Annotated in this window: 43 protein-coding genes (2 of these 43 only partly in view); 19 read left to right on the top strand and 24 right to left on the bottom strand. The window is 40.1% G+C overall.

Annotated elements, in window-relative coordinates:
- Positions 1 to 1,506 carry the 5' portion of a sensor domain-containing diguanylate cyclase gene (locus ATS75_RS05760; RefSeq protein ID WP_152996186.1) on the bottom strand. 102 nt of this gene lie to the left of the window's left edge, so the window shows 1,506 of its 1,608 coding nt (coding positions 1-1,506); its start codon is at positions 1,504 to 1,506; the stop codon falls past the left edge of the window.
- 444 nt (positions 1,507 to 1,950) lie between these two features.
- Between ATS75_RS05760 and ATS75_RS05755 the strand changes: the two genes are divergently transcribed.
- The 3 genes from ATS75_RS05755 to ATS75_RS05745 all read left to right on the top strand — a co-directional run bounded on the left by ATS75_RS05755 (position 1,951) and on the right by ATS75_RS05745 (position 5,364).
- Positions 1,951 to 3,756 carry a glycoside hydrolase family 3 N-terminal domain-containing protein gene (locus ATS75_RS05755; protein ID WP_414858277.1) on the top strand — a complete coding sequence of 602 codons (1,806 nt, stop codon included), beginning with the start codon at positions 1,951 to 1,953 and terminating at the stop codon, positions 3,754 to 3,756.
- A gap of 8 nt (positions 3,757 to 3,764) precedes the next feature.
- Positions 3,765 to 4,562 carry a putative hydro-lyase gene (locus tag ATS75_RS05750; RefSeq protein ID WP_058559472.1) on the top strand — a complete coding sequence of 266 codons (798 nt, stop codon included), beginning with the start codon at positions 3,765 to 3,767 and terminating at the stop codon, positions 4,560 to 4,562.
- 64 nt (positions 4,563 to 4,626) lie between these two features.
- A complete protein-coding gene (locus ATS75_RS05745; protein WP_058559471.1) occupies positions 4,627 to 5,364 on the top strand; it encodes a 5-oxoprolinase subunit PxpA in 738 nt (245 codons plus the stop codon).
- Between the two features lie 160 nt (positions 5,365 to 5,524).
- On the opposite strand, the gene ATS75_RS05740 is transcribed toward ATS75_RS05745, so the two are convergent.
- The 3 genes from ATS75_RS05740 to ATS75_RS05730 all read right to left on the bottom strand — a co-directional run bounded on the left by ATS75_RS05740 (position 5,525) and on the right by ATS75_RS05730 (position 7,902).
- On the bottom strand, positions 5,525 to 6,517 hold the full coding sequence (locus ATS75_RS05740) for a WD40 repeat domain-containing protein (protein ID WP_058559470.1): 993 nt from the start codon (positions 6,515 to 6,517) through the stop codon (positions 5,525 to 5,527).
- A gap of 235 nt (positions 6,518 to 6,752) precedes the next feature.
- Positions 6,753 to 7,508: a polysaccharide deacetylase family protein gene (locus tag ATS75_RS05735; protein WP_082665411.1), complete on the bottom strand. Its 756-nt coding sequence runs from the start codon at positions 7,506 to 7,508 to the stop codon at positions 6,753 to 6,755.
- 13 nt (positions 7,509 to 7,521) lie between these two features.
- Positions 7,522 to 7,902: a VOC family protein gene (locus tag ATS75_RS05730; protein ID WP_058559469.1), complete on the bottom strand. Its 381-nt coding sequence runs from the start codon at positions 7,900 to 7,902 to the stop codon at positions 7,522 to 7,524.
- Positions 7,903 to 8,041: 139 nt separating this feature from the next.
- On the opposite strand from ATS75_RS05730, the gene ATS75_RS05725 reads away from it, so the two are divergent.
- Positions 8,042 to 10,066 (top strand): S9 family peptidase, encoded by a 2,025-nt coding sequence (locus tag ATS75_RS05725; protein ID WP_058559468.1) that lies wholly within the window; start codon positions 8,042 to 8,044, stop codon positions 10,064 to 10,066.
- Positions 10,067 to 10,583: 517 nt separating this feature from the next.
- On the opposite strand, the gene ATS75_RS05720 is transcribed toward ATS75_RS05725, so the two are convergent.
- The gene (locus ATS75_RS05720; RefSeq protein WP_058559467.1) at positions 10,584 to 12,185 is read right to left on the bottom strand and encodes an isocitrate lyase; all 1,602 of its coding nucleotides are present in this window, start codon (positions 12,183 to 12,185) and stop codon (positions 10,584 to 10,586) included.
- A gap of 238 nt (positions 12,186 to 12,423) precedes the next feature.
- On the opposite strand from ATS75_RS05720, the gene ATS75_RS05715 reads away from it, so the two are divergent.
- On the top strand, positions 12,424 to 14,607 hold the full coding sequence (locus tag ATS75_RS05715) for a malate synthase G (RefSeq protein ID WP_058559466.1): 2,184 nt from the start codon (positions 12,424 to 12,426) through the stop codon (positions 14,605 to 14,607).
- Positions 14,608 to 14,917: 310 nt separating this feature from the next.
- Here ATS75_RS05715 and ATS75_RS05705 read toward each other — a convergent pair whose 3' ends face one another.
- From ATS75_RS05705 to ATS75_RS05690, 4 genes are all read right to left on the bottom strand, one after another.
- Positions 14,918 to 15,643, bottom strand: a complete 726-nt coding sequence (locus ATS75_RS05705; protein ID WP_058559464.1) for a YebC/PmpR family DNA-binding transcriptional regulator — start codon at positions 15,641 to 15,643, stop codon at positions 14,918 to 14,920.
- A gap of 158 nt (positions 15,644 to 15,801) precedes the next feature.
- A complete protein-coding gene (locus tag ATS75_RS05700) occupies positions 15,802 to 16,425 on the bottom strand; it encodes an HAD family hydrolase (RefSeq protein WP_058559463.1) in 624 nt (207 codons plus the stop codon).
- A 207-nt stretch (positions 16,426 to 16,632) separates the two neighbouring features.
- On the bottom strand, positions 16,633 to 17,148 hold the full coding sequence (locus ATS75_RS05695; RefSeq protein ID WP_058559462.1) for a DUF6702 family protein: 516 nt from the start codon (positions 17,146 to 17,148) through the stop codon (positions 16,633 to 16,635).
- Positions 17,148 to 19,589: a M1 family metallopeptidase gene (locus ATS75_RS05690; RefSeq protein WP_058559461.1), complete on the bottom strand. Its 2,442-nt coding sequence runs from the start codon at positions 19,587 to 19,589 to the stop codon at positions 17,148 to 17,150. Before ATS75_RS05690 ends, ATS75_RS05695 begins: the two co-directional genes overlap by 1 nt.
- A gap of 501 nt (positions 19,590 to 20,090) precedes the next feature.
- Between ATS75_RS05690 and ATS75_RS05685 the strand changes: the two genes are divergently transcribed.
- The 6 genes from ATS75_RS05685 (at position 20,091) to ATS75_RS05660 (ending at position 27,619) form a co-directional block, all read left to right on the top strand.
- Positions 20,091 to 20,333 (top strand): hypothetical protein, encoded by a 243-nt coding sequence (locus ATS75_RS05685; RefSeq protein ID WP_058559460.1) that lies wholly within the window; start codon positions 20,091 to 20,093, stop codon positions 20,331 to 20,333.
- Positions 20,334 to 20,462: 129 nt separating this feature from the next.
- Positions 20,463 to 20,702, top strand: a complete 240-nt coding sequence (locus tag ATS75_RS05680) for a hypothetical protein (RefSeq protein WP_058559459.1) — start codon at positions 20,463 to 20,465, stop codon at positions 20,700 to 20,702.
- Positions 20,703 to 20,778: 76 nt separating this feature from the next.
- Positions 20,779 to 22,026, top strand: coding sequence for an exonuclease SbcCD subunit D C-terminal domain-containing protein (locus ATS75_RS05675; RefSeq protein WP_058559458.1), 1,248 nt, complete (start codon positions 20,779 to 20,781; stop codon positions 22,024 to 22,026).
- Complete coding sequence (locus ATS75_RS05670; RefSeq protein ID WP_058559457.1) at positions 22,023 to 25,673, top strand: AAA family ATPase; 3,651 nt, start codon at positions 22,023 to 22,025, stop codon at positions 25,671 to 25,673. The genes ATS75_RS05675 and ATS75_RS05670 overlap by 4 nt, the downstream gene beginning before the upstream one ends.
- A gap of 12 nt (positions 25,674 to 25,685) precedes the next feature.
- A complete protein-coding gene (locus ATS75_RS05665; RefSeq protein WP_058559456.1) occupies positions 25,686 to 26,351 on the top strand; it encodes a class I SAM-dependent methyltransferase in 666 nt (221 codons plus the stop codon).
- Positions 26,352 to 26,545: 194 nt separating this feature from the next.
- Positions 26,546 to 27,619, top strand: coding sequence for a hypothetical protein (locus ATS75_RS05660; protein ID WP_058559455.1), 1,074 nt, complete (start codon positions 26,546 to 26,548; stop codon positions 27,617 to 27,619).
- A 180-nt stretch (positions 27,620 to 27,799) separates the two neighbouring features.
- Here the strand turns inward: ATS75_RS05660 and ATS75_RS05655 are convergent, their stop codons facing one another.
- Both ATS75_RS05655 and ATS75_RS05650 read right to left on the bottom strand, forming a co-directional pair.
- On the bottom strand, positions 27,800 to 28,399 hold the full coding sequence (locus ATS75_RS05655; RefSeq protein ID WP_082665410.1) for a response regulator: 600 nt from the start codon (positions 28,397 to 28,399) through the stop codon (positions 27,800 to 27,802).
- 244 nt (positions 28,400 to 28,643) lie between these two features.
- On the bottom strand, positions 28,644 to 29,315 hold the full coding sequence (locus ATS75_RS05650) for an FMN-dependent NADH-azoreductase (protein ID WP_058559453.1): 672 nt from the start codon (positions 29,313 to 29,315) through the stop codon (positions 28,644 to 28,646).
- Positions 29,316 to 29,446: 131 nt separating this feature from the next.
- On the opposite strand from ATS75_RS05650, the gene ATS75_RS05645 reads away from it, so the two are divergent.
- Positions 29,447 to 30,295 (top strand): LysR family transcriptional regulator, encoded by an 849-nt coding sequence (locus tag ATS75_RS05645; protein WP_058559452.1) that lies wholly within the window; start codon positions 29,447 to 29,449, stop codon positions 30,293 to 30,295.
- Positions 30,296 to 30,379: 84 nt separating this feature from the next.
- Positions 30,380 to 31,585 carry a beta-propeller fold lactonase family protein gene (locus tag ATS75_RS05640; RefSeq protein ID WP_058559451.1) on the top strand — a complete coding sequence of 402 codons (1,206 nt, stop codon included), beginning with the start codon at positions 30,380 to 30,382 and terminating at the stop codon, positions 31,583 to 31,585.
- Between the two features lie 145 nt (positions 31,586 to 31,730).
- Here the strand turns inward: ATS75_RS05640 and ATS75_RS05635 are convergent, their stop codons facing one another.
- Complete coding sequence (locus ATS75_RS05635) at positions 31,731 to 33,122, bottom strand: GAF domain-containing sensor histidine kinase (RefSeq protein ID WP_058559450.1); 1,392 nt, start codon at positions 33,120 to 33,122, stop codon at positions 31,731 to 31,733.
- A gap of 1 nt (position 33,123) precedes the next feature.
- Positions 33,124 to 34,668 (bottom strand): response regulator, encoded by a 1,545-nt coding sequence (locus ATS75_RS05630; RefSeq protein WP_058559449.1) that lies wholly within the window; start codon positions 34,666 to 34,668, stop codon positions 33,124 to 33,126.
- A 750-nt stretch (positions 34,669 to 35,418) separates the two neighbouring features.
- Between ATS75_RS05630 and katG the strand changes: the two genes are divergently transcribed.
- Positions 35,419 to 37,596, top strand: coding sequence for a catalase/peroxidase HPI (gene katG, locus ATS75_RS05625; protein ID WP_058559448.1), 2,178 nt, complete (start codon positions 35,419 to 35,421; stop codon positions 37,594 to 37,596).
- A gap of 191 nt (positions 37,597 to 37,787) precedes the next feature.
- Here katG and ATS75_RS05620 read toward each other — a convergent pair whose 3' ends face one another.
- The 4 genes from ATS75_RS05620 to ATS75_RS05605 are packed head-to-tail and all read right to left on the bottom strand — an operon-like array spanning position 37,788 to position 42,206.
- Positions 37,788 to 39,035, bottom strand: coding sequence for a sensor histidine kinase (locus ATS75_RS05620; protein ID WP_058559447.1), 1,248 nt, complete (start codon positions 39,033 to 39,035; stop codon positions 37,788 to 37,790).
- Positions 39,022 to 39,705, bottom strand: coding sequence for a response regulator transcription factor (locus ATS75_RS05615; RefSeq protein WP_058559446.1), 684 nt, complete (start codon positions 39,703 to 39,705; stop codon positions 39,022 to 39,024). Before ATS75_RS05615 ends, ATS75_RS05620 begins: the two co-directional genes overlap by 14 nt.
- 19 nt (positions 39,706 to 39,724) lie before the next feature.
- A complete protein-coding gene (locus tag ATS75_RS05610; RefSeq protein ID WP_058559445.1) occupies positions 39,725 to 41,182 on the bottom strand; it encodes an ArnT family glycosyltransferase in 1,458 nt (485 codons plus the stop codon).
- Complete coding sequence (locus ATS75_RS05605) at positions 41,175 to 42,206, bottom strand: glycosyltransferase family 2 protein (RefSeq protein ID WP_058559444.1); 1,032 nt, start codon at positions 42,204 to 42,206, stop codon at positions 41,175 to 41,177. Before ATS75_RS05605 ends, ATS75_RS05610 begins: the two co-directional genes overlap by 8 nt.
- 146 nt (positions 42,207 to 42,352) lie before the next feature.
- Between ATS75_RS05605 and ATS75_RS05600 the strand changes: the two genes are divergently transcribed.
- Positions 42,353 to 42,727, top strand: a complete 375-nt coding sequence (locus ATS75_RS05600) for a GtrA family protein (RefSeq protein WP_058559443.1) — start codon at positions 42,353 to 42,355, stop codon at positions 42,725 to 42,727.
- A 130-nt stretch (positions 42,728 to 42,857) separates the two neighbouring features.
- Positions 42,858 to 43,943 (top strand): cytochrome-c peroxidase, encoded by a 1,086-nt coding sequence (locus ATS75_RS05595; RefSeq protein WP_058559442.1) that lies wholly within the window; start codon positions 42,858 to 42,860, stop codon positions 43,941 to 43,943.
- Positions 43,944 to 43,980: 37 nt separating this feature from the next.
- Here ATS75_RS05595 and ATS75_RS05590 read toward each other — a convergent pair whose 3' ends face one another.
- The 3 genes from ATS75_RS05590 to ATS75_RS05580 all read right to left on the bottom strand — a co-directional run bounded on the left by ATS75_RS05590 (position 43,981) and on the right by ATS75_RS05580 (position 47,667).
- The gene (locus ATS75_RS05590; protein ID WP_058559441.1) at positions 43,981 to 44,742 is read right to left on the bottom strand and encodes a LytR/AlgR family response regulator transcription factor; all 762 of its coding nucleotides are present in this window, start codon (positions 44,740 to 44,742) and stop codon (positions 43,981 to 43,983) included.
- The gene (locus ATS75_RS05585; RefSeq protein ID WP_058559440.1) at positions 44,739 to 45,722 is read right to left on the bottom strand and encodes a sensor histidine kinase; all 984 of its coding nucleotides are present in this window, start codon (positions 45,720 to 45,722) and stop codon (positions 44,739 to 44,741) included. Before ATS75_RS05585 ends, ATS75_RS05590 begins: the two co-directional genes overlap by 4 nt.
- A gap of 79 nt (positions 45,723 to 45,801) precedes the next feature.
- On the bottom strand, positions 45,802 to 47,667 hold the full coding sequence (locus ATS75_RS05580) for a CIA30 family protein (RefSeq protein ID WP_058559439.1): 1,866 nt from the start codon (positions 47,665 to 47,667) through the stop codon (positions 45,802 to 45,804).
- A 634-nt stretch (positions 47,668 to 48,301) separates the two neighbouring features.
- Here ATS75_RS05580 and ATS75_RS05575 point away from each other — a divergent pair.
- The 3 genes from ATS75_RS05575 (at position 48,302) to ATS75_RS05565 (ending at position 50,645) form a co-directional block, all read left to right on the top strand.
- A complete protein-coding gene (locus ATS75_RS05575) occupies positions 48,302 to 48,589 on the top strand; it encodes a helix-turn-helix domain-containing protein (RefSeq protein ID WP_058559438.1) in 288 nt (95 codons plus the stop codon).
- Positions 48,582 to 49,850: a HipA domain-containing protein gene (locus tag ATS75_RS05570; RefSeq protein WP_058559437.1), complete on the top strand. Its 1,269-nt coding sequence runs from the start codon at positions 48,582 to 48,584 to the stop codon at positions 49,848 to 49,850. The genes ATS75_RS05575 and ATS75_RS05570 overlap by 8 nt, the downstream gene beginning before the upstream one ends.
- Before the next feature lie 570 nt (positions 49,851 to 50,420).
- Positions 50,421 to 50,645, top strand: coding sequence for a hypothetical protein (locus ATS75_RS05565; RefSeq protein WP_058559436.1), 225 nt, complete (start codon positions 50,421 to 50,423; stop codon positions 50,643 to 50,645).
- 179 nt (positions 50,646 to 50,824) lie between these two features.
- Here ATS75_RS05565 and ATS75_RS05560 read toward each other — a convergent pair whose 3' ends face one another.
- The 4 genes from ATS75_RS05560 to ATS75_RS05545 all read right to left on the bottom strand — a co-directional run.
- On the bottom strand, positions 50,825 to 53,167 hold the full coding sequence (locus tag ATS75_RS05560; RefSeq protein ID WP_058559435.1) for a S9 family peptidase: 2,343 nt from the start codon (positions 53,165 to 53,167) through the stop codon (positions 50,825 to 50,827).
- 529 nt (positions 53,168 to 53,696) lie between these two features.
- Complete coding sequence (locus tag ATS75_RS20330) at positions 53,697 to 54,608, bottom strand: hypothetical protein (protein ID WP_152996184.1); 912 nt, start codon at positions 54,606 to 54,608, stop codon at positions 53,697 to 53,699.
- Positions 54,609 to 54,615: 7 nt separating this feature from the next.
- A complete protein-coding gene (rmuC, locus tag ATS75_RS05550) occupies positions 54,616 to 56,082 on the bottom strand; it encodes a DNA recombination protein RmuC (RefSeq protein ID WP_058559434.1) in 1,467 nt (488 codons plus the stop codon).
- A 973-nt stretch (positions 56,083 to 57,055) separates the two neighbouring features.
- A protein-coding gene (locus ATS75_RS05545; RefSeq protein WP_058559575.1) for a DEAD/DEAH box helicase crosses the window boundary here: on the bottom strand, positions 57,056 to 57,671 show its 3' portion. Its footprint extends 2,531 nt past the window's final position; 616 of the gene's 3,147 nt are visible here — the last part of the coding sequence; its start codon lies off the right edge, out of view; its stop codon occupies positions 57,056 to 57,058.

Genomic DNA, 57,671 nt, shown 5'->3' with positions numbered 1-57,671 from the left:
TAATATCTCGCCAATCGCTTTTCCGTGTATAGGCCAACCAGAAATGCCCACTGATATGTTAATGTGGCCAACTGGGGGCATCAGTGTTTTTGCAACACCAGTTCGTAACCGCTCAGCAAGAACATAGGCTGTCCGGCTTGATGCATTTGGTGATATCACAATAAACTCTTCACCCCCAGTGCGCACTACAAAATCACTCGCACGCGTAACATTCATAATTACTTTTGCTAAAGATTGTAAAACACTGTCTCCAATATCATGGCCAAACTCATCGTTAACACGTTTAAAAAAATCTATATCTAGCGCTAATACAGCGAAAGGAGTACCACTATCGACTAACTGATCAAGAATTGAATCTAAGCTGCGTCTATTGTGTAAGCCCGTTAATGGATCTGTTTGCGCTTCATGGCGCAGTTCAAAAATCCTATTTTGTAAAATGCCCACCCCTTTGAGCATTGCCTTGCGTAACTCTGCACTTTCAAAATACCATGAGTGAATTTGTTTAAGCTGCTTTGACGCTTCAGGACTATCCAGTTCATCCGCTGTCTCCGCTAAGCCTCTTAAGGGATGAGCTATTATTCGCGCTAACAGCCAAATAAAAATAAACGTAGCAAAGCCTATGGGTAATGTGCGGTAAAGTACATTAACCATCAGTCCTTCTAACGGCTCTAGCGTTTTCTCTAATGGACGTTGTGTTATCACTCCCCACTTTGCACTATTAAGCGGAGCATAGCCTGCTAAAACATCGACGCCCTTACTATTGGTCACGTGCTGTGTGCCACTTTCACCATTGAGAACCGACTCGATCACTTTGTTGTTGTATACTTGTTCTCCGACTCTTGACTTATCTGGGTGATAAAGAAGGCGTCTGTTTTTATCAACAACATAAGAATATGAACCATCTTGATGAAAGTGCGTTTGCAGCAAACTATGCAGAATACTTTCTTCTTTTAAATAAATAGCACCACCAACATAACCCAAATATTCACCTGTACTGCTAAATAATGGGTGTGAAATAAAAATAATCAGGTTGTTAGCGGCAGAAATATATGGGTCACTTATCATCGGCTTTTGAATAGTCCGCGCTTGTATGGCGCCAAAGCTTTCAAGTTTAGTGTCCTTTAACTGCAAACTCGCAGGCGACACTTCAAGCACCACTCCTTGCGCTTCAACAACGACAGTAGAGTTAAAACTATCTGTTTGTAGCCTTAAACGCTCAACTTCTTGTTGATAAATCGCTTTATTATCAAAATTGTTAGCAATTATATTGGCTGAATAAGCGAGCTGCTGCTGTGTGGCATGCAAAAAACGTTCTGTTGCTAAACTGAGCTTTGCAGCATAAGCACTTTGACTTTTGAGGGTTTGTGACTGCAGTTGTTGCTTTTGAACTTGATAACTTGAATAAAAGCTATTTAAAAAAGTAACAATGGTGGCTGATATAGCTAAAAATAAAATCAATTTTTTTAAATCTAACTTTATTTTTAAATGATTTTTAAGGTTACGCAAAATATAACTCAACGTTGGTAAAAAATGCGCCTTAAAACTCCCTGGCTATAAAGTGAGCAGACTGTACCAAAAAGTATGATAAAGATCTACCTTGAGCCACCCTACTCTTGATTTAGAACAAAAACTCTACTCATTAGATTCGTCTTTCATTAAGCGCATATTTGGCTTTCAACACGAACAAAATAATACTGTTATTTTTTGCTTTAGCAGCTGCATAACCTCAATTAAAAACGAGATGACTATTTTTTTATTGCACTAATTTTTAAGGTAGAATCAAAACAGTGTTGCTTTTCAGCTTTGCGGCCAACTATCAAAAAAGCTAAAGTTTGGAGCAACAATAAACGTACGACTCTTGCAACTTTGAACAAGACAGCTTTGGAGCTAACAGTGTTAACTAAGCTTGCCATTACATCAATTACCTTTGGATTAGGGTGCATTATTTCAATGAAATCGACCATTGCAGCAATAAACTTAACGCTAGAACAACAAATTGGTCAAAAGCTGATGCTTGATTTTCGTTACTACTGTGAGAAAAGTAGCAAGAAGAAATGTCGCAAACCAATGACTGAACTTCCTCAAGATTTAGCGCAAACGATCACCCAATTTAATATAGGTGGCGTTATTCTCTTTGCTGAAAATATTGATAATGTTGCACAAATTGTAAAGCTCAATAATCAAATGCAACAAGCCGCAGCCAAATCCAGTTTAGGTGCCCCGTTATTTATATCGATAGATCAAGAAGGTGGACGTGTTGCAAGGATACCACGCCATATAGGCACTTCATTTACCGGTAACATGTCTATTGGCGCCACTTACCCTTCGCACGGTACAAAGTTTGCGTCACAATCAGCACATGTAATTGCTACTGAACTTAAAGCTATTGGCGTTAACGTGAATTACGCGCCTACAATCGATGTGAATATGAACCCTAATAACCCTGTTATCAATGTGCGTTCATACAGCGAAGATCCAACTTTAGTTGGCATACTTGGCGGCGCGCAAGTGGCTGCTTTTGAAGATAACGCAGTGATCACGTCGCTAAAACATTTCCCAGGTCATGGTGATACAAATGTAGACAGTCATACAGGTCTGCCTAGAGTCGAGCACGACAAAGACACAATTTGGCAGCAAGATCTGCCACCATTCAAGGATATTATTAAAAACCAAAACCCTGGCATGATTATGACGGCACATATTCAATATCCTGCGCTTGATGACAGCACCTTTGTCAGTAAAGACGGTAAAACCATGATAAAGCCGGCTACAATGTCGCGTAAAATCATAACGAACCTTTTACGGGGGGAATTAAACTATCAAGGAGTCGTTATAACTGATGCGCTTGATATGGCAGGGATCAGCCACTTTTTTGAACCCGTTGAAGCCGTCGTGAATACATTTTCGGCAGGTGTTGATATCGCTTTGATGCCAATCGAAATCCGCCAACCTGATGACTTAATCGAGCTGAAAGCACTAATAGAACGCCTTGTTAAAGAGGTAGAGCAGGGAAACTTAAATGCGCAGGAAGTCGCGCTATCAGCACAGAGAATTTTACGTCTAAAAGAAAAATTTAAACTAACCACTGTGCTAGATGAGCCCGCCGCCATTAAAGCAGCGCAACACACTTTAGGTAAACCAATGCATCGTGATGTTGAGGCTCAACTGGCCTTAGCTGCTATCACTGAGGTTAAAAATGATAACCAAACACTGCCTTTAAAACTAGCTAACAACCTCAAAATACACCTTATTATGCCTGACACGCGAAAGTGTATGGCTCTTGAACAGGCTATAAAAGAGCATGCTGATTACAGTTATCAATTCTCTTGCACAAGCTTACAGGGCTTCGATCCTAAATCCACTCTTAAAGCAATCAATCAAGCAGATGTCATCATAGCTGCAAATGCATCGCCTGCGCAAAGTGCTGTTGAGATTGGCGGCATGGATGATCTAGCTGATGACCCAGAGTTTACAGTCGCTAAGTCAGAGCAAAGCGCTGTGCTCGAAAAGCTGTTACACCAATCACAACAGGCAAATAAAAAAACGGTATTTGTTAGTCTAAGAGCGCCTTACGATATTGCAAAATTCAGCCAATATGCTGATGCAATTCTAGCAACTTATGCGTATAACATAGATGTAGATAATAGTGTTAAAGTAGCAGGCCCTGCTTTTACGGCTCTTGCTAAAGTATTAGTTGGTAAACACATTGCAACAGGTATATTACCTGTCACGGTAAATGGCTTTAATCGTAATTAGAGGACTCTATGCAACATAACGCTTCACTAACCACCCCTTACGCTATCCGCAACATGATCCGTAATGAAGATTATACAGGCAGCACATCAGGCTTCGTGCCCGGCTTTGTGCAAGCAAATTTAGTGATTTTACCTAAGCGTTATGCATTTGACTTTCTACAGTTCTGCCAAGCCAATAAAAAGTCGTGCCCTATCATCGCGAGTAGCCAGCAACCTGGCGCCGTTAATATTTCTAATGTTGCACATGATTTAGATATCAGAACTGATCTTCCTCGCTACCGAATTTATAAAAAAGGTCAACTTGTTGATGAGGTTACAAATATCAAAGAGTACTGGCAAGATGACTTAGTCAGCTTTTTAATAGGCAGCTCCTTTTCATTTGAAGATTCCTTAAAAGATGCAGGCATTGAGATACGTAATGTTACTGAACATAAAAGCGTACCCATGTATATCACAGATATACCATGCGAAAGTGCCGGTATTTTTCATGGCAATATGGTGGTGAGTATGCGTCCAATGAAGCCTGCAGATGCTATTCGTGCGATTCAAATCAGTAGTCGATTTTCTGACGTTCATGGTGCACCTATTCATTTTGGCGACCCTGCTGCTATTGGTATTAAAAATATAAATCGGCCGAACTATGGTGAATCTGTTAGCATTAAAGAAGGTGAAGTCCCTGTTTTTTGGGCATGTGGTGTGACGGCACAAGTAGCCATTGCACAGGCTGCACCCGACTTTTGCATTACGCACAGCCCGGGGCACATGCTGATAACCGATATTCAAAACACACATATTGCATCCTTTTGAACTGCATTAAAGCAAAGGTACCTCGGTGTATTTGCATAAATTATTAAACGTTAAGTGAATTACTATGAAGCTCAATTGTGACTTAGGTGAAAGTTTTGGAGCATGGGAAATGGGCCTTGATGACCATGTAATGCCCCATATCGATATGGCCAATATAGCCTGCGGCTTTCATGCAGGCGATAGCGATGTAATTGCAAATACCTTAGTACTTGCAAAACATAACGCCGTAGAGGTTGGTGCACACCCAAGCTATCCTGATAAACAAGGCTTTGGTAGGCGCTCAATGGCGCTGTCAAAAGACGAACTCACCAATTGTTTGCACTATCAAATTGCTGCTATTGAAGGAATGGCTAAGGTGCATGGGCTTACGCTTAGCTATGTCAAGCCTCATGGCGCTTTATATAATGATATGATGGTAGATGACGTGATTTTACACACTGTCATGGAGGCCATTGCTTGCTACTCACCTTCACTAAAGTTAATGATTTTAGCAACCAACGAAGCAGAGCAACATAAACAGCTAGCAAAACAGTATGGCATCAGAGTTATTTTAGAAGCCTTTGCAGATAGACAATACACCGATGAAGGCCGCCTAGTATCGCGTAACATAGCAGGCAGCGTGCATAATAAGGTGGCTATACTAGCGCAAGTAAAGCAACTACTTACCGATGGGACAGTAACAACCAACAGCGGTAAGAAATTGGCTTTAAATGCAGACAGCCTCTGTGTGCATGGTGATAACGCAGATGGCATTGCTTTGATAAATGACATTAAAGCGCTTTGCATCAGCAAAAAAACCTAATTAACTAGCGAGCTACATTAAGCAACCTTTAGGCTTTGGAAACCCCCTTTACAGCTTTCTAAAAAAGCTGTTTCATTTTTGGGAATAAGTGCGTAGCACTAAAAAAGCAAACAGCACTCCATTTTAGTGACTGATAAAATGTTTATATCTCAAGATCATATTAGTCTTTTTTGCTTTGACTTTGATATGGCCATATTTCGAGTACGCCGCTGCTGTTTTGTGTAGTGATTTGTTGCGCTCCTTCATCAAACCCCACCGCTAAAATTGAACTGCGCTGGCCTTTTGTCGCTGCACCATATTCAGCTAGTAAATTACCACTGGCAACCTGCCATAAATAAATTTTGCTCTTAGGCGATCCCGTTAAAAACCATTTATCATTATTAATAAATTGTGAGTCGTTAAACTCAATAAAATTAGCAAAAATGTTTAGCTCCGATAACTCTTCACCTGATTGTAAGTCAAGAAATACACGATCATCCACCGAATCTATTGCAAAGCCTAAGCTGCCTTGTTCATTCATACTGACATGGTTAACCCGTGTCGCAAGTTTAAATTTTTGTAGAATCTCGCCACTTAGCGTTGACCACACATAAGCATATTTATCACTTGATCCACTTATCGCTGTGCGACCATCTGCCGATAACGCCACCGAATTAATATCAAGGCGATGGATTTTAAATAACGTGTTGTGCTGAGTGCGTGTATTGATCACCTCTGCTTCACCCGTGCGGTAGCCAACCAGTAACACGTGCCCATTAGCAGATATGGCAATATCGCGCGCTATGTTTTGCCCTGTTGACCAACTACCTATCAGCTGGCCTGTTTGCAATGAGAAAGCGTGTATCGCCATCCTATTTGAGATATAAAACGTTGTCTTATCATCACTTAACCCAACTAACTCAATATGCTTAGCATCATCACCGGTAATGCAATCAAATAGGCGCGTATTGTTGTTATTATTCCAGACACATACTTTACCTTGCTCTGATACAATGCTGAGCTGCCCGTCACGCGATACTGCTGCTGACTCTAGGGTTATGTCTGTATGCTGGAACTGTGATAGTGGAGGAGATTCGAAGACATCCTCTCCACTACATGCAGCTAGTGTTAGTAGGCCCCAGACGAAGGTAAGTTTTAAAATACGAAATAGCACGTGCGTTTCCTTTATTGTTATTGTTATTCGCTTTAATGGAATCTATGTTCTGATTGTAATGCCATATTTGCTATCTGCCTTGGCCTTACTAATAAACAACCGTTTTACAAGTCGTCGACGCTTTTAAAATTAGTCACAGGTATTTCCTCTGTAAGAAAAGGTAAAAAGATATAAAATTTATATATCGTAATAATAGCAAGCTAATTAGTTTGTATTGTTACCCTATACAGTTGACTCAGTTGTTTGCCGCTTTTTTCATGATATTAATATAAGAATCAACATAGTAATGTTCTTTATTCGCAGCTAAATAAGCTAGAAGCTGCGAATGAGCATGCGAGGATACACTTAGGTGATCGCCACCTACACCATGAAAAAGTATATTAATTAGCCTAACGTCTTGCGGTACGCCTTTGACATACTCAATGAGCTGTTGCCCACTTACCCCAACGGGTGCCCACAATACAGATTGCCCATTGTCATTGCCAACGCCTTTAATTGCGACAAAATGCGCTTTAAGTCGGTCAATAAAGTCCTTGTTTGCTGCTTGAGTATCAAAACAAGGCGGCGTAAATGTGCGTTGGGTTTGACCATCAATCGCTTGCAAAAACACATTGGCGATTAATACTTCGCGAATAGCACGCTCAGGAGTGTAATTATCTAGGTTTTGTTCTGAAGTCACCCACTCTCGATGAAGTTTAGACCCGCTACACGGGTGAAATAAACTGTGATTACCCAGTTCATGCCCTTGCTTTGCTAATACTTTAAAGTCTTCTAAGCGAGTTTTTATTGCCTGCGAAGTGGGAATAATATAAAACGACGCTTTAAACCCATGCGAATTCAATGCCGGAACAGCATTTTCAAGCTGACTCACTAACGCATCATCATAAGATAGGCTGATAGCCGTTTTATCACCTAAAAATTGAAATTGTGCGTTACTAACTGGCGTAATAACACCTGCAAGTAACGCGATTAAAACACTGACCTTTATCATATTGTTCTATAGTTTAAGCAGTCTGTGTAAAGCAAAACACATTCAGTTTATTACCATCGAGATCACGAAAGTAACCAGCATAAAACCCAGGCATTTCTCGTGAACCGGGCGCCCCCTCATCGCTAGCCCCAAGCTCAATTGCTTTTGCGTAAAGCGCGTCCACCTGCGCTGGCGTTTCCATTGCTAGAGCAATCATTGAGCCATTTCCCACAGTGGCAGGATCATCATTATATGGGAGTGTCACAGAAAACCCGGGCGTCTTTTCACCTGTACTCCACGCAACAAAACGATCGTTTTCTAGAAACCGCTGCGCACCTAACTGACCTAGCAGTTGATCATAAAAAACCACCGCTTTTTCTAAATCATTTGTGCCTACCATCGTATAACCAATCATATGAATACTCCTTTTTAAATATGCATCATTAAATTATGTGTTCCACAGTCGTTTGTCCACTTCTTATCGCATTAAAGTGTCTTTTTCATCACTGTTACTTTATAGCTTCAATGACGCTGTTTAATAACAAGGAATAGGAATGAAATTTTTAACCCCTCTAGCATTGTTAGCCTCGGCAAGCTTTTACGCTTATGCCACAGAGCCGAGCAATGTATTACAATTGGAAAATGTATTCGATTTAGAATACGCCAATCAGCTTGATATAACGAACAAAGGCGATAAGGTCTACTTTGTTCGTAATCGCATGGATATTAAAAGTGACCGTAAAGTCAGTAATATTTGGTCTGTAGATAGTAACTCTAAACAATTACAACCACTAACATCCGGTGTACATGTAGATTACTCACCTGTTTTATCACCTGATGAAACACGTTTAGCGTTTATTTCTACCCGCGATGGCAGTAGTCAAATTTATGTAAAGTGGCTCAATACAGGCGCAGTGGCAAAAATAAGCAACTTAACCCAAAGCCCAGGAAATATAACCTGGTCGCCAAATGGTAAATATATCGCCTTTAGCCAGTTTGTACCGGCCCCAGCAGCAAACCCAATATCTTTACCAGGAAAACCAACGGGTGCTAATTGGGCAGAGCCAGCCAAGTATATTGATGATGTTTATTACCGCGCTGATGGTGCGGGTTATACAAAGAAAGGTTTTCGTCATCTATTTGCTATCAATGCTAATGGGGGAAATGCTAACCAACTCACCTCTGGGAACTTTGACCATGGAGGTACATTAAGTTTCAGCCAAGATGGAAAGAACCTGTATTTCTCTGCCAATCGTCATGCTGATTACCTATTAAAGCCCACTAATTCTGAACTGTATTCTCTTAACATTGAAACACTTGCTATTACTCAACTTACCGATAGACTCGGTCCTGACAGCCAACCTCAAGTATCACCGAATGGTCGCTACTTAGCATACACAGGGTATGACGATAAAAAGACTAATTATGAAAATACCCACCTGTATATTCATAATCTCAAAACGGGTGAAACTGACAATATAACGGAAAATTTAGATCGCAGTGTTGAAAAAATAAAATGGGCAAAAGATTCTAAAGGGCTTTATGTTGCATATGACAGCGAAGGGCAAACAACGCTTGCTTACCAACCTCGCAAAGGCAAAGCAAAAGTCCTAAGCAAGGGTCTAGGTAGCGTTGCTTTTGGCCGTCCTTATTCTGGTGGAGATTTTGATATTAGCGACAAAGGCGATGTTGCTTTTACTATTGCAAACACACAGCGCCCCGCTGACGTCGCCTTTTTAAAACGAGGAAAAGTACAGCATTTAACAAGGCTCAATGAAGATGCATTAGGCAATAAAACACTCGCTAACGTAGAAGAGATCTGGGTTAAATCAAGCTATGATGATTTACCAATTCAAGGCTGGGTTGCCTACCCTCCAGGCTTTGACAAGTCAAAAAAATACCCCTTAATACTTGAAATTCACGGCGGGCCGGTGGCCAATTATGGTCCACACTTTAGCCCTGAAGTGCAGTTGTTTGCAGCCAAAGGTAATGTTGTATTGTATATGAACCCGCGCGGCAGTGACTCGTATGGCAAATCATTTGCCCAAACCATTCATCATAATTACCCTAGCAATGATTTTGATGACTTAATGACGGGTGTCGATGCATTAATTGCAAAAGGGTTTATTGATGAATCTAAGCTATTTGTTACTGGTGGCTCAGGTGGCGGAGTATTAACCGCATGGATTGTTGGTCATACAGACCGTTTTGCTGCGGCTGTTGTCGCTAAGCCCGTAATTAATTGGATCAGTTTTGTACTAACTGCTGACTACTACCCCTTTTTTGCAGATTATTGGTTTCCTGGAAAACCATGGGATCACATAGAACACTATATGAAACGTTCTCCAATTAGTTATATTGGGAATGTTACTACTCCGACAATGCTCTTAACGGGTGAAGCCGATTATCGCACCCCGATATCAGAGACAGAACAGTTCTACCAAGCCTTAAAGTTACAAGGCGTTGAAACTGCTATGGTGCGTATACCTGATGCTTCTCACGGTATAACAAGCCGCCCTTCAAACTTAATGGCGAAAGTTGCCTATATTCAATGGTGGTTCGATAAACACACAGATTAAGTTTAATTAAGCTAGGCTCTTTTTAATTAGCGCCTAGCTTGTTTATTCCACTTTTCTTTTGTAAACCCCCTTTACACACAGCGAATAGTGATCTTCCACCTTAATATCGGACTTTAGTAATAAAGTGAGTTAGTAAAATTTCGGTTTATGTCAATTTCACTACCTGGAGTTAGTAAAAAATCGGTTTGAGTCACTGTTTATGGCGTTTAAGTTAGTAAAAAAGTGATTTGAAAAAGGGCTGTGTTAGTAAAAATTCGGTTTATATTTTCACTTTATACCCAAAAAGCACACTTTTTATGGCCAAATATATCGGTATATTTGTAAAAGTGACGACTATAAGTGACAAAAGTGCTTCTTGATAAAACTCTGATCCATACATTTAATCAGCACACGTTATGCTAGTAAAATCTTGATCCAAGACAGACACAATAAACAATTTATAACGCTGTGTAGTTATCTCTCATAAAAAAAGGGCCTTTCGGCCCTTATAACATTGTTGACTAGGAAATAGTTTTCGTTAGAACTGGTTCATTGTGTTTGCTTCACCACCGGCTTTAAGTGCATTCTCACCTGAGAAGTATTCTTTATGTGTATCACCCATATTTGAACCCGCTAAATCTTGGTGTTTAACAGACGCTTGTTCACGACGAATTTCTTGACGCTGAACATCACGTACATAGGCCAACATCCCCAAATCACCGAAATACCCTTCAGATAAAATATCTGTACTAAGTGCAGCTGTATGGTAAGTAGGCAATGTAATTAAGTGGTGGAAAATACCCGCCTCTCTTGCGCCATCACGTTGGAAGTTTTGTACGAGTTCATCCGCAGCTTGAGCAAGCTCAGTGCCATCCATTTCTGGTGCCATCAATGCTTTATTATCATCAATGCTTGGGTATGCTGCTAAATCGCGGCCTGCTTCTTGCCATTCTTGGTACACCTGCTCACGGAATTTAAGCGTCCAGTTAAATGACGGTGAGTTGTTATAAACAAGTTTTGCATCTGGTACTTGCTCTTTCACACGATTAACTAGTTCAGCAATTTGTTTAACATGTGGCTTTTCAGTTTCAATCCACAATAGGTCCGCACCTGATTGTAGGCTTGTTACACAATCTAATACTACGCGGTCTTTTTCTGTGCCTTCGCGGAACTGGTATAAGCCATTTTCAAGCCGTGTTGGTTTACAAAGCTGGCCATTTAGTTTCATGGCCGTATCGCCTTCGTTCAAGTCTTCAACGCCATTGATAGGCGTCGTTTCTAAAAATGCGTTGTACTGGCTCGCTAAATCACCCGGTGTTTGTGATACTGGTACTTTTTGCGTCAAGCTTGCACCTAATGAGTCCGTTCGTGCAACGATAACACCGTTATCAATGCCCAATTCAAGAAAAGCATAACGAACAGCGTTTATTTTTGCTAAGAAGTCCTCATGCGGTACTGTTACTTTACCCGCTTGGTGACCACATTGTTTCGCATCTGACACTTGGTTTTCAATTTGAATAGCACACGCACCGGCTTCAATCATCTTTTTAGCAAGTAAGTACGTGGCTTCTTCATTACCAAAGCCTGCATCGATATCTGCGATAATAGGCACGACATGGCTTTCAAAATTATTAATTTTATCTAATACAGCCTGTACATCACCACCATTTGCTTTTGCCTCATCTAGGTCTTTAAATAAATGATCGAGTTCACGGGCATCGGCTTGCTTTAAGAAAGTATAAATTTCTTCAATCAACGCAGGTACAGATGTTTTCTCATGCATACTTTGGTCAGGTAACGGGCCAAACTCAGAGCGAAGTGCGGCAACCATCCAACCACTTAGGTATACATAGCTACGCTTGGTCGTTTTTTGGTGACGTTTAATGGCCATCATCATTTGTTGGGCAGTAAAGCCATGCCAACAACCTAGAGACTGTGTATATTGACTGGTATCAGCATCATAAGCAGCCATGTCTTCACGCATTATGTCAGCAGTGAATTGTGCAATCTCAAGTCCAGTACGAAAACGATTTTGTAAACGCATACGGCTTGCATATTCAGGGTTAATAGCCTGCCATGTTTTACCTTGTGTTTCACAAAGTGTTGCTAAAGTGTCTGTGTGCTGTTGGTATGTACTCATAATAAAAATCCTTTGAACGGGTTAAGCTAATATTTATTTGTTGTGAGAGTGGCTAGGAGTGGTTTGCTCCTTAGCGGTTAACTAAACATTAGGCGGATTTTTATAATTTAGTAAATTTATAGTTATTATGCTGGCTATATCTCAGATGAATACCATAAACGCCCCCAACAACCTTTATATGCGTTATGGTTATCCCATAAGAAATTTATGCACCGCGACCGTTTAAAGGATAGCAACTATGACAACCCACTCTCACAGTCAATTTGGCTTAACTGTAGATGCGCAATTAGCCGACTTTATTAATAACCAATTGTTACCTGGTATCGATGTCAGCGAACAGCAATTTTGGCAAGGTTTTGCAAAGATAATTGACGATTTGACCCCAATAAACCGTGCTCTGCTTGCAAAGCGAGACGCTTTACAGTTAAAAATTGATGATTACCATAAACGCAATCCACAATGGAACGCGCAGCAATACCACACATTTCTAAGTGAGATTGGGTATTTAGTCTCTCAACCAAACGACTTTAAAATCGAAACGCAAAACGTAGAGCCTGAAATTGCACAATGTGCTGGTCCGCAACTTGTTGTGCCTGTAAGTAATGCACGTTTTGCACTGAATGCAGCAAACGCTCGCTGGGGTTCACTGTACGATGCACTTTACGGCACGGATGTACTTACAGAAGATGATGGCGCAGAAAAGGGGTCTACCTATAACCCTGTACGGGGCTTTAAAGTCATGGCTTATGCAAGGCAATTTCTAGACAAGTCACTGCCTTTAGAGTGTGGTTCTCATATTGAAAGCACCAATTATTCTATCGTCAATAGTCAGCTAATCATTACATTACGTGACAGCTCACAAACGTGCTTAAAACAGCCGGAACAGCTAGTTGGCTTTATCGGTGAAGCGCAAAACCCGAGTGCCATTTTGCTTAAAAATAACGGACTCCATATTGAGCTGCAAATTGACCATCAGCACCCAATAGGCAAAGCGGATAAAGCGGGCCTAAAAGATGTTGTATTAGAAGCCGCATTAACCACTATTATGGATTGTGAAGACTCTGTCGCTGCCGTTGACGCAGAAGATAAAGTGCAAGTGTATCAAAATTGGCTTGGCCTAATGAATGGCAATTTAGTTGAATCGTTTACAAAAGGTGGGCAAACGGTAGAACGCTCATTATCTCGCGATCGTCACTTTACCGGGCTTGATGGTAAACAGTTGACGCTAAAAGGCCGTAGCATGATGTTTGTGCGTAATGTTGGCCACCTGATGACGAACCCAGCAATCAAAGATAGACAAGGAAACGATGTATTTGAAGGTATCATGGATGCGATGATCACCGTAACCGCAGCACTTCATGACTTAAACGGCTGTAGTACCGTTAAAAACTCATCTGCGGCGAGCATTAATATTGTAAAACCGAAAATGCATGGCCCAGAAGAAGTCGCGTTTACAAACACACTTTTCAGTCAGGTAGAACACGTACTAAATCTTCCCGCAAACACCATAAAAATGGGAATAATGGACGAAGAACGTCGCACCTCTGTTAACCTTAAAGCCTGTATTGAAGCGGCTAAAGAACGGGTTGTTTTTATCAATACCGGATTTTTAGACCGTACTGGCGATGAAATACACACCTCAATGCAAGCAGGTGTCGTGCTGCCTAAAGCGGCTATTAAACAACAACCTTGGATCAGCGCCTATGAAGATAGAAATGTTGATATTGGTTTGCAAACAGGGCTTAGCGGCCGCGCTCAAATAGGTAAAGGTATGTGGCCAATGCCTGATAAAATGGCGTTAATGATGGAACAAAAAGCTGCACACCCCCAATCGGGTGCCAATACCGCCTGGGTGCCCTCTCCCACAGCTGCGACACTGCATGCAATGCACTATCATGATATAGATGTGTTTACCTGTCAGAAGCGCATTGCACAGCGCAAAGAGGCAAGCTTAAGTGATTTACTTACTCCGCCTTTGATGAACGACCCTAGCTCACTCAGTAAAGAAGACATCCAAGCAGAGCTTGATAACAATGCACAAGGAATTTTAGGGTATGTTGTTCGTTGGATTGACCAAGGTATTGGCTGTTCAAAAGTACCCGATATTAACCACATTGGGTTAATGGAAGACCGTGCGACACTGAGGATTTCCAGCCAACATATGGCTAATTGGCTTGCACATGGAGTATGTACACAAGCCCAAATTGAAAACACAATGGCTAAAATGGCAAAAGTAGTTGATGGCCAAAACGCACACGACACGGCGTATAATAATATGGCTGACTCCCCTCAAACATTAACCAATAGCGTTGCCTATCAAGCAGCATTAGCCCTTGTTATTGAAGGGGCTAATCAGCCTAGTGGGTATACTGAACCTTTGCTGCATTCTTTTCGTATAAAATATAAGGAAATGCAGAAATAACTCCCCCTTCGAGTTTATTTGTGTCATGTAGCCAACCTTCGGGTTGGCTTTTTTTTGCTTTATTCCTAGCCTTCATATCGACCTCACACAGATCTTCTGCACTCGCAATAACGTGATCGCCCTCCCCTTTTCTATTTTCATATTTGAGGGGCTGTGGAGTGGCAAAGCGCCAGCTAGTTCCTCTTCTTTTTATCAAAAAAGCAAATGAATACTGTCTCCCCATAAGTAGTGTGAATAGCAAACATTCAGCATAAAGCCATATACAAAAAAAGCGCACTTATGTGCGCTTTTTAACTGGCTAGATACTGTACTAGTTTACAACCGTCGCATTATGATAAACATTTTGTACGTCGTCACAATCTTCAAGCATATTAATGAACTTATCAAAATTAGCAATATCATCTTCATCGGTGATATCTACATGCACTTGCGGCACAAAGGTAATTTCGTCTACTTCAAAATTAATGCCTTCAAACGCTTCTTCTAATGCTGTTTTTGCTTTGTAATATTCAGTATGAGGAGCAAACACTGAAACCTTACCGCCTTCAACTTCAACATCAGTGACATCAACATCAGCCATCATAAGCGCTTCAAGCACTACTTCATCATCATCGCCACTGAACCCAAGTACGGCTAGATGATCAAACATATGCGCTACGCACCCAGGGGTACCGATTTTAGACTCTGTTTTTGTGAAAGGTAAACGCACATCTTTGATGGTACGATTTGGGTTATCGGTCAAGCAGTCAACAATAACCATGCAGTTACCAGGGCCATACCCCTCATAACGAGCTGTGGAATAGTCTTCCCCAGCACCACCGGCTGCTTTTTTTATTGCATTGTCAATAACGTGAGCTGGAACTTGATCACGTTTGGCGCGCTCAATAATCCGTTTTAGTGCTTGGTTAACCTCAGGGTCGGGCTCACCGTTTTTAGCGACAACGTAAATTTCTTTACCGTATTTAGAATTAATTTTAGTCTTTGCATTGGCTGTTTTAGCCATTGAACTTTTGCGGACTTCAAATGCTCTGCCCATCTTTTGCCTCTGATTTAATATCGGTATTACTTATATTTTAACAATTCAGGGAAGGTTGAGCTAGTAGCTTAAATCACTAATATTGAAATCCTCTTAAATAGATTTACTACTCGCTAAAATAAAAACCTAAAGCAATTTAACATAATAATAGATTGCAACTAATTATGGAGCATTTCTTTCATAGTACTTAGATCATCAACAAGCTCAGCCAGCTCACTAAAGTGATGCAAAATATAGTCAGCTTGGTGAGCATAATGAGGAATTTCATCGGGTGCATAAAGGCAAGAACGCATTTTTGCGTTTTTAGCCGCTTGTATGTCATACAAATAATCCCCAACGTATATTAACTTATGTTGCTCCAACTCCCATAGGGTAGCAATTGCATTTAATGCACTTGGATCAGGCTTAGGGGGAGCATCGCTGCGAGTGAGCACTGTTTCTATAGGTAATGGGTTGTTTTTTAGCTTAAGTGCAGCGGCCCGATTATAGTTTCGTGTCACGATGGCCATTGGAATGCCTATCCCGTTTAAGTATTCTACTGTTTGCGCCACACCGGGTAACAAAACTGCGTGTTGCGCATCGAGGAGCTCATGTTGATGCACAATATCCATGGCTTCTTCGCGCATGTAAGGAGAAGGAAGTGACGCAATAAAGTTCAACAGGTCTTGATCTGCGGGGCAGTTAAGCTGGGCTTTTATTAGTGTAAAATCTAACTCAGAAGACACTAAAGTACCATCAAGGTCAAATATAATGCCCTCTATACGATTATGATCGATATTCATACTATTCCTTGTATATGCTTTATTTTTCATAGCTGCTCTGCCGTTACTTTAAGATAGTTTACGCACTTAAATATGCAAACGATCATGTGTACTTTTTTTAGAGATTTAAAAACGCGCGCTAAAGCACTGCGCGCGAAGGTTGGGGTTCATTGAAGAGCATTATTATGCTTAGGTCTCAGAGTAACTGAGCATATACATGCTGTTTGATTAAGGATTTAAGGGCACCCCCTCTTTAGATTCGAAACGTGCTTCAAGCCAGGTATCATTTTGCGTAAAGTGTAATGTTTTAACTTTTCCGCGCCCTTCCACATTGACCATATTAACTTGTGCAGGCCAAAGTTCACGAAGGGCCCCGTGACTCATTTTTATACCTTTGATACTTTTAGGGATAGGTGCTTCTTGATAGACCCAAAAGAACTTGCCATCAATTTGTGCACCCACTTCGCTAAGCGTTAAAGGCTCACCACTGAGGGTTTGCAGAGCAACGTGCGATTCAATGTAGTCAACAAAGCGTTGTTGATCGACCTTATTACTAATGATGTCAGCACCACCGGGAAACAAATGCTCCACTGCATGCTCTGTATCATGTAAATAAAAACGATGCATCAATTCAATATTGCTAGTTCGTTTATTAAATAACACAGTAGTCACTGACGCCTTAAGTTGATGCGCCATGGTAGGCGCAGCAACAAGCAAAGCTAAAAAAATGAGCATGATGCGCATTAATTTTGCTCCTTGGCATCATCTTTTTCATCGTCTTTTTTAAGCTCTGTTTTGATATCTTGCATGATATCACGACGTACTTTAGCAGTGCTCTTTTTACGCTTATACACTTCGATACGCGAAGGGATAATTTGACGTGGGTAATGATTATTTTCAACATCAACATCAGCCGTTTCCCAACGAGGGTCAACCGACACAGAAACAACTTCCTTTTCTTTATCAGTGATAATTAGCTTTTGCACATGTTTATGGTTACGGCGCCAGATTTCAGCAGGAATATGCTGCATTTCTTTGCTGCCATCTGCAAAGGTCAGTTCAAGCAAAATAGGCATAACTAGACCACCTACGTTTGAAAACTCAAGTACATAATAGTTCTTATCGTCTTCGATAGCGCGATCAAACACTTGACGCTCCCAAGGTTTAAGGCCCTTTAAAAACTTGTTATATGCATTACGTTCTTTGTTGGTTACGGTAAAACGATCATTGGTATCGTAAAAGTCGGTCACATCTGGGTTTTCGTCAACCCATAGTTTTTTACCTTCTGCCTTATTGCGTTCAACAAAAAGCGGCATAGGCTTGTCTGCTTCTATATCACGTAAACGGCTAAAGTCTATATCAGGGTTTTTAGTATCAAGCTGCAGCTTGTAGACTTTATCTAAAGCAATATCAACATGGTCAGTCGTGTAGAACCAACCACGCCAGAACCAGTCTAAATCGACACCTGACGCTTCTTCCATTGTACGGAAGAAATCAGCGGGGGTAGGGCGCTTATACTTCCAACGTTGCGCGTACTCTTTAAATGCAAAATCAAACAACTCACGGCCTAGCACTACTTCGCGTAAAATATTAAGTGCAGCTGCCGGTTTAGTGTAAGCATTAGGTCCTAAACGCAATACGCTGTCAGACTGTGTCATTACAGGCACTTGGTTTTCTGACTTCATGTAGGCAACAATATCACGCGGCTCTACGCCCCATGGAATAGTGTGATCCCACTCACGACCTGCCACACCATCTAAAAAGCTATTTAAACCTTCATCCATCCATGTCCATTGGCGCTCGTCTGAGTTAACAATCATAGGGAAGTAAATGTGACCCACTTCATGAATAACAACGCCGATTAAAAAGCGTTTCTCAGCTTGTGAATAAGTACGAGTACCGTCATCTTGCAATTCCGTACGAGGACCATTGAAGGTAATCATAGGGTATTCCATGCCGCCCACAGGGCCATTTACTGATTGTGCGACAGGGTAAGGGTAGTCAAATGAAAAGCGCGAATACACTTCCATGGTATGAACCACAGACTCTGTAGAGTACTTTTTCCACAAGTCACCCCCTTCTTTAGGGAAGAATGACATAGCCATAACCAATGGCTGCTCATCACCACCTTGTTGGTAGCCTTTAGCATCCCACATAAACTTACGCGATGACGCCCATGCAAAATCACGCACGTTTTCGGCTTTGAAGTGCCATGTTTTGGTTTTATCGGTGCCTTGTTTTTCATTCTCTAAGGCTTCTTCTTCTGTCACAATAAAAACAGGGCGCTTCGCATTTTCAGCGTCTTTTAAACGGTTACGTTGAGTACGTGTAAGCACTGAGCTTGCGTTATCAAGCTGACCCGTGGCAGATACAATATGGTCAGCTGGGACCGTTAGCTCAACATCATAATCACCAAACTCTAGCGTAAATTCACCGCTGCCTAAAAAGGCTTTATTTGTCCACGCTTCGTAATCTGTATAAGCAGCTAAGCGAGGGAACCACTGCGCAAGCAAGAAGATATCATTGCCATCTTCCTCAAAATGCTCATAACCAGAACGGGCACCTACTGCATCTTCTTCAACAATGTTGAACGCAAAGTCCATGCTAAACTCAACGTCTTTACCAGGCTTTAATGGTTCATTTAAATCAATACGCATTAAAGTATCTACAACCGTTACTTTAAGCTCATCACCGCTCTCATCTTTAACATTAGCAATTGTGAAGCCAAGTTCATTGTCATGCATAAATTGCTGACGGCGTAATTGCCCTAAGCTTAATTTTGCAGGTTTCGCATCAGGGCGGCCTTGTAACGCTGAGCCTTTAAAGGTCGCTGTGCGTTCGGCAATAGAATCACTTTTGAAAATATTTTGATCCAGCTGTAACCAGAGGTATTTTAATGTATGAGGCGAGTTATTTTTATATTCTATTGTTTGACTCGCAGTAAGACGGCGTTGCTTTTCATCTAACTCAGCATCAATCTCATAATTAACTTCTTGTTGCCAATACTTTTCACCGGGCTCACCCGCCGCGCTTCTATAAACATTTGGAGTAGGTAACGCTTCATCTAATTGACGAAACTTATCAACAAATGACCCTTTAGTTTGCTCTACCGAAGACGCAGACACTGTACTTGAGAACGCAAGAGGTGCAAGCAGTAAACCTAAAGTAACAACCGCCTTTTTCATAATTAATCCTGTTAAATATTCGTAAGCGTACTGTGTCAAATTAGTCAAAAAGATTCAATTTAATCGCGACCAAACACCGCATTAATAGGGTAAACAATTTGTTATATACCCAAACCACCTCAAGATGCAGAATTCAGCGCTTCACAGGGGCTTAATATCAAGGCGTTACTTTGCAACAATGGCCATCCCTTTTAAGAAGGAACAACACGGAGAGTAAGTGCCTGTGAAACGCCCAACGGGTTGGTTTAAAAGCGATTTATACTGCGTTATTGATTTTAACAATAGAACCACTATTACTTGCAATCAATGCCTTGCCTAAATCGCTTTTAATTCCAACTGAAACTTGCACCTTGAGGTGGCTTGGGTATAGCTAATAATGAAATGTAAAGGGGGTTTACATTTATAAACACGCTACCTCTCGGTATTGTTTTGGGTATAGTTCAGCTTTAATTCAGATGATTACGCTAAGCTATTAATAAGAGAATGAGGTAGGAGTAAAGCATGAAGTTTTATATCATAAAAAAAGAGCAATGTGTTGCTGCCATTCCTGCACAAGAATCTCTCTTAAATGAGTATGAAAAGAAGGGGTTTAAATTTGTTGAAATTATTGCCGCAAGGGATGAAAATGACGCATTAAATCGCCACCCAAAAAGTAGTAAAAACGATAAAAACTGGCGTGTTTTATGCACAGCTTTAATGCTTTTAACGATAATTTTGAGTATTTACACTTTAATCCTCAAATAGTGCATTTTTTTGTTGATCTTTACCCTTATTTGTATTTAAAATCGCCCACTTTTTTGATTTGAGTGAATTATAAAACGTTTTAATTTACTCAAATGCATTCAGAAACAAAGCAGCGAACACGGTGGTCATATGGATTTTTACATCCTAAAAAAACAACAAGAACTTATTGCAATCCCAGCAAATGAACAAAGCTGTAAGCAGTACCTTGACTCCGGTTATTTTTATATTGATAAAGTAGCGGCTTGTAATGAAAAAAATGCCATTAAAGCACTTCAAGCAAAACAAACTAAAGCAATAAAGATTCCGCTAGCTATGGCTTTGTTAGCACTGCCTATGATTATTTTTGCATGGTACAGCTTAAGCGCTTAAAGAATTAAATTCGCCTCTTGCATCTTCACTTAGCTTGGGTATATTGGCGCTCTTAACCTATTATTAAGAGCGTGACATGAAAGTCTTACATACCTCTGATTGGCATCTTGGCCAACAATTCTATGAACACTCTAGATTTGCTGAGCATCAGCAATTTTTTAATTGGCTAATTGACACGCTCGCCAATGAACATATTAATTTACTTATTGTGGCTGGTGATATTTATCATACAGCGACGCCTGCTGCGAGTGCCGAAAATCAACTCTATCAATTCGTAAAAGACGTCAAACAAAAATGTCCTTCGCTAAAGATTATTTTAATCGCTGGAAATCATGATTCTGCAAATCGCATATTAGCAGCGCAGCCGTTGCTCGCCCAATTTGATACACACGTAGTAGGGCGGTTTGATATACAAAACCCAGCTGATGTTGTAATAAAAATTAACACACCCACTATAGCCGCACATATTGTAGCAATGCCCTTTTTGCGCGCTAGTGATGTTAGCACACTAAGTGGCACAAATGATGGTTTTAGTTACGTTCAAGGCGTTGCACAGGCTTATAAACTTAGCACTGAGCTTGCGTTAATTGATAAACCAGATACCACGCCTCTGATTGTAATGGGGCATTTGCATGCCAAAGGCGGCGATATCTCAAGTGACTCTGAACGCAACTTAGTGATAGGTGGTGAAGAAGCTATAACAGCAAAGGTATTTAGCGAGCAGGCTGATTACGTGGCACTTGGTCATTTACACAAAGCACAAAAGGTCGCTAAATCAAACACCATTCGTTATTGCGGCACACCTATGCCGATGTCATTTTCCGAACGAAACTATACCCATCAAGTGAACCTTGTAGAATTTAATACCGACGACAAACAGCAAATAGTGACCACTGTAAACCCCCTTTACATTCCTCGCTCTGCTGATGTGTTGATATTACCCGAAGGCGAGTGTGTTCCATTAGCCGCATTATGCGAGCAAATTAATGCATTAAAAGCAGATGAAAATGCCGTCGCACCATATTTAAGAGTTAAGTTAAAATCCAGTGATACAGATACAACGTTCAGGGAGCAAATTGAGCAAGCGTTAGAGGGTAAGAACATTCGTTTTTGTGGTATCGAACGTGTACGTGAAAACAATCAAACTCAATCAAACAACACTGTATTTGAAGATTTAAACCAGGTTGAAATGCTTAATCCTATTAATTTACTTGAGCAAGCCTTTGCCAACGATAAAGACATGGCAGGGCAAGATGTGCCAGAGGAAATAAAAACGTTATTAAATGCCGTAATAAGTGAACTGGCGGAGCAAGAACAATTATGAAAATAACCGCTGTACGGATCCATAACTTAGCCTCGATTGTTGACGCTGAAATTGACTTCACCAAGACACCACTAAAAGAAGCGGGCCTCTTTGCTATCACCGGGGATACAGGCGCAGGAAAGAGCACATTTTTAGATGCAATTTGCCTAGCGTTGTATACTAAAACTGCACGCTTAAGAGGCGATAAAGGCAACCTTATTGACTTTAATGGCGACAGTATAAAACTCAATGATCCACGCAATCTATTACGTAAAGGAAAATGGGAAGGCTATGCTGAGGTTGAATTTGTTGGCCAAGATAAACAGCTTTACAGTGCGCGCTATTCAATTCAAAGAACACATAAAAAAGTAAGCGGTAAACTAAAAACAGCAGAACATACCCTATATGCCTTACCTGACGAAACGCTTATTGCAGACAAAAGTACAACAATAAAGGAAGTAGAACACAAAATAGGACTGAGCTTTGAGCAGTTCTCACGCGCCGTGCTATTAGCCCAACATGAGTTTGCCGCTTTTTTAAAAGCCACCGGCGATGAGCGAGCCCAATTGTTAGAATGCTTAACCGGCACCGATAAGTTTAGCTTAATTGGTAAGCGTATTTTTGAGCGTCATAAAGAACAAAAAGATAGACTAGAATTATTAAAAGCCAGTCTTGCCAGTTATACCTTGCTCAGCGACGAAGAGCTGGCGGCAAAAACCACGCAATTGGCAGAGTTAGAACAGCAAATAAAGCAAAACAAAAAAAACCTTGCCTTAGCAGAGCAAGGCGTTAACTGGTTTAAACAGGCTAATACTTTAGCGCAAAACGTTCAGCAAGCAGTGCAACAGCAACAACAGGCCAGTGAGGCTGTTAGCGCAATTGCTCAAAAGAGCGAACAAGCAAAACAAGCGCAAAGCGCGTTAGAGATCAAAGACAACCGCAACCGGGTTGCAAGTATCAACAGCCAAAATGATGACTTAGCAAATAAAATCCGTGATTTGAACAATACAGATCACACAGCGATTATAGCTGACCTAAGCCAGGCACTACAAAAGCATAGCGATGCTTTACAAAGCGCTAAACAAAACAAGCAAGAAGCTGAGCCGGTCATTGCTAAAGCCCGCGAGCTCGATAATCAGTTAGCGATGTTTAGCCAAAGTAAAACGAGTACCTGCCAACAAATTGCCAAACAACAAAGTCAATTAAACGATACACAGCAGCAGCTAAAACAAAGTCAAACCAGTTATAACGACGCTGAGAAGCTTAAAAAAGAACTGCAGAGCTGGTTAACACAGCACAACCAGCTACAAGCTCTAGCCAGTGACTGGGCTTACCACCAACACAATTTTAAGCAGTTTATAAGCATTACCGAGCAAATACATACCAGCACAGCGCAACAGAAAAAAATAACTGCCGAGCTGGCAAATTACACTGAGCAACTCGCACTACATACGGCCAAGGTAACAGATAGCCAGCAGCTATTGCAAAATGAGCATACAGCATTGACTCAGCTCAATGCACAGCAAGAGCAATTTAATATGGCAGATTGTGACGCTCAAATTAAATATATTGATTATTTAAAAGAACAACGTAGGCACTACAAACAATTTAACATTGAAATAAAACACAGTACTCAGCAACAAACTCATATAGCTTTAAAGCTCAAAGAAAGCGAACAGAGCGAAGTGGCTCTAAAGCAGCAATTATTCAATTCACAGCAAACATTAAAACACACTGAAGATACCCTAAATAAAGCACGACTGCGCGCAAGTGAGAATGTAGAACATTTACGAAGTCAACTAGCACCCAACGAACCATGTCTTGTTTGTGGCGCCACCGAGCACCCTTATATTGCTGATCAAAACCCTCAGCTGAATAACTTAATAGCCGACTTTGAAAGCGATTATACAAACGCAAAAAAGCATCATGAATTGGCACAAACACAACTTCATGAACAGCAAACTCAGCACGCTGTTTTAGTCTCTGAGCATGCTCAGCTGGGGCAAGTTATAAACAGTGCCAAAGCTAAACAGCAAGAAATAAAACACACTATGCAAGGCACACGTACTGACCTTAATGACTTAACGAGTGAGCAATTAGACGCACGTTACCAACAATTAAGTGAGCAAAAAGCCCAAAGTTTTGAACTGCAAAAACAGCAGCGTAATATGCAAGAAAAGCTAAAGCAGTTGCAAAATACGCTCCATTCAGAGCAACAAACCGAACAACAAATACGCAGCAAACATGCTGATTTAACATATCAACATGGTCAACTTAATCACAAACACAGTGAGCTAAGTGAGCAATTAACTAAGCTAACAGCAAGCTTAAACACGCAATTTGCTGACACTGAGTTTTGGCAGCAACTACAAAACCAGTCTCTTGACTTAGCAGATTTAAACACACAGGTTGAGCATTACCAGCAAACCCAACAGCAGCTTGAACAAAATCAAAAGCACCTTGAGAGTGCAGAACAAAAAATACAACATCTTACTCCGCTTATTAGTCATGCCCAAAGCACATTAGCAGCCTTAAATGATGAATTAACTAAGCTAGAACAACAGCACAATAGCGTGCAATCAGAGCGCCTTGCGCTATTTAACAATCAAGAAATAAGCGCAGATCAATACCAAGCAAACCTGAGTACGCAACTCGAACAATGCCAAGCACAGCTTACCAAAGGCCAGCAAGCTTATGATCACGCCGTTAAGCAACGTGATGAACAAACAATCACAGTGAAAAATTACCAGCAACGCCTACTTGAGAATGATCAAGAACAAGCGAGTCTAGATGAGCGTTATAACCATTGGTTTGCTGATTTTAAGCGCCAATATAGTGATGCGACTGAAGAACGGATCACATTTTTACTAACTCTAAGTAATGATGAAATCAAAGCCCAGTTAAAACAACATGAGCAATTAACCCAAGCATTAGTGGATGCAAATGCTTTACTAAAACAGCAACAAAATGCCGAAAAGCAACATCAAACTAGTGATAAACCAGCACAAACAGAGCAGGCACTATTAACGCAATTAACTGACCTCACACAAGCGCAAACAGCACTGCATAAAACGCAGCTTGAAACCAATACCGTGCTTGAGCAACACCATCAAAACGCTAAAGCACTGCACACCAAACAGAGCGAGTTGAGCTCTTTACAACAGCAAGTTGAACAGTGGAATTTGTTAAATAAAGTTCTTGGCGATGCTACGGGTAAAACTATGCGTAACTTAGCGCAAACGCAAACGCTAAAAATTCTCCTGCATTATGCTAATAGCCACCTAAAAACGCTCAACAAACGCTATGAGCTAACAGCCATCGCACAAACTCTCGACATTGCTATTATCGACCGTGATATGGCTGACGAACAACGCTCTGTTAATACCCTCTCTGGTGGTGAGTCATTTTTAGTGTCGTTGGCACTTGCATTAGGGCTTGCCTCACTTTCATCAAACAAAGTAAGTATTAACTCTTTGTTTATTGACGAAGGGTTTGGTACGTTAGACAGTGAAACCCTCAGTATTGCAATGGATGCACTTGATTCATTGCAAGCGCAAGGGCGAAAAGTAGGGGTGATATCTCATGTATCACAGCTAACAGAACGCGTTTCCACTGTGGTTCACGTAGCGAAAAAACCAGGTGGTTTTTCTACCATTTCTATCATTTAAAGGATTGAAACTTTGCCATCATTCACACAAGACGAAGCCACTGAGTATGATTCACGTATTGTTCGCCTAGTACCAGGTTATGACCTGCTACACAGTTGCACTGCAACGCAATTGAGCGCCACACTTGTCGATAATGCACATATTTTAGTTATTGGTTCGGGTACTGGCAAAGACATTGCTCAACTAGCTGCAATAAACCCAACATGGCGCTTTACAGCACAAGATGTATCTATTGATATGCTCAATATAGGACAGCAGCGCTTTTCAGATTTAGGGATTAGCGAGCGAGTCAAAGTGCATGCAGGCAGTATAAATGAGTTGAACGATCCCGCTGATGCCGCAGTTTGCTTACTCGTTATGCATTTTTTAGCTGATAACGGCGACAAGAAAGACATGTTTAAAGCCATCGCTAAACAGCTAAAGTCACACGCTAATTTATACATAGCCGATTTAATGCGCCCTGAAACCACCTTTGAACGCGATGCTCAATTTACGCTTTGCCAACAATTAGGTTTAACAGAGGTTGGCGTAGAGCGCATGAAACATAATTTTGAGCATGAGTTTTACCCGTTAGATCGTATTCGCTTAGCCGACCTGCTCGACGAAACTCGCTTTAGTATAGGTAAGCTCTATTTTAAAGCTTTAGGCTTTAGCGGTTACGTTGCACAAAAGCGCTAACTATTTAGCATATATACCCAAGTGGCTTGGGGATATAATCGACAAGCATTTGCTGAAGACCAGTAAGTGCTTTTTATTTCGTAACCCTCAATTATTCCTCTAAATTTATCATGTGTATATGTAAATAGCGTCACTTTACTGTATTGTAAATAAAGCTTTTTGAGAAATAAAAATAACAACAAGAGGGATCGACGATGAGAAAGGTCAAACGTATCACGTTATGCTTATTAGCATTTAGCTTACCCAGCTTTGCTGTAACACTTGACGATGTAAATCACGCTCACAAAGCAATTCAAACGCAACTTTACAGTACAGATCCTCTCAATACGTTAGACATAAATGAGTTACAACTACACATAAATACCTTAGAGACAGCAACACGTGAAATGAAGTTTGACGCAGTTAATTTCGCTATTATTTTGAATGCCCAACTGAGTGCAGCTGAACTCATTAATAAAAAGCATCATTTTAACGGCGAACCTATTGATGTATCGCAAGTGCAAGACTTTTTAGATGATTTAGACACACTAAGTGAACTGTCAGACATCAAGTTAAATAACCTTCAATATAACGCTGGCCATATCGCTGCTCACCAACTGCAAAACAAAGGGTTAGCACATCGCTACTGGTCTGAGTGTGGAATAAATGGCCATGCAGGATGCATGAACATACTGGCAACTAGCTATGAATCAGGGGAGTTTGTCGTAGAAAAAGATTTAAACAAAGCAGTAACCTGGCACACCCGCGTAGTGGGCACAGGCACTCGTTGGAATTGTGCAGGAGTTTACTCATCGCTACGACTGGCTATTTTAAGCAGCAGTGGCGTAGAAACCCATAAGCCAACCGAGCACTGGTTAGAGCAAATTACTTTGCTCCGTGGGCAGCGAATAGAGGAAACAGACAATGTCGATGTATGTAGCCCTGATATGGAGTACATTGCACACTATACAATGCATGGTTTTGAGCAGAAATGGCTCGATAAGCTAGCATCCCTAAATATTAATAAAGATAATACAACGCGAAGTGGCAGGGCGAGTTGGGTAGCTAATTTTGCCAATGCACAAAGTCTAAACGTACTCACACCAACCTTGGACTTAATGTACGACGATCACCGCCGCTGCTCAGCAATTGAAGAGTTTGCTCTTAAAAATAAAGGCAATAAGGTAGAGCTAGATCTGATTCACAGCTATATCTCAAACCTTGATCCAGAGCATTGTGCGACTTATCAAGCAACTGTTGCGCGTTTACGTGATTTAGCAGTGCCATAACATATTAAAAACACACTCAGACAACAGAACCTATTAACTCAAAATAGTAGCCGATACAAAACTTTCGTGTAACCTCGGTTTATAACTCATGCTGGGTTAGCTCGTCGCGTTCATGAATTAGCAAGAATGCCTGACTTAACCGTTTTCATTAGGCCAGGGGACCTTACACATTCACACCGCTTAATTAGAGTTTGTTTCAATTTCAGGTAGGTATTCCTTAAATTTTTTCTCTAACATTTTGAAGTTAATTGGTTTAAGCAGGTACCCTGTAACACCGGCCTCAATCGCACTAACAATATTTTGCTGCTCACTGTGTGAGGTTAAAATGAATACATGTGTATCGAGTAATGCCTCACTCGTTCTGATTATTTTCAGTAAATCTAACCCTGTTTTACCTTCCATCTCCCAATCAGTGATCACAATATCATACGGCACCCCAGAAGCGGCATCGGCCAATAATAACTTAAGTGCTTTATCGGCATTTTCAACCGTTTGAATTTTTTCAAAGCCAACTTCTGAAAAAAGCTTAGATGCCACGCCAAGCATCGATGGCGCATCATCGACGAGTAACAGTTTTGGCATGCCTAATTCACTTCTTTTCTTGATGTTTTTATCTGCTAGGTGCCTTAACTTGTTTTTTGCAGACACCAAACTGATGAGCTTTTTCTCTGCAGCATCTCGGTGATTATCATTTTCGAAATTTTCCAGCTCTTGACGTTGGGAGTCAATGGCCGTTTTTAATAAAGCTTGAACCATTCTAAACTCTTTGTTTGTTAACATTTATTCACCACTTGTGCGCGCTCAACTAATCGTAATCTAGATATGAACTAATTGTAGTATGAAACAAAAAATATGCTTAAACGTGTATTGTGGGGAGCTTCAAATCAGTATGTGTTGGGATAATGAAGCGAACTAAACCCCATATTAAGGGTGAGAGTATGCTTAGTCTGCATTGCCATAAAGCTTTCCCCCACCTCCCTAATAATTTCACTGTAAACCCCCATTACAGTTTTTAATAAAACATCTAAGAGCGCTTTTCACAGAGCTTTAGTGCAAGTTCAGTTGCTTGACGGTAAGCGTTAATTAAAGATTGCTTATGACGCTCGTCGTTAAATTCTTGGTACTGAGAAGTAACGTCGAAAACTTTACTAGCACCCAAATACTTACTTAATGTGCGCAGATGTGGCACTAAATGGCTCATGTGTTCACGAACACCACCGACCTCAAATCCAAATTCCCCCGTTGAAGTGACTATAATGAGGGTTTTACCTGCAAACAAAGGCTGTAATGGAAAGTCACCGCGCGCCAAGTCAAAATCAAAGGTTTTGTTAATGCGAATCACCTGATCAAACCACGCTTTAAGTTGTGCTGGCATTCCGTAATTATACATAGGTGATGAAATTACAATGATCTCTGCAGCCGCTATTTCTGCAATTAACTGATCGGATAAAGCTAATAATTGCCTCTGTTCGTCAGACTTTTTATCGTTTGGCGTAAACACCGCACCTATCCAATCCTGAGTAATAAAAGGCGGTGGGTTTATACCCACATCACGATAAATATACTCATCTATAGTCTGTTGCTGTTTAAGAGTGTTTATGAAGCGTTTAGCAATGTTTTTAGAGATTGAATCGTGACTTGGGTTGTCATTTTTAGCAGCTCTTACACTTGAATCTATGTGCAGTACGGTAGTCATAATGTGTTTATCCTCGTAGTGAAAGTAAGCTAATCATGCAACTCACAAGAAGTTTTCACAAACGAGTAAACCTCAGCTATAAATAAGTTATACTCATCTATAGTCATTTTATAATTTTAGCTAAATACGTAATGCAAGTATCACTACAAGCTTTAAAAGCCTTTGAATCAGCGGCACGCTTAGGGAGTTTTAAAGCCGCCGCAGATGAACTGTCGCTTACGCCAACGGCCATTTCGCACCATATAAATAACCTTGAAAGCCGATTAAATATCGATTTATTCTACCGCCAAGTTAGAAAAATCAGCCTAACTCCGACAGGTGAATATTTAAGTGAGGCCACAAGCGAAGGGTTTAATCGTATTGAACAAGCACTTGATAGAGTTCAAACGGCTGGTAAATCAGTAAAAATAACAACGACTTCGTCACTCGCTGCACTGCGATTAATACCCGCATTGCAAGAGTTATCAATTAGCCAGCCATCACTCAAGGTCGATATATCTACCAGTGAGTTGGTTGAAGTGCAATCACATACTTTACCCATACGGTTTGGTGAACACAAATGCGTGACCCCTGACGACATGATAACCAAAGAACAATTTAATGTGTTTGGCTTACATACGGTACAAACGTACCCTTGGTTAAACGGCCCCGTAACGCTTTATACCACTGAGTGGAAAAACAACACATTAACTGAGCCACCGCTTGCACAATGGCTTGCTCAAAACACTTTAAGCCCCTCATTGTTTATTGTTAAAACCTATGACCAAGAGCTATTTTGCATTCAAGAGGCCATGGCAGGCTCCGGGCTGGTCTTTTGTTCAACGACCCTAGTAAAACGGCTATTAAACACTAAATTACTTAAGCACTATGGCACACAGGCTGTAGCATCCGACTTTTGTTACTACGTACCTAAAAAGCAACGATTTCAAACGCGCGATATCCGCTTAGTGTTAGAGTGGGTAGAAGAGATGCTAAGGTAACGCACATACCCTGTTTACATGATAATACCCGCACCATAAAAAGCGGTTGTATAAAACGACGTATTTTTTGAGGTATCCACGCCCATGTTTCAAACCAAAAGCGCAACTATATTTTCTCTGTTGCTCATAACCAGCTTGTTTAATGATTCAACAGTCAAGGCAGCTGAAAGCCTCACCCTTATTCAAGTACTGAACGACAATATAAACGGGGTTGATGGACTAGCTAACCCCAGAGATATCAAAATAAAGGCAGATAATACCAGAGTCTTTATTTCCAGCGGCGATGATAACGCATTGGCTGTTTTCAACGCTGACAAGCATTTTAATCTTACTTTTAGTGAGCTATTTAAAAACTCTCCCCCTACCTTAAAAGGCTTAGAAGGCGCATCAGGGCTAACTTACTTACCAATCCATCAGCAAGTCGCCGTGACAGGGTTTTATGATGGCGCATTAGCGCTATTTAATGAAACTGATACAACCATTACCTATCGCAACACTTTAAGTGATGACCTAAGTTATAAAAACGTATTTGCAGATAATGCTGTTTTAAAATCACCAGACACTCTTGGCTTACTTGGCGCGTGGGAAGTAATTCACTCTGCAAATGAAAAGCAGCTTTTAGTAGCAAGCTATATGAGCAATGCCATATCAATTTTTGATGTAAAAGCAGATCATACTGTCGCATTTAAACAAAAAATAACACACGCAAAACCCTATGCAGATAGTTTAGGTAAACCTGTAAGCCTTGCGTTATCACCATCAAATGATGCGTTGTTCGTACTTGGTTATGAAAACCATCAATTAACTATTTTTGATAGACAAACTGATGGAGCCTTATCTATTAAACAAGTCATTGAACACAGTGAAAATGACGTAACTCAGTGCCTCAATCCCCAAGAAATTGTGAGCTCACCACATGGGCAGTTCTTATATGCCGCATGCTCAGGCAGTCATTCAATTGGTGTATTACAAAAAGCACCGAATGGAAAATATCGTTTTATAAAGGCCATCACTAACGCTGAAATTGGAAATGATAGCTTAAAAGGGGCTAGCAGTTTAGCCATATCAAACAAGGGTGACATGCTTTATGCCGCAGGTGAATTAGGTACTGGCTTGCATGTGTTTAATGTACAAGAAGACGGAAAGCTGGCTTTGAAAGAGTCTCTGTATCATGTTGGTGAGCATAAATTAAAGGGGATATCATCACTGACTCTCACACCTGATAACCGACATTTATTGGTTGCAACAGGGAAGCGCAACTCGCTTATAATTTTGAAACGACAATTGTAAACCAGCCATCGATTTCTAGATACCAAGCAAGTGGAATCTTAACTGCTAATAAAAAGTGTTCTATGAGCAAAGGAAAACAGTATTCTGTTTAGCCCAACGCAAATAAAATAAAACGTCAACGAAATTGAGGTATGGGGGCTTCAATTCACCGTTTGAGAATTAAAGGAAGAGATATCTCATAACGTAAACCTTGATTCACTTCACTCGTCGTTTTCACGTTGCCTTGTAATGTCGATGTAATAAGATTATAGATTAAGTGGGCACCTAAACCACTGCCCCCTGAACCTCTCTTTGTGGTATAAAAAGGCTCAAATAACATCGTCAGTTCTTCTTGGGTTAACCCTTTACCATTGTCTTCGTAAGTAATAACAATTGCTTGCGCTGATTTAGAAAGATCAATCGTTATCGTCCCCTGGTTAGTATTTTCCAAGCCATGCAAAATAGAATTATTAATTAAATTAGTGATAACTTGCGATAATGCGCCTGGCACGGTAGTAAAAGCGATATATTCTGGGCAATTTACAGTAATATGATGGGGAAGTTTTTTTAATATAGGGCGCATAGAAAGCAATATTTCATCAATATATGCTTTTAAATTAATTTCTCTGCACGTTTCAGAGGACTGATCAACGGCAATTTCTTTAAAGCTATTTATCAGCTGCGCTGCTCGCTTTGTATTCGATTCTATAATATGACAGGCTTCCTCAACATCCTCTAAAAATTGTTCTAAATGAGTATTCGTTGCTGTCTTTTGTTCCATTTTTTTCATTAAATTTTTATAGACGTAATGTAGATTTGTAATACCTGTTACACAGATACCAATAGGTGTATTTATTTCATGAGCAATCCCTGCTACCAAGTTACCTAGCGATGCCATTTTTTCTTTTTGTACTAACTCGTTCTGAGTTTGTTTAAGCTCGTCCATCATATTCTCAAGCTCTATATTTTGCTGTTGAATTTTTTCAAGGCTTGCTTCAACCGCTTTTTTATCTATTTCTTGTTGCTCAAGGTATTTTCGTTGTTGTAAAACAATGGATAAATTTGCGGCAACAAATGATAGCACTTGTAAATCACCATCATCATATATCTCATCAACTGAATAACTTTGAATAATAATGAGACCCAAAACTCTATCATCTACGGAGATCGGCGCTCCCATCCAGCTTTCACTCAAAGAACCTATCACTTTCGAAATCTTCTTTTCCTGTTCTAAAACTTTCTGTTCTTCTTTGGTGAAATGCCAGGGTAGGTTCGTTTCAATCACGTAACTACTCAACCCTTCTCCAAGAGGCATTTGTAAACCAACAATGTCGTTACTATCCTTTTCATCAACAAAGTAACCGAAAGTAATTAAGTTACTCTCTTGATCGTAAAGAAAAATAGCAATATTTCTTACGGTTATTACTTCTGATACGACTTCATGGATTCGTTCATAGATTTGAGGTAAAGACAAGTTTGACAATGCCAATGAAGATATTTGTAAAAGCGCCTTAGTCACATTCAAATGGCGCTTATCGGGTGATTCATGATTCTTCATATTACAAACCATCTTCGCCGGTTAACTGATCATTAATGGCTAAAATGTCGTCTATTCGTCTTAATAGTGCCTCAACAACATCTGGATCAAAGTGCTTACTTCGCTCTTCTTCAAGCAATTTTAAAATATTCTCGATCGGCCAAGGCTTCTTATAACAACGACGATGAATCAAGGCATCAAACACATCCGCTACAGCCACGATTCGAGCAAAGATATGAATATCATCTCCTTTAAGCCCGACTGGGTAACCTGAACCATCATATTTTTCATGATGTTGCTGCGCTATAATAGCCGCCGCTTTGAGAATAGGTCTGTCTGAACCTGCAAGTATATCAAACCCCATATCAGCATGTTGTTTCATAATATCCATTTCCTCTTCTGTTAATTTTCCTGGCTTTAACAGCACACTATCTGGAATAGAGATTTTACCAACATCATGCATCGGTGTAGCTTGCTTTAGTATTTCACAACTACTTTCTGGCAGCTTAAGTTCTTGCGCAAGAATAAAACAAAACTCAGACATCCTTCTAATATGGTTACCTGACTCTTTTGATCGCGACTCGACGGCATTACCCAGTCGATTAATTAAATCTTCTTGTGTTTGTATTATTTCTCTATTTAATAAGAGGTTATCAAAAGCAATACCAATACTATTTGAAAATAAATTGAGCAATTGAATATTTGCATCTGATAACCCTTTTATTTGCTTTCCTTTAAGATACAGTAAACTTTCTTGCTCACTCTTTGTCGGGAAGTAAGCTACGTAATGCTCTCCTTCAAATACACTGCTCTTTAATGCTCTTGCTTTGTCCAGTAGCGCTAACGCTTTCGCATCTAATCCCTTTTCGAGTGAAAGGCTTCCACATTCAGCAATAATTTCATAATCATCAGCAAAGCAAATAGTGCCAGCGCCCCTAACAGGTTTAATCAATGCGCCTTTTTGATCCACATGAATGAGAGAGACAACTTGTTTTAATAAGCCATTGAAAAAGTGTTTTAATGTTTTTTGCTCAAGAAGATCGGTTGTAGACTCAATAACTTGCTGCAAGCCTACCCGATAAAATCGCTCGTAAGTTCTTGCTTTATCAATCTCAATTAAGTCTCTATATGCTCTTAATGCCGTCACCACCGTGGTAAATAACTTGCTCCTATCTAGCTCTGTTTTTTGTTTATAGTCATTAATATCATAATCCATAATGACTTCTTCTTCAGGGGCTTGCCCCGGTTGACCTGTTCTTAACACTATACGTGTAAACGTGTTTTTATTTTCCTCACGCAACCACTTAGCAAGCCTTAAGCCTGCATCATCGGTTTCCATTACAACATCTAGAAAAACCAATGCGATACCGTCATGTTCCTCTATGATTTGCTTGGCTTGTTCAGAATTATAAGCACTCAGAAACTCGAGACCTCGGCCTTCTAATTCAAATCGTTTTAATGCCATTTTAGTAATGGTATGTATATCTTCTTCATCATCAACAATCAGAACAAGCCATGCAGGTAACTCAACTTTATTGTCATCACTCTGCAGCAAGCTAAAAGGCATATGAAAATACTCTAAGGATCGGATGGTATTTTAATATTAGACATAGATCTGGATTAAAGAAATATTCTTCAATAAAACTGAGTCGCACTATGTTTATCTATAAGCCCATTTTTCAACTTATCTTACTGAATGTCTTTGCTTTCACTAGGCCGTTTTCCGTTCAGAATAGTCTACTTGGAGCGTTTGCTCAGGGTTGTTTGTTATCAGCTAAGTAAGGCGAAATAACTAGTTATTTATTTTAATGATGCCCACGTTAATGAAATACTGACTAGATAATGAAGCCTAAAAAAGAGTGAGGTTGCATAGTCGTTAGTCAGTATTTCAACTTTTCGACACGGTTAAACCTCGGCATTTGTTGTTGCCTATTTTCGTTAGGTTGCATCTTGCTGTACCTGACCTGCTTTTTGTAAACCCCCATTACACCTTGATTAAAAAAGCCACATTTCAAAGCAACTGAAAATAATAAAGCCATTCCAGCTTTCTTATTGAATGATCTCAAATGTCACTTTTGCTATGTCCAGCTAATAGGGGTCAGGGATCATCTATAAAATATAATCATATAGTCAATATGTCGTTGTGCGCTTTAACTGGGTTTTGTGAACCATAACATCCAATTAATAGATGCCTGCAATCGTTTTAAAGCATTGCTTACAACCTAGTTTTCCAGTGCAAATCAGCTATATTGAATCTATTAAATAACTGCCAGTTACAGTTTCCAATCAAATTTTATTTTCTTAGGTAGGGACCAAAATGAGTAATTCTAGTATAGGTAAATGCCCGATAATGCATGGTAGCAACACACAAACGTCTAAATCCAACACCGATTGGTGGCCAAACGCATTAAACTTCGACATTCTTCACCAACACGATACAAAAACTAACCCGTACGGCGATGATTTTAACTACGCTGAAGAATTTAAAAAACTAGACCTTGAAGCGGTAAAAACCGACTTAAAAAACCTCATGACGTCGAGTCAAGATTGGTGGCCTGCTGACTGGGGGCATTATGGTGGATTGATGATCCGCATGGCGTGGCACTCTGCAGGCTCTTACCGTTTAGCGGATGGGCGTGGCGGCGGTGGTACCGCAAACCAACGTTTTGCGCCTTTAAACTCATGGCCAGATAACGCCAACCTAGATAAAGCAAGGCGTTTACTTTGGCCTATTAAGAAAAAATACGGCAATAAATTATCATGGGCAGACTTAATTATTTTGGCCGGAAATATGGCTTATGAATCAATGGGTTTAAAAACCTTTGGTTTTGCCGGTGGCCGCGAGGATATTTGGCACCCAGAAAAAGACGTGTATTGGGGCGCTGAAAAAGAATGGCTGGCACCAAGTGATGAACGTTATGACAACGTTGAAAAACCTAGCACCATGGATAATCCATTAGCAGCGGTGCAAATGGGATTAATTTACGTTAACCCGGAAGGGGTCAATGGAAAGCCTGATCCACTTAAAACCGCTGAGCAAGTACGTGAAACCTTTGCCCGTATGGCAATGAATGACGAAGAAACCGCGGCGCTAACAGTCGGGGGGCATACTGTCGGTAAAACACACGGCAACGGCAATGGAGAAAACATGGGCCCAGAGCCAGAAGCCGCCGATGTTTTTGAGCAAGGCCTTGGTTGGAATAACCATAAATCACGCGGTATTGGCCGTGACACCATGACTTCAGGCATCGAAGGTGCATGGACCACACATCCAACAAAGTGGGATAATGGCTACTGTGATTTACTTTTAAACCACGAATGGCAGCTCACTAAAAGCCCAGCAGGTGCGCACCAGTGGGAGCCTGTAAATATTAAAGAAGAAGATAAACCCGTTGATGTAGAAGACCCGTCAATTCGTTTAAACCCGATTATGACCGATGCCGATATGGCAATGAAAATGGACCCTGAATACCGTAAAATCATTGAGCGTTTTTATAATGATTTTGAATACTTTAGCGACGTATTCGCTCGCGCTTGGTTTAAACTCACTCACCGTGACTTGGGCCCTAAAGCACGTTATTTAGGTGCAGATGTACCGAATGAAGATCTGATTTGGCAAGATCCGATCCCAAGCGTCGATTACACATTATCGGATGCTGAAATAGCAGAGCTCAAAGGTAAATTACTAAATTGTGGCATTGCAGCGAATGACCTGATCAGTACTGCATGGGATAGTGCCCGCACTTACCGTAGCTCAGATCACCGCGGTGGCGCAAATGGCGCACGTATTCGTTTAGCCCCACAAAATAGTTGGCAAGGTAATGAACCTGACCGTTTGGCAAACGTATTAGCTGCGCTTGAGAAAGTACAAGCTGGTTTAAGCAAGTCTGTTAGCTTAGCTGACTTAATTGTTCTTGCTGGTAATGCTGCTGTTGAACAAGCTGCAAGAGCCGCTGGCGTTGATATTACCGTCCCATTTTCACCAGGGCGAGGTGATGCAACCGACGACATGACCGATGCAGAGTCGTTCGATGTGCTTGAACCAATCCATGATGGTTTTAGAAACTGGTTAAAACAAGATTATGCGTTATCACCAGAGGAGCTACTGTTAGAGCGCAGCCAATTAATGGGGTTAACCGCGCCTGAAGTCACGGTGTTAATGGGTGGCATGCGCGTATTAGACACTAACCACAGTGGTAGTCAGCATGGTGTATTCACAGATAAGGTAGGTACTTTGACAAACGACTTTTTTGTTAACCTAACGGATATGAACAACCGCTGGGAACCAACTGGTAAAAGCACCTTTAATATTGTTGAACGCAGCACAAACAATGTTAAATGGACGGCAACGCGTGTTGATTTAGTGTTTGGGTCTAACTCTATTCTTAGAGCGCTTGCGGAGTTTTACGCCCAAGACGATAACAAAGACCGATTTGTAAAAGACTTTGTTAAAGCATGGGTAAAGGTGATGAACACCGACCGCTTTGATATGTAATTACTGCACTAAGCTAGCTTAAAGAAAAGCGCGAGAATGAATACTCTTGCGCTTTTTTATTTATCACTCCCAAACACTGTAAACCCCATTACATTTTGCGAAAATATTACGCTAGCATTGACGTCTTTATAATCTGCGATAGAGCAAAATCGTTGCTATGCGCTTTGCTAATCGAGCTTTAATAAAACGGACTATGTATTCTCAAAAACGACAGAAGCAGTGCATCCTCCACCGGCGTTATTTTCAATAAGAAATTGCCACTGATACTTTTCACAAATATCTCTAACAATATTAAGCCCAATACCAAAACCTTCATACCCACGGGGCTTTGCATCGAGGCCAACACCATTATCAATAACATCTATTCTTTGTGGTGAAATAAATAAATCGACCTTGCCGTTAACGGTACAATTAATAGCATTATTAAGTAAGTTCTTTACTACTGCTGCAAATAATAAAGGCTGAGCATTAAGAGTAAAGTCGCATTGAAGCGCGTAATGAAAGCTAACTTGGTTGGCTAAAACTGTTAATCTGTAATCACTTATTATGTTCTCCATAACGTTTTCAGAAACATCTACGCGGCTCTGCACATCGTCTTCATTTCTGGCCATAAGTAAAAAAGTATGAACCAACTGCTCCATTTCAATAACGGCATTTTCAATTCGGTTCACTTGCTTTTGAACTTTGTCATCGTCTAACTTCCTCAATACACTCGTACTGCCGCGAATAACAGTCATAGGCGTTCTTAATTCGTGGCTGACATAACGTGTAAAAGCTTGCTCTCTAGTCAATGCGTCTTGGATTCTGGCACGGTAGCTATTAACACTGGCTAGCATCTGCTTTAGCTCGAGCGATAGCTCGCCTTCAATAAATAGTTCAGCATATTGCCGCTTTTCGTTTTGCTCTAATTTATCTGCCAAAATCGACAAAGGAGTGCTAATGCGCCTTGCCATTTTTATAATAAAGATAGCGGCAATAACCGCGATAAAAAACCCAAGGCTGGATACCACAATTTGAAAAATTGCAAATTCTGTATCATCCCACTCTGTAGCGTCTATATCTTCTATAGCATAAACAATCGCGAGCCCATCATCAGTCATAGCTTGCTGAGCAAAAACGCTGAACTCACTGTCATCTTCAAACTGAAACGTTATACTGCCTTGCCATTGTTTATCTAATCTATATTTTATTGCATCCGGTAGAATATCATGGTGGTCATAAATTTTTAGCATGGGGTCTATTTGAATTTCTCCCTGCATCCCTTTACTAAATAGCTGAAAATGATGTGGCGCAATTAATGCTAATCGCCGCATACTATTTTGATTCTCAGCATATAAAATAGTGAGAGATAAAATAACGCCATAGAAAGCAAGTAAGACAAGTGCACCCAGTAAGTACACTTTTATAATTTTATGGCTTAGGGGCTTAGCATTGGTCATTGTTTATGCTCATCCGGTAACCTAGTTTAGGTACCGTTTCTATAATATTTTCTTTGAAAGGCTTATCCACCTTTGTACGAAGCTGATAAACATGTTTACGCAGTATATCTTGGTCGGGTAGGTCGTCGGGCCATAACACATCTTCTATTTGTTGACGCGACACCAAGTGGGGTGCTTTTTTAACTAAAACACACAAAATTTTAAAGCAAATGGGTGTTAGTTTAATTTCCTTGTTTTCACGCCACACTTGATGAGTATTTACGTCTAACGTTATGGGGCCACAGATTAACTTATCAACAAAGCCACTCCCTGAATTGCGGCGAACAAGGCTATGGATCCGCGCTTCTAATAACTCTAAATTAAAAGGTTTAACAATATAATCATCAGCCCCTGTTCTCAGCCCAAGCAACATATCATTATTGGTATCGCGAGCCGTGAGCATAATAATGGGTGTATTGTTTCCTTCAGCTCTAAGTTGTTGGCATAAACTAATGCCGTCAATGCCTGGTAGCATGATATCAAGCACAATACAGTCAAAGTTTCCTGACTGCGACAGAGCTAAACCCAAGTTACCTGTTGCAGCATGGTCAAGTTCAATATCAGTGCATTCAAAGTAGTCATAAATAACTTCAGCAACGCTCGTACAATCTTCAACCAGTAGAACTTTCAAATTACAAACCTCAATGGTGTTAGTGGCATTTTAACAATAGGCGGTTAATCGATTGCCTGCTTGGCACACACACTGGCTGCAAATGACGCCTCAACCTCACAAACTCACTGTGCTCAATGGCTACATAAAACGGATTACCTGAGTGTAATAGACCCTTTAATTTGCTATTAGCTTGAAGTAGCTGAGCATGGCCTTTTGAATAGAATTGGGCGCTGAAAGGTCTATGCCTCCAATAATATAGAGCTGTCTTTTGAAAAACGTCTTTATTAACGTTCAACAACTCAGCCTCACTTTTTTTATTCATTATTCCTAAACTTAATATTACTATAATAGTTGTTATCAACATTAAAGACATGAAAGCTAAGTAATTACTTACCTTTGTTAGGCGACTATTTAATGCAACCAATATGGCTAATGCACTAAAACCAGGCAACACATAAATGGGTAAAATATTGCCTGCAAAAGTAAATAACAATAGCGGCGATATCATCCAACAAACAAGGTATTTATTGATGCCTTGGTGCTGCAACTGATGTGCAATGTACTCTGTATTACGGTATTTTTTGACCAATAACCTTAGTGCGATGAAAGACCATGGACTCGCACAAACAAGCCAATATAACCAAATCATGCCTCGAGGTTTTACATGTGCCGTGCCATATAAATCTCCCTGCCAACCAGACACTAGAAAACGCTGAATATGCTCACCAAGTATAAAATACTCTAGAAAACCTGGGGTTCGTATTTCAGCCCATGCATACCAAGGGACTGTTAACACCATAAACAACACAATACCAGTGAACCAAGGTAAGCGCCTAACCGCTTCTTTAAAGCAACCTTGCCATATACTCCAAACAACCAGTGATATACCTATCAACACCACAGCAACCGGGCCTTTAATGAGCATACCTAGAGCGAGTGCAGCAAAAAACACATGCCCAGATACCACTTTATCCTTTAGACTATAACACTGCCAATAGCTCACCATAGCAAGGGTGTACGCCATTAATAAAGCACTGTCTGTCATCACCATACCGATGGCAATAATAAAGCCTAGGCTAGAGGTAAGAATTAATACTGATAAAAGAGCGGTGTATTTATTTGCCAATGTTCGCGTAAAACGCATAACTAAGTAGCATGTCATTAAGCCACAAATAAAGTGAGGGATTCGAGCACTGAATTCGCTAATACCAAACCACGAAAAGCCCAATGCACTGATCCAGGTTTGAAATGGCGGCTTGCCCCAAAAAGGCACACCATAATCAAACTGAGGTGTTATCCAATTTTTTGTTTCAACCATTAGCCGCGCCATTTCAGCATAGCGCGCTTCGGTTGTGTCATATAACGGAAATAACCCTAATGATACTAAACGACTAGCAAGTAACAATAAAATCAACACGCCAGTCCAATGTATTAAAGACGGAGTTGTGTTTGTAGTAATAAACCGTGAGCGCTTACTCACATTTAGATCAACCATGTCTATGCACCACTGAGTGAGGGGTATCAGCGCCACCCTCTATATTGTTGCTGTGAGCATTAACCGTTTTTTTATCCATTGTTAGGTAAATAGGCCTCGCTTTAGCCTCCGCATAAATACGCCCCACATACTCCCCCAGTATGCCAATGGCCAATAACTGTACCCCGCCTAAAAATAACTGCATTAACATCATCGACGGATAACCAGCTACGACTTCACCAAACATGAGCGTTTTCAAAATAATCCAAAGACCATAAGTAAACGTAGTGATAGAAATGAGCGCACCTGCCCATGTCGAAATCCTAAGCGGTTTAACACTAAACGCGGTAATACCAGAAAGTCCTAATTTTACCAGTTGCACAAACGACCACTTAGTCTCTCCAGCAACTCGCCCTGGGCGTTCAAAGTTCAGGGTTGTTTGTTTGTAACCTGGCCACGACAGAATACCTTTCATATAGCGGCTTCTTTCTGGTAACTGTTTGATACTTTCAATAACACGTCGACTTAAAAGTCGAAAATCACCAACATCTTTCTGCAAAGGTACATCTGATAAATAATCGAGCAAACGATAGTAGATATGGGCTGCCAAACGCTTAAATTTAGACTCTCCAAGGCGAGCACTTCGCTTCATGTTCACAACATCATAGCCGTCGTGCCACGCCGCTAACATGTCGGGAATAAGTTCTGGCGGATCTTGCAAATCGGCATCCAATAAGATCACAGCTTGCCCTTTAGCATTGTCAATACCGGCAGTCATGGCAGCTTCTTTACCAAAGTTCCGACTTAAATTTATACACACCATCGAGGCGTACTGGCTTTTAAGATTAAGCATAACATTCCAACTTTCATCATCACTACCATCATTTATATAGATGATCTCAACGCGACTATCGCAAAGTGTACTGAGCACTTTAGCTAACTGATGATGAAATAGTGGCAACATTTCTTGCTCATTATAAACAGGCACAATTATGCTTAGCGTTATCGCATTTTTTATCGAAGATCCATTGTTAATAAGCTGCATTCTTCTCTCCAAAATTAACTGTTATGTCACTTTAAAACAGATGAGGTCTAAAAAAAGTCATCACGAATAGATGCCCAATGTGACACTTTGTAGACCTACGTTAATTTAAGCTGAGCTAAGGTTGAAAATGGTGACAGCAGGCATAAATGCAACAATTTAAAAAGTTTTGTTTAATTGGAGGAGGAGGCTTTATTGTCGATAGCCTTTGTTTTATATTTTTTAGTCATCTTACAAATAATATAATGCTGGCACGGTTACTGTCATTTTGGGTTGCAGCAACAGTCACATGGCTTGGCAATCGCATTTATACTTACAAACAACACCAAAATAATGCTTTTTATCAGTGGTGCAAACACATGCTCACGGCTCACTTCTCTGGTTGCATCAATTTATTGGTTTTTTGGAGCGTAAAAGGAATAACAATCACTGCCGTTGCTTTCGTTATTGGTATTTTCGTCAGCCTATTCATTAACTTCTTTCTTGCTAACCGATTTGTTTTCGTAACAACACACAGTAAATAGCACTTGCCTCATAAAGCACGAGGAGACATTTCGTAGACACCGAACGTGACAAACTACGTTTAAAATCCCCTGCTAATTAGCATGGATATCAGTGTTTACCTTGTTCTAATATATTATGAGATTGTTGAATATGAGACTGTTTAAGATTGCTTTAATTACATTAGGTTATATTGCTTTAATTGGCTGCGGGAGCCCTGAAAATATAGACACGACAGAAAATGATGAGCAAGCTAGAGACTATTCAAGTATTTTTTCGTCTTTACCAACAACCTCTATTTACCCCAGTAACAACCCTTATAATGAAACCAAAGAATACCTAGGTGAATTATTATATTGGGATCCAATTCTTTCTGGTGATCAAAATGTATCCTGCGCTTCATGCCATCACCCTGATTTTGGTTGGGCTGATGGACGAAAATTTTCAATTGGTTCTGACGGCATAGGACTTGGGCCTGCAAGATACGGCTTTGAAGTGACCCCTCTACACGCGCCAACAATTATGAATGTAGCTTTTACCGGTATCAATTCCAGTGAAATGATTGAAAACTTTGTTTCTGGTGGTTACTTCTGGGACCTAAGAGCAGATACATTAGAAGAGCAAGCGTTAGGCCCAATTAAAAACCCTATCGAAATGCTTGGTTATAATATGAGCGAGCAAGAAATCCTGCCAGAGATTGTTATACGGTTACAATCGATCCCTGAATATGTTGAGTTATTTGAGCTCGCGTTTGCAGAGAAAGCCGCTATAACCAGTGTAAATATAGCAAAAGCAATTGCCACCTTTGAAAGAAAAATTATCTCTCCTAATACGCGATTTGATAATTTCCTTTTAGGCGATCAAACAATACTAACCCAACAAGAAATTATAGGCCTCAATAAGTTTATCGATGGGGGATGTGCTCGCTGTCATAAAGGTTCCATGCTTTCTGACAACTTACTGCACGAAGGGGAAGCTATTATCGCTAATAAGGTAGTACGCACGCCCAGCTTAAGAAATATATCGTTCACAGCACCTTATATGCATGATGGCTCGAGAGAAAGTTTAATTGATGCCATTGCAGCTTATGAAGATAGAGGTGATATTGACGTCAATATAGAAGATGATGATTTTAATGATATAGCCACTTTTTTGAAAACCCTCGATACGGATAAATTTTATACGGGAAAACCAGCTAAGGTGCCAAGCAACCTACCTGTTGGCGGCAATATAGACTAAACATACAATCGAGTTAGAAGAGTACACCTCAAAGCTGTTAGATTTTTAACAGCTGTTTTAGCTTATCCGCGCCCGCGCGGCTGGTACTGAGTTCTGACTTTTCTTCATCATTAATAATCACCATCAGCTTGCCATTAAACCAACGTTGAATTTCTTTTATGTGATCAATATTTACAAGGTAACTACGGTGAATACGCACAAAGCTTTGACCAGATAAGCTGTGCTCTAGCTGATCTAAAGTATCACTTAAATGATGTAATGTTTCACCATCGTGGGCAAAGCTATTTCCTTGTTCTGATTTAATAAACTTAATATCTGATGGCGATAATAAAAAAATTCGTTCGCCACTTTTACTAATGAGTTTATTAAGCTTATTTTCGCCTAATTCATACTGAATTTTACTAGGCTGATCATTAGCACACACAACAGCCATTTGCTGCAAAATTTGCTTCTGTGCTTTCGCCAGTGCTTTTTTTAGCCGCGCGATGGGGAAGGGCTTTAATAGATAGTCAATTGAGGCATGTTCAAATGCTTGAACAGCAAATTGATCATACGCCGTGGTGTAGATGATCAACGGCTGATGATCGAGTATATCAACAAGCTCTAAGCCATTAATTTCTGGCATTTGAATATCAAGTAACGCAACATCAGGCTTAAGCTCATTGATCAATGAAATCGCTTCTTTCCCATTGGTTGCAATACCAACAACATCAATATTTTCCATAAGGCTTAATTGATGAGTGAGCTTTTCACGTGCCGGCAACTCATCATCAGCAAATACTAAACGTAGTTTATTCATAACACTAACTCCAAAAATACAACCGCACCACCATGATTACTCAGTGTAATTTTACTATTACCTAGCTGGTTAATGCGTTGCTGTATGTTTTTCATTCCAATACCTGATCCACAACCATGCTTTAACACATGTTCGTTAAAGCCAACCCCGTTATCGCTGACTTTTACCCGAACGACTTTATCAATCACTGTGAGCGCTATATTGATAGTTAAACTACTTTTTTGCGCATTGTGTTTTATTGCATTTTCTATAATCGGTTGAATAATTAACGGCGGTATATATATGTTATTCAGTTGCTCTGGTAGGGCGTAATTTACTTGTAACTTTTCACCAAAGCGGGCTTTTTCAATGTTTAAATATTTGGTGATAATCGCAAGCTCTTGCTCAAGCGGTATCAGTGTTTGTTCTGCTGTATCTAATGAATACCTAAGTATATCGGCAAGTTCATGTAATACCTCGTCGGCTAAATCAGGGTTAGTATGAATATAAGCCGAAATGGTATTAAGACTATTAAACATAAAATGCGGGTTTAGCTGATACCGTAATGTGGCTAGCTGTGCTCTTTTGCGCGAATGCTTTTCAAATGCGACCTTTTTTTTGCTCTCAATATAAATACTCAAAAAGTAAATACATGAGCCCCAAATCAACCCATTAAAAATAACAAAAATCCCCAACGGCCTGTAATCGTCATAAAAGCTAACCAAAGCATAATCCGTTATTACATTGCCACTGGCCATAAATGACACTGCAATGAGCCACTCAACAACGATTTTTTGATAACCTTTTTTGCGCAAGTAAAAAATAAAAGCCGCAGCCCCCCAAACAGGAAACCAATAAAAAGTTATAAACCAAACAGCTGCCGCAGTGAAGGTGCCACCAGAAATAGGGGCTGAATTGGCGATAACCAAGCCAAGCGCATATGCGATATCAACAATAAGTAGAATAAAAAAGCTGTATCTATAAAAGGGGTGTTTAAACATAATCAGGATTCTTTTTATTAAAAACAATAGCAAATAAACACGGCCACAACCAAATTTATTGATTGTGGCCGTGCACACGTTAATAGTAACTAAACGCTTTAATTTCTAAGGTGTTGTTTAATACAGCCTCTGTTGCGCCAGGCATTTTGCGCCACATTACATTAAACCCTGTAATTTTCTGTGCAGACCACGTCACGGTATTACCAAAGCCAAATTGCTTAAACTCTGTAAAAGGGATGTCTATTGTTCGCCATTGTTCACTCGGCTTGGCTAATACAGTAAAGTTGTCCCAGTCTTTTACATCGCTATGATAGATAGCTAAAGCAAATGGCACCGTAGACCCTTTGTAAGTAAATCGCACACCAGTAAAACCTGATGCATCAACTGGCTGTGGGTATTTTATTTCTGCGCCTGCCCACGCCCCAAAGTTTGTCGGTTTAGCCACTGCTGTGTTAATCGTTAGGCTGTGCGTATTTGACGTTAATTCAACCTTCGATTGCCCCCCCATTACCGCATCACTTAATCCCTGCCAAGGTGATTGGCCATTAAAGTTATCAATAGTAGGTTGTGCTGTTGTACTGCGTGCCGTTTGATTACACACCGGCCCTTGTGGTTCGATTGCCGCATTTTGTGCAATAAGCTTGCTACGGTTGACCTGTTCACCTGATTTATAAACCTGTGAAATGGTATGAATCGCGTTTATGTTTTCAACTGGGTTTTGCTCAAGCAAGATAAAGCTTGCTTCAAAACCTATCGCTAGTTGGCCTATATTAGTGCCTTGATTTATTGCGTGTGCCCCATTAACCGTGGCTGCGTCGATGATTTGCGCGTTCGTTAAACCCGCGTTTTTTAGCGCATCAATTTCATTATGTAAGCCTAAACCATGCAACGTATAAGGGTTGCCTGCATCAGAGCCAGTACCAATCACAACGCCCGCTTGATGTAATTGCTGGATATTAGCGTAGGCGATACTGCGTGTTTGCCAGCTATGCTCTTTCCATTTTGATGGCTCAGGGACTTTCTCAAATAAGCAACCTTGCAACTTACTTGGTACAGGTTTTAGAAGTTCTGTTTGTGAGCTTAATGTGTGGTTATGCTTTTCATCACTGTGATTATGATAAACCGCCAAAGTAGGAATATACGTCACTTTATTTTGCTTCATTAGGGCAATAAACTCATCATCAACCGCTTCACTATTAATACCATGCGCAAGCGCTGTGGCACCCGCTTTTATCGCACGTTTACCATCGGCTAGCGTTGATACGTGAATAAAATAAGGTAAGCCAGCCGCTTTAGAACGTTTACTAAGCTCAATTAATTGGCTATCGGTAAGGGATTGACCTGTGCCACCAAATGTTTCAATGACTGCTTTGGTAAGGTGCGGGTTGGTTGCCATGTGCTTTTGCCATAAGGCATCAATATCACTGTCATGATTGATTTCATACGCACTGCCTCCAAATTGAGTACCATGACCACCTGGATTGGTAAATAAGGTACCAGCATAAAATAAATTAGGTGAGGCTTGTGTAGCGCTTAACTTTTTTGCTTCATCAAGGGTTTGTTGAAATGAAAATAAATCAACAATGTTCGTCACGCCTAAATATAAGTTAGCATTAAAATGCGACTGTACAGGCAAATATTGAAACTCAGTAAAGTTACTTCCTGAAGAGCCTAAATGTACGTGCAAATCAATCAGCCCAGGCAACGCAAATTGGTTATGTGCATTAAATGTTTTATCGGCCTTTTGTTTCTTGCTCGACCCTTTAGCAATATTTACTATTTTCCCGTCATCAATATAAATACTACTCGGCGCTGAAAAGCCTTGCGAGTCATGTTGGTAAACACGTACGTTATCAACTCGCAAGTCAATAGCGTGTGCATTAAACTGACTAACTAAACTTAATCCGATGAGTGTTTTTGTTAAAGTTTTGGTTATTGCTTTCATTTTAAATTCCTTATCAACGTGATGTTTCAGTGCTGTTGATATGAAATTTAGCGCTTTAAATTACGCTATTCATTACTGTGTGGCTAAACCGACACAATTTGGACTTGAATCGACATAAACCTCTATTAATAACTTTTCTTGCTCCTTGAGGCTTTTACCTTAGCTGTAAACCCCCATTACGTTTTGTTTAAAAATCCCGCAGAGCAGGGAGGTAGTTAGCTATTAAATATTGATGTGTAGCGAGATCCAGACTGGTATTTTGTTCAACTACGCCGGTACTCCGATTATTAAATACTGAATGACTTAAAAGCTTTAATACTCAAGCTGTTGATTCTGATTTTTGTTACTACATACCGAATAAACAGCGTTTTCAAACCCGAGATACTCGCCTAATTTTAGAGTGGGTAGAAGGGTTGTTGAATTGATCTCATTAAATTTATGAAACACCATTAATTCACAGTTTATTGTGAATTTAGGTAATTACGAGTTAGTTTTGGTTATAATTCACAGAATACTGTGAATTTCACCTTTATTTAATTACTTCCTCTTTTAATTCACAAAATATTGTGAATTATTAGCTTTCCTGTGCTTTTTTAACTATTATTCACAAAATACTGTGAATTTTGGATTAGTAATGGAAGTCACGATAAAGTCAGCAAAACAATTAGGTAAATTGGCAAGCATTGTGAGGAAAAGCCAAAAGCTTGATCAAAGAACAGCGGGGGACTTCTCCGGTATTAGCATTAATACAGTGAGTGACTTTGAAAATGGCACAGGTTCATTATCTATTGGCCGCGCGTTCGATTTAATGGAAGCTTTAGGCTTAGAGATAAAAATAGACGTAGTTATACCTCAACACGATGAAAAGGCTAAAAGTAAATTAATAACGCAAATCCAGAACATGGTGGCTGGCCATGAATAATAGATCACTCGATGTTTATGCTGGCAAACAGCTCATGGGCCAATTACAAGATAGTAACGGCTTTTGGTCTTTTAAATATGATCAAGCTTGGCTTAACTCAGCTAATAAATTTGCAATAACTCCTAGTATTCCATTACAAGAGCAAATCATTCTTGATTCTGGTACTACGCGGCCTGTGCAGCAGTTTTTTGATAATTTACTGCCAGAGGAAAATGCACGTGAGTTATTAGCTAAAGAAGTGAAAGTTGACCATGAAGATTCATTTGCTCTACTTACTGCATCAGGTATTGAATCAGCAGGTGCTTTAACTCTATTACCAGAGCATTTGGATTTTCCAAGCCCCAGCGCAATACCGTTAACTTTTGCCGAGCTATCTAGTCGAATTAAAAACTTACCAAGAGCACCGTTAAATAGCCGCCAAAGTAGCCGCATGTCACTTGCTGGCGCGCAACATAAAATGCTGATTATTAAGCTCGGTGATGAACTATTTGAAGGAAACGAAGGCACACCTTCAACTCATATACTCAAACCCGATCATTCTGAGCCAGACCAATACTGGCAAACGACATGTAATGAATGGTTTATGATGAAACTAGCGGGACGATTAGGGTTAGATGTACCCAATGTAGAACTCATTTATACGCCCGAGCCGACCTATCAAGTTGAACGTTTTGACCGTACAGGAAGTTACCCTGATCAAGAGCGTAAACATATTATAGATAGTTGCCAGTTATTAAGTTATAGCAGGCACTCCAAATATTCTGCATCAACGGTTGAAACATACCAGAAAATACTCAATAAAGTACGCCCTAAAGCGGCAACGGCTATTAAGTTATACCAATGGGTTATTTATAATTTATTAGTCGGTAACGGGGATGCGCATTTAAAAAATATCAGTTTTTATTACGAAAACGGATCTGCGCAAATAACACCGTTTTATGACTTATTAAGCACCATTATTTATGTTCCAGAAGGTACAAAGCCTCTAGAAGAAGCCTTATCTGTTCCCATAAATGATAAAAAACGTTTCTGTGATGTCAACAAAGCTGATGTTATCGCTTTTGCAAAAGAGCTAGGTATTCCAAACTCTACAGCAGTAAAGCAGCTAAGTTATTTTGTAGAAAGTATAGAGAGTGAATTTAGTAATTTATACCAAGAAGTTGCAAATATGCCACCTGCGGATGTACGCGCAGCGGAATTAAGAATGTTAAGACAAGTGCAGTTTTTAGTGGTTAAAGAAATGGTTGGGAAGTTGAGTTAAACTATGTTTAATGGCAACACACGACAGAACTTGTTTAACCTATGATTTGAACACGTATTACTGAATTATCCTTATCGCAAAGTGCTATTGAAATAATACAAATTACGAAAGCTGTACTGACCATCAAGGATAACAATATAAGGGAAAAGCATGCCCATTTCACCACATCAAAAGATTATTAATACAATTGTTAGAGAAGCATTTAAACCAATAGGTGTTAAAAGAAAAGGGCAAACAAGAATCTGGCTTGATGATAATGGCCTTTAGACAACTGTAATAGAATTCCAGCCCTCAAGGTGGAAAAAAGGCACCTCTCTCAATATTGCGGTATGCTTTCAATGGTATCCAAAAGAACATTACTCGTTTGATTTAAGCTTTTTTAGAGAAATAAAATTTGTTGAGTTTGAATCAGAAGAACAATTTAAACATCAAGTTCAAGTATTAGTAGATGAAGCAAAGCCTATAATTTTACACATTAGAAATTTATTTTCCGATAAAAAATCTTTAAAAGAGCATGTAATTAACGAACTCGATAAGAATAGCTCTATCTGGTCAAAATATAATAGAGGTATGGCATGTTTAATAAGTGGTGACATAGGCCAAGCTATACAGTTTTTCCAACAAGTTACTGACGATATTGAGGACAGGGAGTGGGCTAAAGAAGTAAAAGGTATAGCCCAAAGATTATTAGAAGTACTGGCATCAGAAGAGAACTATTTACCTTTTATCGAAAGTTTAGTTAACAAATCTAGAGAGCTAAAAAAATTAAAGCCTTACAGTATCTCTGAAATATAAAAACAATAACTAAAATGCCATGGATCATTTATTACTCAGCCAATACCTACAAATTTTTGTTGGGTTTCGTTGCACTCTTCCCAACCTACGCTTTGTAAACCCCCGTTACATTTTGATTAAAAAAGCCACACACTAACAGTTAGCATGTGGCTTTTTAGTCTTTAAACTAACTAATCTAATCACTTATCCAATAAGTTCTTTTCAAAAAACTCGGCCATCATGGTGTGATAATGCAAAGTCGTGCCTTTGCCTTCACGTAGGCTGTGTGAGCGGTTAGGGTATGAGAAAAACTCAAACTGTTTGTTGTGCTTAACAAGTTCATCAATTAAACGCTCTGAGCCTTGGTAATGTACGTTATCATCGCCAGTGCCGTGAATAAGCAGTAGCTTACCGGTTAGGTTTTTAGCAAAGGTAATTGGCGAGGTATTATCGTAACTCTCTGGGTCTGTATTTGGGTTACCCGCATAACGTTCTTGGTAAATAGTGTCGTATAAACGTATATCTGGCACGGGTGCTGAGGCAATCCCCACTTTAAATTTATCACCATGGCGGAACAATAAGTTAAGGGTTGAACTACCGCCCCCTGAGTGGCCCCACACGCCAACGCGGTCGGTGTCTATTACATCCCAACGTTTGGCCATGGCATCAAGCGCATCAACTTGGTCTTGCACGGTAATTGAGCCGATTTTTTTGTAAATCGATTTGCGCCAATCACGGCCTTTGGGTGCGCGAGTACCACGGTTATCAACCGATGCCACAATAAACCCTTTTTGCGTTAACAGTGATTTATACAAGTAGCTATTGCCTTCATAGCGGTCTTGTACTGTTGAGCCCCATGGTTCGCCGTATACGTAAAAAACAATCGGGTATTTTTTACTTTTATCCATGTTCTCTGGGAACATAATGTAGCCGTCAAGTTCGGTGCCATCCTGTGCATTCACTTTAAAAAACTCATGGTTTGGTAAGCTTTGCTCAGCCAGTTTTTCTTTCAGTTCATTATTTTCAACTAAGGTTTTAACATTACTGTGATCGTTCACGTTAATAATTTGCTTAGTGGGCGGGGTGCCAAATTTAGAATAGCTATGCATGGCCCATGAGGCATCTTTTGACATGTAATAGCTGTTTGAGCCTTCAAATTCTTCAGGAGTTACACGCACAGGTTTGCTGCTACCATCAAGTGGTGTGCTGTACAAATAACGCTGACCAGGATCGTTTGGCGAGGCAATAAAGTACATAACATTTTTGTCTTCATTGATAGTGAGCATATCAACAATATCGTAATCGCCAGGCGTTAGGTCAATAATGGTTTTGCCATCGCGCGATACACGGTAAAGATGACGCCAGCCGTCACGCTCACTGTGCCAAATAAAGAATTTTCCGTCTTTTGACCAATTGGCTTTATAAAACCATTCGATAAACGCATCGTCTTTGTCTTCTAAAATTTTAGTCAGTTGCTGCTTTTGCCAGTCAAACAACCATACCTTGTTGTGGCTTTGCGGGCGGTTTAAGTCTTGGATCATTAACTCATCCCCAGTACCTGCCCAGCTGATCCGCGGAATGTAGCGATCGCGATTATCGCCTTCAAGTTCAGCCCAACGGGTTTGTTTATCACTAAGGCTTACCACACCTACACGCACGGCTGAGTTAGTTTCACCCGCTTTAGGATACGGAAATGTTTTGAGAGTAGGGTAGAGCTCATCGGTGTTATTGATCATAGTGAAAAATTTAACATCACTGGTATCAAGCTGCCAATAAGCGATTGATTTGTTATCGGGGCTCCAACGAAAGCCATCCGCAATGGTGAACTCTTCTTCGTACACCCAATCAAAATTACCGTTTACGATGGTGGCACTGCCATCGGTTGTGAGCGCGGTTACATCGTTACTACCAACCGCTTGCATATAAATATTGTTATCGCGCACATACGCCACTTTTGAGCTATCAGGCGAGAACTTAGCAAACATGAGCTTAGTTGGTTCAACGTCTACGCCACCTAATTGTTGTAATTGGTTAGTCTCAAGGTTGAGTAACCAAAAGTCCCCACGGCTGCGTGAGCGCCAAACTTGCTCGCTATTGGTAAATACCATGAGCCACTTACCATCTTTTGACCACTGGTAGCTTTCTATTGCTAATGGTTCTTCAGCGCCTTCTGGGTGTAGTTTTTCAAACTCAACTAATACCTTACGGCCCGTGCCATCGGCATTGTAAAATACGATATCGTTGCCTTTTACGCCGTGTTCTTTTTCATCATCAGCTTTGGCATTCTCAGTGTTGTCTTTTTTATCTTTTTCGCTTTCACGTTCTTCAAGCACAGTGTAGCCAGTGCCATCATCAAGCCATTTAAAGTAAGTGCTACGTTGTGCTTTAAAGTATTTGTCTTTATAGATTTGCTCAAGGGTGAGTGGGTTACTAACTTGACTCACCGCAGTGTTTTCTATGGTATTTTGTGTCATTGAACAGCCTGATAACGAAAGCCCAGCCAGTACTGAGAGTACTAACACTGAGGATTTGAATAGTTTCATGTGAGGTCCTAAAGTAAGGTAATGCTTTTGTTATTGTTAAAGATGTCTTGCAATAAGCTTACTTTAGCAAACTTTCTCAGTTAATAGTTTATAGCTTATCGCAGAGATCTATCTATCCACCTCAAGTATTGCATGCAATATACAATAAAGCACCTTTTTATTAGTCATACTGTTACCTTGGTTACTTTATACGGGCAGAACGCTGTACAAGGCATTGTTAGTAAAATAATGATCTCTACAAAGGTCAGCGTATTGATAAATACAGACTACTTTTGCCATTGGTATTTCACTTGTTTAACCGTCAATATGTGTGCTCTGCGCTTATATGTGCGACATACAGTGAGGGAAATATTTCAGCTAAATTTACTGTTCCTTCCAACATGTAGCCTCTATAAAGCCATCGAATAAACAAGTACCTATATGATAAACAAAACTGTAATGGGGGTTTACACTAAACGACTCAAAAGGACCAGCAAAATCCAGCACTTCTGCATCATCGTAAATATAAATTCCTATGTTTAGCTTTGCGTTAATTCACTTTATTTGCGGCAAACATTAATTTTAGCCATCTTAAATCTTTTGCTTCTAAATTTGCTTGCTTATGGAGTGAGGGATTATTGAAAACGTCTTTATAAACGTGGCAAATAGCTACTTCAGTTAGCTCACGCCACTTTTCATCTTGAAACTCAGGTAAGTGCCCGTCCGCTAAATTAAAACTGGAGAGCGGATCGTGTTCAGCCTCTGTTGTTCTTAGAGTAAGGTCGAGCTCTTGAAGAATTGGGTTGATGACCTGCACCGTGTTGGCCGCTTCAAATTCTTCAATAATCGAGCTTTGCGCTGCGTTGATTTCTTTTTCAAGCTGATACCGAGACAGCTTATCTGCAGAAGCACGTAAGCCATACTTATTGAGTAGGCCTGTTATGCTAGGTAGCACTGCTTTAGCGGCGATACTTGCTCCTAACAATGGGTTAGCAATAGCGGCTAGGCCACCCACCAACAGCATGCCATAAGTGAGCTTTCGGTCTAATTCATCAATACTATTTGCCAACTCCTGCAATGTATTTGTTTGTCCAACAGCTTGTTCACGCATAATTTCATCGGTGCTGTGCAACATATACTGACGAAGACCCGCTTCTGCATGTTCATGAGCAAAGTGAAAAACGCGCCGTTTTGGTAGATTATTTACTTCAGGTACGCCTTTAGGCAAGCATCGCATGGTATGCAGAGCAAATTTATATTCTGATAATTCAAAAGGAATAACAAAGTAGTGTTTCTCATCATATGAAGTGGGAGTTTGCTTACCAAAACGCTCCAAAGACATGAAAATAGGCAGCCCGTTGAGCTTTTCAGTGGCTAAGACCACCCCTTTGTTGAGCTCATCTATAAAGTGACCCGACGTCGACTTTATCGCAGCAATTCCTTTGTTTATCAGGTTTTTCATATGAGTGTTAATCCAGCTCTAATTGCGCCCGCTCGACGCTTTCTTTAGGTAATTCTTTTTGTACTGATACACCAAGCTCTTTAAACTCAGAAGCTTGTTTAATTAGATTGCCTTTACCACGGTATAACTGAGAAAACGCTTTATCGTAGCTTTCTTTGGCTTTATCTAACTGTTTACCTACGCCTTCCATACTGGTCAAAAAGCCATTAAGTTTACTGTAAAAACGTTCTGCGCGGTTTGCCAGCTCTTTTGAGTATTTAGTTTGCTCTTCAAAACGCCATAACTGTTTTACAATATTTAAACTGGTTAGCAGGGTAGTGGGGGTTGCAACCAGTATATTTTGCTCTATCGCTTGTTGGTAAATATCACTTTGGTACTTGAGTGCTTCAACAAATGCAGATTCAATAGGCACAAACATAATCACCACTTCTGGTGAGTTAAGCCCAGGAAGACGGTCGTATGACTTACTGGCTAGCTCGTTAATTCGTGCTTTAACCGCTTCCACATGCTCTTTAATAGCTTGTTGCGCTTGCAGCTCGTCATCTGCATTTACAAAGCGAGTGTAGGCATTTAACGATGTTTTAGCATCAATAACCAGATGACGACCTTGCGGTAAGTACACTACAACATCGGGCCGCAGACGGCCATCTTCAGTATTAAATGACACTTCTCGTTCGTAATCCGTGCCTACACGCAAGCCTGCGCTATCGAGCACGTTTTCAAGCATGAGTTCTCCCCAATTTCCTTGGGTTTTCTTTTGCCCTTGAAGTGCATTACTGAGTTTATCTGCTTGCTCTGTAACAGCTTGGCTTTTCGCTTGTAAATGCAGTAGTTCTATTTTAAGTGCTTCACGTTGTTTTGAGTCTTCAACGTGGATAGATTCTAGTTTATCCCTAAAGCCTTTAAGCTCACCTTGTACAGGTTTAAGTAATTGCTCAATGCTTTCTTGATTAAGGGTTTTAAACTGTTTTGATTTATTTTCTAAAATTTGGTTTGCTAGGTTTTCGAACTCTTTTTTAAGCTGCGCTTTACTGTCATTAATATGTTGCAGTTGCTGCTCAAAATGCATTTGTTTTTGTTCAAGTTCAGTACGAAGTGAATTAAGCTCAACATCACGGGCATTATATTCAAAGCGCAATGACGTTAAGTCAGCCTCAGCTTTTTGCCAATAATTATTATATTGTTGACTCTGTTTTTCTTGCTCAATAAAGCGGGTTTTGAAATGCTGAGCTTCATCGCGCTGCTCTTGGTATTCTTGCTCTAAACGCGTGTGCTTATCGAGTAATGTTGTTGTGTGCGCGTGTTTGTCATTAAGTTGCGTTTGTAATGACGCCAGCTCCTGGTCCTTTGTATTAAGCCGTTGTAAATACTGCTTACGACGCACTGCGCTTATAACACCAAAAAGTGTAGCACTCGCAGCAAAGCCCACCCCAACACCCACCCAATCAATATTTGTAAGTAACTGTATATACATAAATAAACTTAATTAACCCTCATATAATTCATCATATCGAATTACACGCGGGCAAGATAGTTGTTAAACAGCTTGGATCATAACAATAAAAAAAATAAATACCTATAAAGCCAGTAAGACTGACGTAATTGTTTTTTCGAGGCATAAAAAAAGCCAACCTAATTAATGGGCTGGCTGATTATTACTAAATTTAGTAACAAATTTGGGAAATCAACATGATGCATGCACGAACTGCAATTCAACTACATGCTTATTAATAGACATCAACGTTAAAAGTTAGTTCAAAAAAAGTTTAATTAATTTGATCTTTTTAGATCATAAAAAAACCAGCTCAATTTGAGCTGGTCAATATTACTAACAAATAAGTAACTAAATAGGGGAAATCAACATGATGCATGTACAGACTACAATTCAACTACATACCTAATAATAGACAATTACTAAGAAACTTAGTTCCAATTAATTTGATCTTTTTAGACATAAAAAAACCAGCTCAATTTGAGCTGGTCAATATTACTAACAAATAAGTAACTAAATGGGAAATCAACATGATGTATGCGCAAACTGCAATTTAACTACATACTTAATAATAGACCCTAGGATCACACTTTAGTTCAACTAACAGTGAAACAAAGTTTAATTTAATTGAGGCATAAAAAAGCCAGCCTAAATTAAGCTGGCAAGTTATTACTAAAATAAGTAACAAATATGGGAAATCAACATGATGTATGCGCAAACTGCAATTTAACTACATACTTAATAATAGACCTTAGGATCACACTTTAGTTCAACTAACGGCGAAAAAAGTTTAATTTAATTGAGGCATAAAAAAACCAGCCTAAATTAAGCTGGCAAGTTATTACTAAAATAAGTAACAAATATGGGAAATCAACATGATGTATGTATCAACTGCAATCTAACTACATACATTTTAATAGACCACGATAATTTTGATCCGTTCAATAAAATTGCACTATTTTATTAAACTCAACATTTGTTGCTCGTCGAATCGAGTAAAACTCATTGATTTATCGGTAAAAAGTGCATCAACAAGTGCTTGTTTTTCTTGTTGCATCTTATAGACTTTTTGTTCTATTGAATTAGCCATTATTAGTTTGTAAACAAATACCGGGTTAGTTTGACCAATACGATAAGCACGATCAGTGGCTTGCTTTTCAACGGCCGGGTTCCACCAAGGATCAAAATGAATCACTGTATCTGCTTGCGTTAAATTAAGACCGGTACCGCCAGCTTTCAAACTAATTAGAAAGACAGAGGTACTTCCTTCAGTGAACTGCTCAATAACTTTATCGCGATGACGTGTTTGCCCTGTTAATAGGCTAAAGGGGATAGTCTGTGCTTGCAATTGCTCAGCAATAATATCCAGCACAGAGGTGAACTGGCTAAATATGATGATTTTTCTGCCTTCTGCTAACATTGAGGGAATATGCTGGCTTAACCAATTGAGCTTAGCACTTTGTGCTGCAGTGTGAGCATCAACTAACCTAGGGTGACAGCATACTTGTCGCAATTTTAATAATGCGTCTAAAAAAGCGAGTTTACTTTTTTGCGCACCTTGAGCAGCAAAC

The organism is Pseudoalteromonas sp. H105 (genome assembly GCF_001469215.1).
In the GTDB taxonomy this organism is placed as follows: domain Bacteria; phylum Pseudomonadota; class Gammaproteobacteria; order Enterobacterales; family Alteromonadaceae; genus Pseudoalteromonas.
This window is presented reverse-complemented; position numbering and strand designations above follow the sequence as displayed.

Coding starts and splice junctions, on each gene's coding strand:
- ATS75_RS05755 (WP_414858277.1), top strand. CDS start 1,951: ATGAAATCGACCATTGCAGCAATAAACTTAACGCTAGAACAACAAATT.
- ATS75_RS05750 (WP_058559472.1), top strand. CDS start 3,765: ATGCAACATAACGCTTCACTAACCACCCCTTACGCTATCCGCAACATG.
- ATS75_RS05745 (WP_058559471.1), top strand. CDS start 4,627: ATGAAGCTCAATTGTGACTTAGGTGAAAGTTTTGGAGCATGGGAAATG.
- ATS75_RS05735 (WP_082665411.1), bottom strand. CDS start 7,508: ATGATAAAGGTCAGTGTTTTAATCGCGTTACTTGCAGGTGTTATTACG.
- ATS75_RS05730 (WP_058559469.1), bottom strand. CDS start 7,902: ATGATTGGTTATACGATGGTAGGCACAAATGATTTAGAAAAAGCGGTG.
- ATS75_RS05725 (WP_058559468.1), top strand. CDS start 8,042: ATGAAATTTTTAACCCCTCTAGCATTGTTAGCCTCGGCAAGCTTTTAC.
- ATS75_RS05720 (WP_058559467.1), bottom strand. CDS start 12,185: ATGAGTACATACCAACAGCACACAGACACTTTAGCAACACTTTGTGAA.
- ATS75_RS05715 (WP_058559466.1), top strand. CDS start 12,424: ATGACAACCCACTCTCACAGTCAATTTGGCTTAACTGTAGATGCGCAA.
- ATS75_RS05705 (WP_058559464.1), bottom strand. CDS start 15,643: ATGGGCAGAGCATTTGAAGTCCGCAAAAGTTCAATGGCTAAAACAGCC.
- ATS75_RS05700 (WP_058559463.1), bottom strand. CDS start 16,425: ATGAATATCGATCATAATCGTATAGAGGGCATTATATTTGACCTTGAT.
- ATS75_RS05695 (WP_058559462.1), bottom strand. CDS start 17,148: ATGCGCATCATGCTCATTTTTTTAGCTTTGCTTGTTGCTGCGCCTACC.
- ATS75_RS05690 (WP_058559461.1), bottom strand. CDS start 19,589: ATGAAAAAGGCGGTTGTTACTTTAGGTTTACTGCTTGCACCTCTTGCG.
- ATS75_RS05685 (WP_058559460.1), top strand. CDS start 20,091: ATGAAGTTTTATATCATAAAAAAAGAGCAATGTGTTGCTGCCATTCCT.
- ATS75_RS05680 (WP_058559459.1), top strand. CDS start 20,463: ATGGATTTTTACATCCTAAAAAAACAACAAGAACTTATTGCAATCCCA.
- ATS75_RS05675 (WP_058559458.1), top strand. CDS start 20,779: ATGAAAGTCTTACATACCTCTGATTGGCATCTTGGCCAACAATTCTAT.
- ATS75_RS05670 (WP_058559457.1), top strand. CDS start 22,023: ATGAAAATAACCGCTGTACGGATCCATAACTTAGCCTCGATTGTTGAC.
- ATS75_RS05660 (WP_058559455.1), top strand. CDS start 26,546: ATGAGAAAGGTCAAACGTATCACGTTATGCTTATTAGCATTTAGCTTA.
- ATS75_RS05655 (WP_082665410.1), bottom strand. CDS start 28,399: ATGTTAACAAACAAAGAGTTTAGAATGGTTCAAGCTTTATTAAAAACG.
- ATS75_RS05650 (WP_058559453.1), bottom strand. CDS start 29,315: ATGACTACCGTACTGCACATAGATTCAAGTGTAAGAGCTGCTAAAAAT.
- ATS75_RS05645 (WP_058559452.1), top strand. CDS start 29,447: ATGCAAGTATCACTACAAGCTTTAAAAGCCTTTGAATCAGCGGCACGC.
- ATS75_RS05640 (WP_058559451.1), top strand. CDS start 30,380: ATGTTTCAAACCAAAAGCGCAACTATATTTTCTCTGTTGCTCATAACC.
- ATS75_RS05635 (WP_058559450.1), bottom strand. CDS start 33,122: ATGAAGAATCATGAATCACCCGATAAGCGCCATTTGAATGTGACTAAG.
- ATS75_RS05630 (WP_058559449.1), bottom strand. CDS start 34,668: ATGCCTTTTAGCTTGCTGCAGAGTGATGACAATAAAGTTGAGTTACCT.
- katG (WP_058559448.1), top strand. CDS start 35,419: ATGAGTAATTCTAGTATAGGTAAATGCCCGATAATGCATGGTAGCAAC.
- ATS75_RS05620 (WP_058559447.1), bottom strand. CDS start 39,035: ATGACCAATGCTAAGCCCCTAAGCCATAAAATTATAAAAGTGTACTTA.
- ATS75_RS05610 (WP_058559445.1), bottom strand. CDS start 41,182: ATGGTTGATCTAAATGTGAGTAAGCGCTCACGGTTTATTACTACAAAC.
- ATS75_RS05605 (WP_058559444.1), bottom strand. CDS start 42,206: ATGCAGCTTATTAACAATGGATCTTCGATAAAAAATGCGATAACGCTA.
- ATS75_RS05600 (WP_058559443.1), top strand. CDS start 42,353: ATGCAACAATTTAAAAAGTTTTGTTTAATTGGAGGAGGAGGCTTTATT.
- ATS75_RS05595 (WP_058559442.1), top strand. CDS start 42,858: ATGAGACTGTTTAAGATTGCTTTAATTACATTAGGTTATATTGCTTTA.
- ATS75_RS05590 (WP_058559441.1), bottom strand. CDS start 44,742: ATGAATAAACTACGTTTAGTATTTGCTGATGATGAGTTGCCGGCACGT.
- ATS75_RS05585 (WP_058559440.1), bottom strand. CDS start 45,722: ATGTTTAAACACCCCTTTTATAGATACAGCTTTTTTATTCTACTTATT.
- ATS75_RS05580 (WP_058559439.1), bottom strand. CDS start 47,667: ATGAAAGCAATAACCAAAACTTTAACAAAAACACTCATCGGATTAAGT.
- ATS75_RS05575 (WP_058559438.1), top strand. CDS start 48,302: ATGGAAGTCACGATAAAGTCAGCAAAACAATTAGGTAAATTGGCAAGC.
- ATS75_RS05570 (WP_058559437.1), top strand. CDS start 48,582: ATGAATAATAGATCACTCGATGTTTATGCTGGCAAACAGCTCATGGGC.
- ATS75_RS05565 (WP_058559436.1), top strand. CDS start 50,421: ATGGCATGTTTAATAAGTGGTGACATAGGCCAAGCTATACAGTTTTTC.
- ATS75_RS05560 (WP_058559435.1), bottom strand. CDS start 53,167: ATGAAACTATTCAAATCCTCAGTGTTAGTACTCTCAGTACTGGCTGGG.
- ATS75_RS20330 (WP_152996184.1), bottom strand. CDS start 54,608: ATGAAAAACCTGATAAACAAAGGAATTGCTGCGATAAAGTCGACGTCG.
- rmuC (WP_058559434.1), bottom strand. CDS start 56,082: ATGTATATACAGTTACTTACAAATATTGATTGGGTGGGTGTTGGGGTG.